The following is a 50,512-nucleotide window of genomic DNA, read 5'->3' as shown; positions in this document are numbered from 1 at the left end:
TTTGTTATCCGTCCGGATAACGTCACAATTATTGGAATCTTTATGAACCTTAACGCTAAGCGTCAGGGGGCTACCCCTTTGTATTTGCAAAATACTCGTGAGAAGAATACTTTGCAACATCAAGGAGATAAACCCACGAAATTTGCTGTGTATGGCTTGCAAGAACACCAGCAATTTATAGACCAGCATATTCAGAGTCAGCCCGTAAAAGCGATTTTCTTTCGCAGTAATTTAATTAACAGTAGTTTCAAAAATATTCTTTTCGCAAATTTAACACTTAATCGTTGTTATCTCGAAAATCTTATTTTCGAAGATTGTGTCATGCGAAATGTTTGGTTTTCATACTGCGTGATCACACAGCCTGTGGTTTTACGACGTTGCAATGTGGCGGGAATGCGTCTGCTGAATGTGCATCGGAGGATGTTTGTTTTTGAAGAGTGTACCGGTGTCGGGGAATTACTCATTTCCTGACACCGGTCATTCGGGCGATTAACGCATAGTGACGAATTCTTCAGCCGCAGTTGGGTGGATCGCTACGGTGTTGTCGAAATCTTTCTTGGTTGCGCCCATTTTCAGTGCCACCGCGAAGCCTTGCAGCATTTCGTCCATACCAAAGCCGATGCCGTGAATACCGACAATCTTCTCTTCTGGTCCAACGCAGACCAGCTTCATGCGGCACGGTTGGCGGTGAGAGGTAACGGCGGTATACATCGCGGTAAACGATGATTTATACACTTTTACCTGATCATCACCGTGCTGTTCGCGTGCCTGCTGCTCGGTTAACCCTACAGTACCAATTGGCGGATGGCTGAAGACCACGGTTGGAATGTTGCTGTAGTCCAGATGCTCGTCCGGCTTGTTATTAAACAGACGTTCGGACAGACGACGGCCTGCGGCAACCGCAACCGGCGTCAGCTCAACGGCACCGGTGTTATCGCCGACGGCATAAATTCCCGGCACGCTGGTGTTCTGGTATTTATCAACAACGATGTACCCTTTTTCGTTGGTTTTCACACCTGTTGCCGCCAGGTTGAAGTTGTCGGTTGCCGGTTCACGTCCAATCGCCCAGATCAGGCAATCTACCGTTTCGCTACGACCATCTTCCAGTTGCAGAGTCAGGCTGCCGTCTGCATTTTTAACCACGGCTTTTGGAATAGCGTGGGTATGCAGAGTTGGGCCTTCAGTGTTCATCACTTCAACCAGTGTCTCGACAATCATCGGATCAAAGCTACGCAGCGGTGCATGCTTACGCACAAAGAGATGTGTTTGCGCGCCCAGACCGTTGATGACACCCGCCAGTTCAACGGCAATGTAGCCTGCGCCAACGACTGCCACGCGTTTCGGCAGTGCTGGCAGTTCAAAGAAACCATCGGAGTCGATGCCGTATTCCACACCCGGAATGTCCGGATGGCTTGGACGGCCGCCGGTGGCAATTAAAATATGATCGGCAGTGATCGTTTCACCGTTCACTTCAATGGTTTTAGCATCAACGAAGCGGGCAAAGCCTTTAATAACATCGACATTATTTTTACCCAACACATTATCGTAAGAGGTATGAATGCGATCGATATAGGCGGTACGGCTGGCGATCAGTTTATCCCAATCGAACTTATTAATAGTGGTGTCGAAACCATAATCCGGGCCATACATATGAATAGCTTCGCGGATCTGCGCGGCATGCCACATCACTTTCTTCGGTACGCAGCCAACGTTGACGCAAGTGCCGCCTAACGCTTTGGCTTCAATCAGTGCGCATTTCTGGCCGTACATTGCCGCACGGTTAATGGAGGCAATACCGCCGCTGCCGCCGCCGATAGCGATGTAATCATAGTGCTTGGTCATGACCGCTCCTTCATGTTCATTGTAGGGCGGAGAAGCGTTATGCCATCCGCCAAAATATTCGCGATTGTATACCTGAAATTAAAAGGTTCCACCGATGGCTGTGATTACTCCGGTACGATCCAACTGACGGACGTGTGCCCGGTTCCTGCCGGAACCAGTTTGCTGTGTAGCCACGGCAGGACGTTGTTCATCTGCTGTTCCAGCTTCCACGGCGGGTTAATCACAATCATGCCGGAAGCCGTCATACCGCGCTGATCGCTGTCCGGGCGAACCGCCAACTCAATTTGCAGGATGCGACGAATGCCGGTGTCTTCCAGATCATGAATCATACGTTTGATTTGCTGACGCAGGACTACCGGATACCACAGTGCATAGGTACCGGTTGCGAAACGTTTGTAACCTTCGCTGATGCCGGCAACGACGGCCTGATAGTCGGACTTAATTTCGTATGGGGGATCGATAAGGATCAATCCACGGCGAGAAACCGGCGGTAATTTTGCTTTTAACTGCTGATAGCCGTCGGCTTTAGCGACACGCGCACGTTCGTCTTTCTGGAACTCGGAACGCAGTAGCGGAAAATCGCTCGGGTGCAGTTCTGTCAATTGCAGGCTGTCCTGCTCACGCAATAACTGGCGGGCAATCAGCGGAGAACCCGGGTAGTAGCGCAACTGACCACTCCGGTTGAAATGCTGCACGACAGAAATATAGGGTTCCAGTTCGGCAGGCAAATCGTCCTGCTGCCAGATACGGGCGATGCCTTCCAGATATTCACCGGTACGTTCGGCATGCTCACTGCTCAGCTGATAACGGCCAGCCCCGGCATGGGTGTCCAGATAGAGAAACGGTTTTTCTTTCTCTTTGAGCGATTCAATGATCAGGCTCTGAACGGTGTGTTTAAGGACGTCGGCGTGGTTGCCTGCGTGATAACTGTGGCGATAACTGAGCATGGGTAATGAAATTCCGCTGAAATGACGATTTGCCACAGTTTACAGCAGATCGGCACAGATTACCCGTAGGCCCGGTAAGCGCAGCGCCACCGGGCGTCTTTCCATCACGGTTAGCATTGAAATCCTCTACACTTAACCCCATTCTACAAATAATATGCACAGCGCCGGATACGCGCTTCATTCACTCTTTTCAACAGGACCGCGCTAATGACCAATCCATTGCTGACTCCCTTCGAACTGCCGCCGTTTTCCAAAATTCAGCCTGAGCACGTCGTGCCCGCTGTGACTAAGGCGCTAAACGATTGCCGCGAAAACGTTGAACGCGTGGTTGCGCAGGGCGCGCCGTATACCTGGGAAAATCTCTGCCAGCCATTGGCGGAAGTGGACGATGTCCTGGGGCGTATTTTCTCTCCGGTCAGTCACCTGAATTCGGTGAAAAACAGCCCGGAGCTGCGCGAAGCCTACGAACAAACGCTGCCGCTGTTGTCTGAATACAGCACCTGGGTTGGGCAACATGAGGGGCTGTACAAAGCCTACCGCGACCTGCGTGATGGCGATCATTACGCCACCCTGAACACCGCACAGAAAAAAGCGGTCGATAACGCACTGCGTGATTTTGAGCTGTCTGGCATTGGTTTGCCGAAAGAAAAACAACAGCGCTATGGCGAAATCGCGACCCGTCTGTCTGAACTGGGTAACCTGTACAGCAACAACGTGCTTGATGCGACCATGGGCTGGACCAAACTCGTCACCGACGAATCTGCGCTTGCCGGGATGCCGGAAAGTGCGCTGGCCGCCGCTAAAGCTCAGGCCGAAGCCAAAGAGCAGGAAGGTTATCTGCTGACGCTGGACATCCCGAGTTACCTGCCAGTAATGACCTACTGCGATAACCAGGCTCTGCGTGAAGAGATGTACCGCGCTTATTCCACCCGTGCATCTGACCAGGGGCCAAACGCGGGCAAATGGGATAACAGCCCGATAATGGAAGAGATCCTCGCGCTGCGCCACGAACTGGCTCAACTGCTGGGCTTTGAAAGCTACGCCTTTAAATCTCTCGCCACGAAAATGGCGGAAAACCCGCAGCAGGTGCTCGAATTCCTGACGGATCTGGCCAAACGTGCGCGTCCGCAGGGTGAGAAAGAGCTGGCCCAACTGCGCGCCTTCGCGAAAGCGGAATTTGGCGTTGATGAGCTGCAGCCGTGGGACATCGCGTACTACAGCGAGAAGCAAAAACAGCACCTTTACAGCATCAGCGACGAGCAGTTGCGTCCTTACTTCCCGGAAAACAAAGCGGTTAACGGCCTGTTTGAAGTGGTTAAGCGCATTTACGGCATTACCGCGAAAGAGCGTACTGATGTAGACGTCTGGCATCCGGAGGTTCGCTTCTTTGAACTGTACGATGAAAACAACGAGCTGCGCGGCAGTTTCTATCTGGATCTGTACGCGCGTGAACACAAACGCGGTGGGGCGTGGATGGACGACTGTGTCGGCCAGATGCGTAAAACCGACGGTACGTTGCAAAAACCGGTCGCTTATCTGACCTGTAACTTCAACCGTCCGGTGAACGGTAAACCGGCGCTGTTCACCCACGATGAAGTGATCACCCTGTTCCACGAGTTTGGTCACGGCCTGCACCACATGCTGACCCGCATCGAAACGGCCGGCGTTTCGGGTATCAACGGTGTGCCATGGGATGCTGTTGAACTGCCAAGCCAGTTTATGGAAAACTGGTGCTGGGAGCCACAAGCGCTGGCGTTTATCTCCGGTCACTATGAAACCGGTGAACCGCTGCCGAAAGAATTACTGGATAAAATGCTGGCGGCGAAAAACTACCAGGCGGCGCTGTTTATTCTGCGTCAGCTGGAATTCGGCCTGTTTGATTTCCGTCTGCATGCTGAGTTTAACCCGCAGCAGGGGGCGAAAATCCTTGAAACCCTGGCAGAGATTAAAAAGCAGGTTGCTGTAGTGCCAGGGCCGACATGGGGCCGTTTCCCACACGCATTCAGCCATATTTTTGCGGGCGGCTACGCAGCGGGTTATTACAGCTACCTGTGGGCTGATGTCCTGGCGGCAGATGCGTTCTCTCGCTTTGAAGAAGAGGGGATTTTCAACCGCGAAACCGGACAGTCGTTCCTCGATAGCATCCTGACTCGTGGGGGTTCTGAGGAGCCAATGACGCTGTTCAAACGCTTCCGTGGCCGTGAACCTCAGCTCGACGCCATGCTGGCGCATTACGGCATCAAGGGCTGATTGTTCGCGTGAAAATTTGTTTACTGGATGAAACAGGCGCCGGAGACGGCGCCTTATCTGTTCTGGCGACCCGCTGGGGGCTGGAGCATGATACAGACAACCTGATGGCGCTGGTGATGACGCCGGAACATCTGGAACTGCGCAAGCGAGACGAACCTAAACTCGGCGGCATTTTCGTTGATTTTGTCGGCGGGGCGATGGCCCATCGGCGTAAGTTTGGCGGCGGTCGCGGCGAAGCGGTGGCGAAGGCTGTCGGCATTAAAGGCGATTATTTGCCGGACGTGGTCGATGCTACCGCAGGACTGGGACGCGATGCGTTTGTGTTGGCCTCCGTTGGCTGCCATGTACGGATGCTGGAACGTAATCCGGTGGTGGCGGCGCTGCTCGACGATGGCCTGGCCCGTGGTTATGCCGACCCGGAAATCGGGCCGTGGTTGCAGGAGCGATTACAACTGATCTATGCGTCCAGTCTGACGGCGTTGACCGATATCACGCCGCGCCCGCAGGTGGTGTATCTCGACCCGATGTTCCCACATAAGCAGAAAAGTGCGCTGGTGAAAAAAGAGATGCGCGTGTTTCAGTCGCTGGTGGGGCCAGACTTAGATGCCGATGGGTTGTTGATGCCAGCACGTCAGCTGGCGACTAAACGTGTTGTGGTGAAGCGTCCGGATTACGCGCCGCCGCTCGCGGATGTGGCGACACCCAATGCGGTAGTCACCAAAGGGCATCGCTTTGATATTTACGCCGGGACGGCGTAACGTGTTGGCCGCATCCTGTTTGATGCGCTGAATCGCCTGATGGCGCTACGCTTATCAGGCCTACGGCTGAGTGTGGTTTGAAAGCCGGATAAGGTGTTACCGCAGTGGTGTCGATAATCGCCTGATAGTTTGTAGGCCGGATAAGGCGTTAGCCGCATCCGGCGATTCGACTACACGAATGGAGCCAGCGGATCGGCAATCTCAAACGCCACGGTCTTGTCAGCCTTCGGTGGATATATCAACTCACTGACAATTGAGACCTTCAGTTTTTTCGCCTCTGCACGCGTCAGTTTCACTTGCTGATCCCACCCTTCGGTATACACCGCGCCCCATGCACCAAGATCCAGACAGGTAACGTAGTTTTCCTGACGGTACGGCAGTGGCGCAACGTTTAGCAAGCTGGCTGCCGCGTTATTTCCGGCAAATTTGCCCAGTAAAATAGCGTGCTGACAGGTCATTAGCGCGTGATTGCCTTTGTCATCGGTGGCGGCGTAAGCCACATCGCCGGTGGCATAGATATCATCATGGCCGATGACCTGAAGGTTAGCGTCCACATGCAGGCGGCCCTGGCGATCGCGCGGTGCGTCAATTTGCGCCGTTAACCCGTTTGCCTGGACGCCAACCGTCCAGATAACGGTCTGTGAGGCGATGGTCTGCCCATCTTTCAGCGTGACGCCGGAGGCATCCACGCACTCCACTTCCGCATTGACCAGCCATTCGACGCCCAGTTCAGCGGAGGCTTCGATAATGACATCACGTAATTCCTGGCTCCAGCGCCCGCCTGGCTGAGCGCCGCGTTCAACTACGACAACTCTGGTCTTAGCATCAGCACCTAATATTTCGCGCAAACGCCCCGGCAATTCCAGCGCCATTTCAATCCCGGTAAAGCCGCCGCCACAGACCACGACCGTATTGCGAGCCTCACATTCCGGTTGTAACGCCAGCTCCTTAATGTGCTGCTCCAGTACGGCGGCGCTCTCGAGTTGGTCGAGGTCAAACGCGTGCTCGGCGGCGCCAGCGACAATGTCGCGGTTTACGTGGCTACCGCTGGCGAGAACCAAACGGTCGTAATGGCGCAAGTGGGTTTCACCGTTGACGTCTTTCCAGCTGACTTCTTTAGAGGCCGGGAGGATCTGCTCAACGTGACCTTGCAGGAAGTTAACGCCGGTAGCGTCGAATAAGGGTTGCAGCGGGGCGACCAGCGTGTGGACCGCGCTTTCATAAAAACGCGGGCGTACACGCAGCTCTGGCTGTGGCGCAATCACCGTAATATCAATGGTCTGCCGGTTTTTCTCCGCCAGACGTGCGGCGCTCAATGCTGCCCACATACCGGCAAAACCGGCACCCACGATCAGAATTTGTTTCTGCATTAGTTTTATCTCACTGGTGACTACGATTTATTTACTCGGATTTTATTGGTCGTAGTTGTGGATTGCAATGCGATCCTGATTATTTTTTCTTTATTGCGTCTGGATGTTTTAGTATCTGGTTGATAAATATCTATTTATATTTTTATTCTTATGCAGGGTTACTCTGTTCTCTGGAATGCATTAGATGAAAAAGCTACAATAAACTCAGATTCATTTTGGCTGAGATAAAAAATGGCATTTTACAGTTCCGGGGTTGAGTACGGCATCCATAGCCTGATGTGTATGGTCGACAGCAAAGGCGACGCGCGGGATATGAGCGTGCGAGAAATTGCCGAACTACAAAGCGTGCCGTATGACTATCTGGCAAAAATCTTCACTCGTCTGTCGAAAGCAGGTCTGGTGCGCAGTATCGAGGGTAAGGGCGGCGGGTTCCAGTTGGCCAAACCCGCGGAAGACATCACTGTGCTGGATGTGGTCAATGCCATAGATGGCGATAAGCGTATTTTTGAATGTCGTGAAATTCGCCAGCGTTTAGCCGTTTTTGAGGAGCATCCGCCACAGTGGGCTTGTGAAGGCATTTGCGGCGTGCGTTCGGTAATGGACATGGCGCAACAGCGCATGGAAGAAGCACTTGGCCAGCATACCATTCTGGATTTGGCTCGTAAGATGTACCGCAAAGCGCCGGACACCTTCGTAGTGGAAGTACAGGAGTGGATTGCCGCGCGCAAAGGGTAATGCATTGAAAATGCCCAATAGCGAAAAGCGATCGGGCATGTTGAATGTAGGCCGGATAAGGCGTAAGCCGCATCCGGCACTGAAGATTATTGCTCGGTACTCGGCGTATTAATCATCCGGTTCAGCCATGGCACCATAATCGCCATCACAACCGTTACCGCCAGGGTCACCAGGCCTATCTTACTGAACACGTTGGTGTAGATAGGCAGCGTCTGGAGTGGATCGGTAATGTTTTCCGGTACGGCTGTAAACGTTGCGACGTAACCCCCCATCAGGAAGGCTGCTGCCTGCGTCAGGAACCACATCCCAAGAATAAAGCCCATCAGGTGTTGTGGCACCAGCGCGGCGACCATTGCCAGTCCCAGGGCGCTAATCAGCAGTTCACCCAGACTCTGGAACAGATAAACCAGCACGATAAACCACGGAGACGTCAAACCCTGAGCATCGGCAAACCACATTCCGGCTGCGGCGGCAGTCAGGAAGCCTAGTGAGCACAGGAACATGCCAAGCGTAAACTTCATCGGCATGGTCAGATCTTTGCCTTTGTTACCCAGACGGGTATAAATCGCGGCCAGCACCGGACTTGCCAGTACTACCCAGAAGGGGTTCAGCGCCTGGAAACTCACCGGGTTGATGGTAATACCGAGAATTTCATGATGCACGTTATTGATGGCAAAGAAGTTCAGTGATGTCGGCATCTGTGCATACAGCACGTAGAACACAACCGCTTCCAGCATCAGGATAAAGGCCACGAACATTTTATTGCGTCCGGTTTTATCCAGTTTGAATGCCTGACGGAAGAAGATAATGGTGACGGCAATCGACAGTACGATCAGCACCAGGTTGGCAACTTTAACGTTGTGCATCAGCCAGGCGCAGATGAATACCATCACCACCGTACCAGCCAGCACATAGAGCAGGTTACGGAAATTCAGCGGCTTATGATCGGGTTCAGAACCGATATTCTTTACCATTCCACGGCAGGCAAAGTAGACCAGTAGTGCAACGATAAGCCCGGCACCACACAGGTTATAGGTAACGGCGTAGCCAAACTTATCGGCAATCACCGGTGCCAGCGACAATGACAACAGCGAACCGATGTTGATCGACATATAAAACAGGGTAAAAGCACCGTCCAGACGTGCGTCTTTCGGGGGATAGCATTTTGACAGCAGGCTTGCCGGGTTGGCTTTAAACAGCCCGTTACCCACGGCAATGGTACCCAGTGCGACAAAAATCAGGTCGGGCTTGAGCAGTGACATCCCGGTCATGAAGTAACCAAGTGCCAGCACGATAGCGCCGAGCACCAGCGTGCGTTTGGTCCCTAAAAGATGGTCGCCGACATAACCGCCGATGGAGATCAGGCCGTATACCAATGCAGCAAACGCGCCAAAGGTGACAAATGCCTGTTCCTGAGAAAATCCGAGTTGCTTAACAAAAAATACCGCCAGGATGCCCTGAACGCCGTAATAGCCAAATCGTTCCCATAATTCCACAAAGAAGATCATGAAGAACGGACGAGGTTGCTGCAGCAAGCCCGTAGGTGCAGTTTTATTCATATTCCATCGCCTTTCAAAGCCATCCCGAAAAGTATGAACGCGTATGCTTAAACGCGCCGAAAAAGTCTTGTTTTGTTATAGACTGCGGCGATTAGCCGTAAGGGTAGATTATTATAGAGATAGTTTTCGATCCAATTAGTTGATCACACTAATTATGATTTATTTGTTGGATTGATGTACTAATTGTGTCCGAATGATAAAAACAAAAACGCCCGCATAGGCGGGCGTTTACAGGCTTTAATGCTTGCAGTGGGCCGGGTTATTCCCCGGCAGCAAGTATTTTATGCTTCTTCTTCGTCACGCAGCGGAACAATCAACATGTCGACGTGAACGGTGTTGATCAGTTGACGCGCGGAGGACATCAGTTTGCTCCAGAAATCCTGGTGGTGGCCACAAACGACGAGATCCATGTCGTATTTTTTGATGGCATCGACCAGGACCTGGCCCAGGTCACCGCTACCGCTCAGGGTTTCGGTGATTGGGTAGCCTGCATTGGTGGACAGCTCGGTTAACGCGTGGTGGGTTTCTTCAGAAATGCGTTTCTGCATGTCGCCCAGATTCACGTCGATTAGCCCGGTGTACAGGTCGGAATAGTTTACGTCAACGTGGATAAGGGAGACTTTCGCATTGTAAGGCCGCGCCATAGAGACCGCTTTTTCAACCAGAACTTTGCTTTCTGGAGAAAGATCAACCGCGATAAGAATGTGTTTATAAGCCATAGTGTTACTCCTTCCATAAGTTGTCGATGACTAGCCTGCTGGCGTTCATTTGCCGCCGCGTCATCCGCGTCCTGCGAACTTTGTGCGCGGGGCTAGCCCAGTCGTAAAAACGTACCTTTTAAGGACTATCCTTACATTATAGCGACCGGGATAATCCGTCAATCCGCCTTGCTTGCCAAGTAGTTAAACAAATTTTTTAGTTAATTGCATTGATAGTGATTAACCTTCTGGCAAAAAAATTAACTAATCTCCTACACTATTTAGAGAGGCGTTCGGATGCGTGACACTAACACGAGCGGTTTCGGTTGTACTCTTCACTGAATGGTTTGGCAGGGTATCGGGGAGCGGTAGTCCCGGAAAGGAGTTCCGTGGGCGGGTCGCCGGGGAGGAGGTATGATAAGCACCATTGCGTTATTCTGGGCTTTATGTGTCGTTTGCATTGTTAATATGGCGCGTTATTTTTCTTCGCTACGCGCACTGTTAGTGGTACTTCGTGGTTGCGATCCATTACTTTACCAGTATGTCGATGGGGGCGGCTTTTTTACCTCGCATGGGCAACCTAACAAGCAGATGCGTCTGGTGTGGTATATCTACGCTCAGCGTTACCGTGATCATCATGACGATGAGTTTATTCGCCGCTGTGAGCGGGTTCGCGGTCAGTTCATCCTTACCAGCGCGTTATGTGGGCTGGTGTTAATCAGTATGGTCGCGCTGATTATCTGGCACTGATTTCTACGACAGATATAAAAAAAGCGGGTCAGTTTCCTGACCCGCTTTTTTACTGTGCATGCGCTTAGATTAGCTTCAGGGAGAGCCAGTACAGCACCCCGGAAAGGATAATCGCTGCTGGCAGGGTGAAGACCCAGGCCATCAGAATGCTGGTTACCGTTTTACGCTGCAAACCGCCACCGTCAACAACCATCGTCCCTGCAACAGAAGATGAGAGGACGTGTGTGGTGGAAACAGGCATACCGGTGTAACTGGCGAGACCGATAGAGACTGCGGCAGTCATCTGTGCCGACATCCCCTGAGCATAGGTCATGCCTTTCTTACCGATTTTCTCACCGATAGTGGTCGCCACGCGACGCCAGCCAATCATCGTACCGCAGCCCAGAGCCAGAGCAACAGCCATGATAATCCAGACGGGGGCGTACTCGATGGTGCTCAGCATGTCGGTTTTCAGTTTCTTCAGCAGGCGCTGATCGTCGCTGCTTACGCCAGGCAGTTTCACGACTTTATCGGTCGTATCAGAAATGCACAACATAATGCGACGCAGCTGGCTACGCTGCTCAACGCTTAACTTGTCGTAGGTTTCCAGGTTCGCCAGCATACCTTTCGCACGCTCAAGCGCGTTGATGGTATTTGCCGGGTGACAATGGAACTCTGCCGGTGTCGTTGTCGTCGTTTCCGTCGGAGACGGAATCAACTGATCAACACCGGTCGCCTGTTTGAGCAGATCAGGACGCTGCTGGAAGTAGGTTTCGACGTTATTGATAGCATCACGGGTACGCGTAATTTCGTAACCAGAAGCATTCATATTCACCACGAAGCCTGCAGGCGCTACGCCAATCAGTACCAGCATTACCAGACCAATACCTTTCTGCCCATCGTTAGCGCCATGAGAGAACGCCACACCAATAGCGGAGAGGATCAGCGCGATACGCGTCCAGAACGGCGGCTTTTTCTTACCGTCTTTCTTTTCACGCTCTGCTGGAGTCAGGTGAATACGCGCCCGCTTCTTGGTGCCGTTCCAGTAACGACGCAGCAAGAAGATCAGACCGCCAGCGAACACCAGACCGACAATAGGGGAAATGATCAGCGAACCGAAAATATTGAGCACTTTCGGGATGTTAAGTGCATCCACCACTGAAGTCCCGTTCATCAACGCATTGGTTAAACCAATACCGATGATCGCGCCAATCAGCGTGTGGGAGCTGGATGCAGGCAGACCAAAGTACCAGGTACCGAGGTTCCAGATAATTGCCGCCAGCAGCATGGAGAACACCATGGCGAGGCCATGTGAAGAACCCATGTTGAGCAACAGATCCGTTGGTAGCATATGCACGATGGCATAAGCTACGCTGAGACCACCCAGCAAAACACCAAAGAAGTTGAACAACGCAGCCATGACCACCGCCAATTGCGAACGCATTGCACGGGTATAGATCACGGTTGCGACAGCATTGGCTGTATCGTGGAAGCCGTTAATTGCTTCGTAGAACAGCACAAAAGCCAGAGCAAGCAATAATAAAAGCCCGGTATGTAAATCCAGGCCAGCAAACAAATGTAGCATAGGACGTTACGCCATTTTGAGGACATGAACGCGGCGCATTATCAGTGACTTTGGCGGCGCGGGCAAAGTGAAATATAGAGTTTTTTTGATTTGTCTCCTGCTTTGTTTTACACCACTAAAGAATTATCCTATAGAATTCAGATAAATACCTATTATTGATAGTTTGGTGCTGGTGCGACCACTGAGGAATCTTTACAATTCACGCCCGCTTTTTAGAGAGGATCGCAACGTGGAAAGGTTTGATACCGTTATTATAGGCGCTGGCGCAGCGGGTATGTTCTGTGCCGCGCAGGCAGGGCAAGCAGGCAGTCAAGTACTGCTGATTGATAATGGTAAAAAGCCTGGACGTAAGATCCTCATGTCCGGCGGAGGGCGCTGCAACTTTACCAATCTTTATGTGGAACCTGCCGCATATTTGAGTCAAAACCCGCATTTTTGCAAATCGGCGCTGGCTCGCTATACGCAGTGGGACTTTATCGATCTGGTGGGGAAACACGGCATTGCCTGGCACGAAAAAACGCTCGGTCAGCTGTTCTGCGATGATTCGGCCCAACAAATCGTCGATATGCTGGTTGCCGAGTGCGAAAAGGGTAACGTTACGATGCGGTTACGTAGCGAAGTCCTGAGCGTCGCACGAGATGATAACGGCTTCATTCTGGAACTGAACGGGATGACGGTCGGGGCGAAGAAATTGGTTATTGCCTCCGGTGGACTTTCCATGCCGGGTTTGGGGGCAACGCCGTTTGGTTATAAAATTGCCGAACAGTTTGGACTGAAGGTGTTGCCGACGCGCGCAGGCCTGGTGCCCTTTACGTTGCATAAGCCACTGCTGGAGCAGCTTCAGGTGCTCTCTGGTGTGTCTGTTCCTTCCGTTATCACCGCTGAAGATGGCACCGTATTTCGTGAAAACCTGCTCTTTACGCACCGTGGGCTTTCAGGTCCGGCCGTTTTGCAAATTTCCAGTTTTTGGCAGCCCGGCGAATTTGTCAGCATTAATTTGTTGCCGGATGTTGACCTTGCGAGCTTTCTCGACGAACAACGAAGCGCACATCCAAATCAGAGCTTAAAGAACACGTTAGCGATGCAGTTGCCGAAACGTCTGGTGGAGTGCCTGCAGCAATTAGGGCAAATCCCGGATGTGACGCTGAAACAACTTAACGTACGCGATCAGCAAACGCTGGTGGAGACGCTAACTGAATGGCGGGTGCAGCCGAACGGTACCGAAGGGTATCGCACAGCGGAGGTCACGCTGGGTGGTGTAGATACCAACGAACTGTCTTCGCGCACGATGGAAGCCCGCAAAGTGCCAGGGCTGTACTTTATTGGTGAAGTGATGGATGTCACCGGCTGGTTGGGTGGGTATAACTTCCAGTGGGCGTGGTCGAGCGCCTGGGCATGCGCACAGGATTTGGTGTCTGCATAAGTGAAAGATTCTGTCTGCACACAATAAGAAAAAATATCATAGTGATGTGTGATACATGAACTGACTCTGACGTGCGTTTCTTAACTCCAGGAATGATATGATAAATCAGTTAAAAATCGCACAGATAAGAGAACGGGAGACACATGGTTATTCCTGAGGTAAAACAGGAGCGGCTCTATCAAAAGATAGCCAATCTCATCATTAAGCTCATCAATGATAGTATTTTTCCGCCGGGAAGCTTCTTACCACCCGAACGTGAGCTGGCGAAGCAACTTGGTGTAAGTCGCGCATCGCTCAGAGAAGCGCTGATTGTGCTGGAGATTTCCGGATGGATCACCATCCAGTCAGGTAATGGTGTGATTGTTGCGGATAAAAAGCATTCCACCAGTGATTATTCGATTGAAGAAATTCTCTATTCACGTGAGTTGGTCGACAGCCATTGCGCGCGTCTTGCTGCTCAGGCCGGGAAAGATGATCTCATTAGCCAGCTTGAAGCACTGCATCTCAGCATGGAAAAGGCCATTAGCGAAAACAATGTGCATGGTTTTTATTCCCTCGATAAGCAATTCCATCTGACAGTATCAGAAGCCAGCCAGAACCGCGTACTGCTTGATATGTCGCGAATGCTGTGGGAACAGCGCGTTAATATCCCGTATGCCGGGCTGGACAAACGTTCCGGCAATCGGGATGTATTAACCAGCATGAATACACAGCATAAAGCGATTGTGGATGCGATCCGCCAGGCTGATGCTGACGGTGCTTACCAAAAATCGCTGGAACATCTGGCCTATGTCAGACAGATTGTGGGTCTTTAATAACACCACGCTATTGGCTTAGAGCGGCTACCGCTGCACGTGCGCCTACGCTGTGCAATTGCTGACAGGCAGCGGTTACGCGTTCGATAAAGTCTGCGTTATCGCAAAGGTCTCTCCCAAAGATAGTGTCAATGGCTAACAGCGCCCGGACACGTTCTTCTATTGATGGATACTGTTGATAAATAGCCTGATACTGTGCTGACAGCGGATCTATCACCTCAATCGGATGACCTTGTTCATCCACACCGCTGATGTAGCGCATCCAACCGGCGACTCCCAACGTCAGATGGCGAGCGTCTTCGCCTTTTTTCAGATGGAGTCGAATGGGGTCCAGCAAGCGTTGCGGTAATTTTTGGCTGCCATCCATCGCAATTTGCCAGGTTCGGTGCTTCAGTGATGGATTAGTAAAGCGCGCGATCAACAGCTCAGCATAAGCCGCAAGGTCTGTTCCTTCCGGCATCGACAGCGTCGGTGCTTGTTCATTGAGCATCAAAGCCAGCGCAGCGTTGCGATACGCCGGGTTGGTCATCGTATCGGCAATCGTTTCGTAACCGCCCAGATAACCAAGATAGGCCAGGAAAGAGTGGCTGCCGTTGAGCATGCGTAACTTCATCATCTCAAATGGCACCACATCTGCTACAAACTGTGCGCCCACGCGATCCCAGTCAGGGCGTCCATTGACAAAGTTATCTTCAATCACCCACTGACGGAACGGCTCACAGGCAATGGCACAGGGATCATCTACCCCAAGCTGTTCAGCGATTTGCGCTAACGTCTCTTCTGTTGCTGCCGGAACGATGCGGTCGACCATTGTGCATGGGAACGTTGCCTGTTCGGCAATCCACTCAGCCAACTGCGGATCGCGCTCGGCGGCTAAACCCAGGACAGCGGTTTTTGCGACGTGACCATTTTCTCGAACGTTGTCGCAGGACAGCACAGTAAAAGCTTTCAATCCCTGCTGACGGCGAAGAGCGAGGGCTTCGACGATATAACCCATTGCTGATTTGGGGGACTGTGGGTGAGCAATGTCGTGCTGGATAAACGGATGATTCAGATCCAGCTCGCCGCTGGCGGCATCCGTGCAATATCCTTTTTCGGTGATGGTCAGCGAAACGATGGCCGTTTCTGGACGGGCAATTGCGTGGATAATGGCTTCACAACCGTCAAATTCAGGATGCAGCGCTTCTTTCATCGAGCCAATGATTTTAAGCTCTGTCGTTTGTGCTCCGCGCTCGGCAACGGTGTATAGCAGATCCTGCGCCTTCAGGTTTTGAATCAGTGTGGCATCGTTTCCGGGCATCAGGTTGACCTCACAGATACCCCAGTCGCTGTCACTGCTTTCCAGCAAATGATGTGTATAGAGCGCCTGATGAGCGCGGTGAAAAGCACCGCAACCAAGATGTACGATGCGCGAAACAAGGCGTGAACGATCCCAGCGTGGGCGTGGGGTGGAAATCTGGGCGGTGGCGAGATTCTTGTCCATGACAAACTCCTGTCATTGATGATCTTCTTTGATAATGCGCTATCAAAGACCGGTCCTGACTGAAAGTGAAAAACCGCATGGCGGGGATACCATGCGGCAATGTGGTTACTGATTGAAGAAGGCGCGTTGGATAGCCAGTTCAACGCCGCGTACTTCAGCCAGGCCTTTAAGGCGACCAATAGCGGAATACCCTGGGTTGGTTTTCTTTTTCAGATCATCAAGCATTTGATGACCATGGTCTGGTCGCATGGGGATAAGTGAGGCGTTGCCTTCCGCTTTACGTCGCTGTTCTTCTTCGACTATCGCTTTCACGACGCTGTACATATCGACATCCCCGGAAAGATGCGCCGCCTCATGAAAGGTTTTGGGATTATCTTCGCGTTGTGTGGAACGCAGGTGCGTAAAGTAAATCCGCGGGCCGAACTGTTTGATCATATCAACCAGATCGTTGTCTGCGCGTACGCCGTAAGATCCTGTACACATCGTAAAACCGTTGGCAGTACTGTTTACGGTATCCACCATCCACTGCATATCTTCTACAGTAGAAACGATGCGCGGCAGGCCAAGAATTGGGCGCGGCGGATCGTCCGGATGAACCGCCATACGTACACCTACTTCTTCCGCTACCGGGATAATGGCTTTCAGGAACCAGGCAAAATTTTCCCGTAAGGCCGCTTTGTCGATATCTTTATAGGTTGCAAGGTGGCTACGGAATTGGTCCAGCGTATAGCCTTCCTCGGCACCTGGCAGACCGGCAATGATATTTCGCGTCAGCCGGGCTTTGTCCTCTTCGCTCATATCCGCAAAACGCTGGTGAGCCTGTGCAATTTCCTCCGCGCTGTAGTCCGCTTCCGCACCGGGACGCTTGAGGATATGCAGTTCAAAGGCGGCAAACTCAATCTGGTCAAAACGCAGAGCCTTTGAACCATCGGGTAGCACATACTCCAGGTCGGTACGGGTCCAGTCCAGAACCGGCATGAAGTTGTAGCACACGGTAAAGATGCCGCAGTGGGCGAGATTGCGCAGCGTCTGCTGGTAATTCTTGATCCATAGATCGTACTGGCCCGTGTGGGTCTTGATGTCTTCATGGATCGGCACGCTTTCCACGACCGACCAGACCAGACCCGCTTTTTCCACGATCGCTTTGCGTTTGAGAATTTCTTCTACGGACCAGACTTCACCGTTTGGAATATGGTGCAGCGCAGTTACCACACCCGTTGCACCGGCTTGACGAACATCGGACAACGACACGGGATCGTTCGGGCCATACCAACGCCAGGTTTGTTCCATCGCTTTATCTCCTGGAAAAATTAATGAAAGGTCGCATTGATCTTCAGATAGCGTTCCGGATATTGATCGAGTTCCTTCACGGCGTCAGGCACATCATCAATATTCACCACCTTGCTGACGACATCCGCAGGATTAATGTTCAGCGTAGCCAGCATCTGTAACGCTTCTTCGAATTCGCCAGCACTGGTACGTGATCCGCGCAGATCCAACTCTTTAAACGTGATCAGGTTAGTGGGTAACGATGTCTCCTGTTTTGGCCAGCCGGTGAAAGCAATACGACCCGCAAACGAAGCAAGATCCAGCGTTTCGCGAATTGCACTGTTGGCACCAGATGCTTCGACGACAACCTGTGCCATCGTCCCTTGCGTGATATCTTTTATCGCCTCAACAACTTGGGTGTTCGACGGATTGATGACGTAAGGCACGCCCAGCGATTTTGCGTACTGAAGTCGTTCGTCCACGATATCGATCAGAATTGGCGTCGCACCGTAGCGCAATGCGCTCAATGCAGCCATCAGACCAATCGCACCGGCTCCAATAATGGCGATATGCTCTCCGGCCGTCAGTTTGGCGCGATGTAACGCATGCAGTGCGATAGTCAATGGTTCAGCCAACGGAGCCATCTCAGTGGCGACGTCATCCGGGATTTTGTGAATCAAATGCGCGGGGTGAGCAACCACCTCCTGCATTGCACCATCAATATGTACGCCAATGACCTTCAGGTTTTCACAGCAATTTGTTCTCCCCACTGAACAGGGGTAGCAATGACCACAATAAATATAAGGATCAACAATAACGCGGTCACCTTCCTTAATATTTGCTGGCATGCCATTGCCTTGTTTAATAACAATACCCGTGACTTCATGTCCAATAATACGTGGATAGGTCACCAGGGGGTTAGTACCGCGAAATGCACCTATATCAGATCCACATATTCCAGCAGCATCAACTTTTATTAATACTTCATTATCTTTCTTTTCTGGGTAATCAACCCAACGGGTTTCAATTTCACCAGGTTTATTGATGTAGACAGCTTTGACTTTCATTTGTTTTTAATCCTTTATTTTTGACAAATACGAATACCAGACAGCTGGAAACAATCGCAATAGCACCAGCCAGATAGAATGCGTAATCATATTTACCGCTGAACTGAACAATAAATCCGGTGACCAGAGGGCCAATAATTCCGGATATATTTGCCAGCCCATGCATGGCGCCACCGACGCTACCCACTTTATCTTTGTGCACGACATCCTGAATAACTGCCCAATAAATAGGTCCAGTCAAATACAGCAGGAATAACGAGACTGACATCAATCCAACGGCACTGCCGATAGTGGTAACCGTTCCAGAAACCGCCACACAGATTGCCGCTCCAGCCAGGCAAACACCGAGAATGAGACGGCGAGAAAGCAGGGCGTTGCCCGTCACCCGATAGATAAAGTCAGAGCATACGCCACCCAATACCATGCCGATTGCACCAATTACCCAGGGGATCACCGTTGCAATACTGATTTCTTTAATATCAAGGTGTAGCGAGTGGTTCAGATAGCTTGGGAACCAGGTCAGGAAGAAAAAGAGTATGTAGTTATAGCTGAAGAAGGCCAGCGTCGTTGCCCACACCATCGGCTGCTTCATGTAGTAGCCGAGAGAAGGCATCGCTTTACCGTCATCCGCTAAAATGATGTCATCATGGTTTTCAAAATCGACACGTTCTTCCGGGGCGAGGTGTTTACTTTTTGAGGGTTTATCACTGGCAATGAAATACCAAAGTAATACCCAGGCTAAACCAAACAGGAAAATAATACCGAATGCCGGACGCCAGCCTAATGAAAGAGCCAGCAGACCAACCACCGGACCGGAAATTGCGCCGCCCAACGGCGAACCTGCGCTGAAAATACCGATGGCAGTGGCCGATTCTTTACGCGAAATCCAGTTGTTGATAATTTTATTACCAGCAGCACTGACCGGTCCTTCAGCCATGCCGAATAATACGCGAACAGCCAGCATAGTCCATAAGCCAGTAACCAGACTGGTCATCCCACAAAATACTGACCAGAGTAATGCGGCGACCAGAAATACTGTTTTGGGGCCAAATCGGTCACTGGCCCAGCCACCGATAAAGTTAAATAGTGCATAACCAACAAAGAATGCGCTGAATATCATACCCATCTCAGCAGCATTGAATCCTAATTCCTTTTCGATGAGTGGAGCGGTGATCGACAATGCTGAACGATCCATATAGTTAAGCATGTAAACTATAAAAAGAAGAAAAACGATAAGCCATCCCATTGTTTTTCTTTTCATGATATATCCTCTTATTGTGGTCTAGCGGCCTGACCACAATATTTAAAACCTATTTTAAGATCACCATTCTTTTGATACGAATGTGATCAACATAACGAAAAATTAGCGCGTTAAATAATCACGATCAAATGCGTGTTTGCATATCTTTATGAATTTTAAGGTTTTTAATGTTAGCGGTGAAATTTAGGATAAAAACGAGCTCCGTATTCAACACCTATTTTGGGTGGATATTGCAATAGCGTCGTACAGGGAGAACGGCGAACGTTCAGCGCAAATCAGTCAACCAGCGCAGCGGCCAGGTACAGTCACAGTGGTATCCCACCCGCTGAGAACGGAAAAAGGGTTCATAACGATCTCTTTTTGTAATGTTTCATTAACATTTGAGCTACATGTCACAGAATCAACGATGGGACTAAAAGTCGCTTTGACACGCTTTGGGTTACCTTCTAGAGTGGAAAAATACAGATTTTAGATAAGAGACTATCTGTGAAATTAAGATGGTCTCTTATTGCATTTTTTTAGCTAATGGCGACCTTCTTCCGAATATTATGAAGGGGAAAGCCATGTCCGCATGTTCATTCTCAAATCCGATAAAAATCCGTGGTGTAGATGATGTTATTAATTGCATCGATGCCAGGGGAAAAATCAGTGGCAGAGCTGGTGTTATTTGGTGGTTGGCACTAGGCGGTCTTTTTCTTGATGCTTTTTCAAATTCAGCCCTCAGTGCTGGATTAAACCCAATGACCCGCAATTTAAATCTTACTGCGACCGAAGTTGCACTACTCACCTCATTTTCATCCTGGGTCGCCATATTATTTAACCCGATTGGTGGCTGGATAGCCGATCGCTGGGGTCGTGTGCCACCGCTGATTATTGCCAAAATAATGGCGGTGATTGGTGCTTTGTTGGTGATGTCATCTTCCAGTTTTAGCACGATTATCGTAGGTCGCTTCTTTGTTGGTGTCTCTTACGGGATGGACTTTGCTGTGGCAATGGCCATGCTGGCAGAGTTCACGCCTGTGAAACTCAAAAGCCGTCTAAATACCTGGCAGGGTGTCTGGTATGTTGCCGTTTGTTTAAATTTGGTATTAGCGCTGATGTTTTACTCATGGGACGTAGGTGATGCCATCTGGCGTTATTCTATTGCTGTAACGGCGTTATGTGGACTCATCGTTCTATTTTTCCAGTTCCGCTATTTAGTGGAAAGCCCGGTTTGGCTGGCAAGGAAATCCCGATTACCTGAAGCTATCGTTGCCATGAATAAAATATACGGTGACCAATTTATTCTGGCGCCGAAAGCAGAACAGAAACCCGTTATTGGGCAGGCTGAAAAAGGTGCAAAAAATGTGCTGTTAATATTTCGTGGCGTCTATTTACCACGTACGATTCTGGCTTCGACCGTTCAAATCTGTCAGTCGATCCAATATTTTGGTGTGGGCTGGTATTTGCCGGTTATTAGTGCTGCGATGTTTGGTAAAAACTTTGTTTACGCAACCTTGTGTTCACTATTTTTTAACGTTTTCGGTATCGTTGGCGGTTTCTTATCTCCCGCCATTGGCCGCCGTCTGGGGTTGCGCCGCTCCTCGGCGATCGGCTTTGCCGTGGCCTTCCTCGTGCTACTCACGCTGGGTCTGTTCAGTGACACTATGCCACTTTGGGCCTCTTTGTTGGTCCCTGCACTGTTTATTCTTTGCCACTCTGGCGGACCTGGTGCAAACGGGAAAAGCCTGTCGTCACTCTCTTTTCGCAGTGAACTGCGGGCTGGTGCGAACGGCGTGGTCGGTGCGCTCGGAGCAATAGGTGCGGCGCTTGGGCTGTTTATTTTCCCGGTCTTCCGTGATTTGTATGGCCTGCAAACGACCTTCCTGATCATGTCTGCCGTGCCGCTGTTTGCGAGCATTATCTGTTTTGTTATTCCGTGGGACCCCACTCGCACCACTATTCAGCCGGATAACGAGCCAGGTGCACCGCAGTTCGAATCACCCCCTTCACCTTATCCAGAGTCGATGGCCCCAGAATCAAACAGGAGTACGAAATGAGTGGATACGAAGATGTCATTCTGGCTATCGATGAAGGTACATCGGGGACCCGTGCGGCAGTTGTTGCACAAAATAGCCAGGTTCACTGCCTGGAATACCAACCGCTTCAGGTCAGTAGTCTGCGTCATGGTGTGGTGGAACAAGATGCTGACGAAGTCTTGCAGGCCACTATTGAGGTTTGTCGCAAAGCGATAGCTAACGCGCAATGCAACAAGATGCGCATTGTGGCGCTGGCGATTGCGACCCAACGCTCAACGGCAGTGCTGTGGGATGCGCAAACGGGCAAGGCATTAACTCCGGCGATGGTCTGGCAGGATGCGCGTTTCACCGATGAACTGGCCCAGCTAGCCCCTGAATGGGATGCAAAACTGCTGCCGCTGATTGGGCGACCGGTTGGGATACGCTCTCCTTATCTTTGGGCGTCGCACCATCTTGCCAATACGCCTGCGGTGGCGAAGGCGTATCAGGCTGGAACACTGGTCTTTGGTACCGTTGATAGCTGGTTGCTTTGGCATTTGGCGCAGGAGAAAAAAAGTGTCACCACACCGACAAATGCCACCTCTGCTGGCGCGTATTGCCTCAAAGAGCATCACTATCATTTGCCATGGCTACAGACCCTGGGCTTCCCGGCGTCATTGTTGCCTGAATTACATGACGATGCCGATGACTTCGGCACCACGCGTGAAGATATTCTGGGGATTAGCGTGCCAATCCTGGCCTGTGCAGGGGATCAGTTTGCAGGGGCGATTGGGCTGGGGTGTACCGAGCGAGGGCAGGCTTTTTGTATGCATGGCACTGGCAGCTTTGTTGATTTAATGATGGGGCCAACGGTACCAACATTGCAAAAGGGCTGTGAAAGTACGCTCACCATGACGGCGCGCCGCCAAAAAGGGCTTTCGCATTTCTCTGTCGAAACCTTTGTCCCCACTACCGGTTCGGCGCTCAACTGGGTGTGCGAAAAACTGCATTGGTTTGACTCACCTGAACACATCAGCGAGCTGGCCGCGCAGGCCAGCGACGCGGGTGGCGTAAGTTTTATTCCGGCGCTAACGGGGCTACGCGTACCCCATCTCCAGCCTCATGCCCGTGCGTCCCTGAACGGTATCTCAATCTCGACCACGCGCTCGCAGGTGGCCTACGCGATTCTGGAAGGGATTGCGCATTCGGTCGCGGCCTGTATTCGCGCAAATGAAGCGGCAACCGGGATCCCCACAAAAGAGTTGGTGGTCGGGGGAGGGTTATCAAATAGCGATACGTTATTGCAAATCCAGGCCGATCTTAGCGGTATTCCCGTGCGGCGAATGGCTGAAACGGCGCGGGCAAGCTTACGTGGCGTTGCGTTTTTGGCCGGTGCCGATGGGCTGCTGTGGGACTCGCTGTCGGATGCCTGCGCCATGCTAAAAACCGCGCGGCTATTCGAGCCAAAAATCAGTCATGACCTTCGCGAACAAAAAATTAACCGCTGGGCGATGCGTATTGCACTCGAAATGGAAGCCGCCGACAGCCTCACCTCAGCTAATCAGGAGCACACTTACTCATGAAGTTTTTCCCTTCGCGAAAGCCCAACAAAACCTGTAGTGAGATGTACGGTGCAGAGCCATTACGTCTCCAGCGTGCTGAACAACTGGATCGACTGGAAAGCGACACCTACGACATGCTGATTGTCGGTGGTGGCGTAACCGGAGCCTACGCGGCGTTGGATGCCAGCCTGCGTGGCTACCGGGTGGCGCTGATTGAGAAAAGTGACTTTGCCTCAGGCACTTCATCAAAGTCATCGAAAATGGTACACGGCGGTCTGCGCTATATCGAACAAGGAAATCTGGGACTGGTTCGCCACTCTTTACTCGAACGCCAGCGTATGCGGAGGAATGCCCGTCATCTGGTGCAACGGTTACCCTTTTTATTCCCGGTGCTCGATAAAAATGGCGTATTCGACAAGCGGATGTCCGCTGCATTTGAAAGCCTGCTCTGGACCTACGACCTTGCGGGAGGATGGCGGGAAGGCATCCTTCACCAAAAATTGACCCCTGCGGAAGTGCTGTCGCATTGCCCGACGCTCAAAGAAGAACAGCTATCCGGTGGTTTTATGTATTTCGATGCCCGCGTCGACGATGCCCGACTGACGTTGGCATTGGTGCGCACGGCGGCGTTTCATGGCGCGGTGGTGACCAACCACGCGGAAGTCATCGAAACCACGCGCGACCGGCACGGCAAAGTGAATGGGGCCATCGTCTATGCCGATGGCAGAGAAATTCAGGTCAATGCGCGGGTTGTCATCATGGCGACGGGCGTCTGGCTGCGTGACTGGAATGGACTGAAAAAAGGTGATGCATCGCCGCTGAATATCCGTCCTGCCAAGGGGGTACATGTTGCTATTCCGTGGATGAAGATCCGCAATGATTGTACGGTGACGATCCCGGTTGCCGGGCGCAGTCGCCGTGCGACGATCACCCGTTGGGGCAACGTTTCCTATTTGGGTACCACGGATGAAGATTATCAGGGCGATCTCAATGATGTTCACTGCAATCGCGCTGAACTGGACTTTCTGCTGGAAGGTGCGAATTCGGCATTGAAAACCGATCTCCGCCCGGAAGACGTGGTGGGAAGTATCGCCGGTTGCCGCCCTCTTGTGGGGACGGCGGGAGGCAAGACCGTTGAGATGAAACGTAATCATGAAATCACGGTTGCGGCAGATGGTCTGATTACGATTGTCGGCGGCAAACTGACGACATCACGTCATATGGCAGAAGAGACCATCGATGCCGCCAGCAAAATACTCGGCCGTAAAAAGGCCTGCTCAACCAAAACCGCCTGGTTGCTGGGGGCGGCGGGCTATGACCCGCAGGCGATTCTGGCATCGGGCGGTTTGTCTGCGCACCTGGGGGAGCGCTACGGGACTGAAGCGCATTTTGTCAGTGACCTTATCCAGTCCAATCCCTTACTGGCAAAGCCAATTGTGGAAGGTCTCCCCTATACCGAAGCGGAGGTGGTGTATGCCGTGCGCCATGAACTCGCCAGTACCATTGATGATGTGTTATCGCGCCGAATTCGTGCCCGTCTGATGGCTCGTGATGCGTCAGCGAATGCTGCGGAACGCGTGGGGGCAATTCTGCAACAAGAGCTCAAGCTTCAGCCTGAACAGGTGGCCCGGCAGGTAGCCAGCTATCGGGCGGCAATTAAACATGAAAAATCAACACTTATGGGGACATCCGAATGATCAGTAAAGAAGCGATTAAACGCGGTTACAACCGTGGAAATTATACGGTAGGTGCACACACACGCCCGGCATGGGCGACGGATATCAAAAGCAGTGGTGGCGCGAAAGGGATGCAGATTGATCCGGTGGCGATGAGCGAGGCAACGTTTGATCGGCTGCGGGTCATTGCAGATGAAGTGCTGACGTCTGAGGCCGACGTGATTTCCTGGACCCGCGACTGGTGGGCCGGATCGATGATTGCGGAAACCCAGAGCGCACCGGCCACGTCAAAAGGGGCGATTGTACGTGTCTCTACGGTAGAACAAATTCAGGATGTGATGCGTCTGGCGAATGCATTGGCAATCCCGGTTACGGTTTCCGCTGGGCGCAGTAACGTCACTGGTGCCGCATTGCCGTTGCGGGGGGGCATTGTGCTGGACGTTTGCGAACTCAACAAACTTATCGACTTCGATCCACAAAGCCAGATTGTTGACGTTGAAGCCGGCATGTTCGGCGACATTTTTGAACAAACTATCCAAAAAGAGTACGGCATGACGATGGGCCACTGGCCGTCATCGTTTGGTATCAGTACCGTGGGCGGTTGGGTGGCCTGTCGTGGCGCGGGACAGCTGTCGACCCGCTACGGCAAAATTGAAGATATGGTTTATGGGATGGATGTCGTCCTTGCCGATGGCCGCTTAATTACCGTAGGTGGCTATGCGCGTAGCGCAACGGGGCCTGATCTACAGCAGATGTTTATTGGTTCTGAAGGCACATTGGGTGTGATTGTCCGTGTGCGTCTGAAACTGCATCGATTACCTGACTATGGCCGTGCCATCGCCTGGGGTTTTTCCAGTTTCGCCAGTGGACTGGAGGCATGCCGTGAAATTTTACAGCATGGCGCGAACCCCGCAGCGTTGCGCCTGTACGATAACCTGGAAAGTGGCGTGCAGTTTGGTCTGCCAGAGACCAATGTCCTGTTGATTGCGGATGAGGGGGAGCCTGAGATTGTCGATGCGGTGCTGGCTATCAGCGAACGTGTGTGCCAACGCAGCGGACAACAACTCGACGGCGAGGCTATTTTTGAACGCTGGCTGGACACCCGATATCTGACCGGAAAAAGTGCTGAAGGCTTTAAAAAGAGCCCGGGTCTGGTGGCAGATACACTGGAAATGGTGGGACGTTGGCGCGATCTGAGCGACGTGTATGATGATGTGGTGTCTGCGATTAACGCCGTACCCGGCACGCTGGCGGGGTCAGCGCATCAGTCTCACGCCTACATTGACGGCGCATGCCTCTATTTCTCATTGCGCGGTGATGTGGCGATTGAGCAACGTGCGGCCTGGTACCGTGCAGCATGGGATGCAGCAAATGCGGTGCTAATTAAGCACAACACCTCCCTTAGCCACCATCATGGTGTTGGTCTCCTGCGTTCGCCTTATATGCAGGCTTCTTTAGGCGAATCGCTTTCCGTTCTGGCGGATATCAAATACGCGCTGGATCCGAAAAACATCCTTAACCCTGGCAAACTGGGGTTAAGCGTCGATCTTCCTTCACATCAGGCAGGTCAATAATGATCAAAAATCTTGGCGTGCTCCTGGCACGCCAGCCCGTCATCATGGCGATTTACGGTATTGAGCAATTGAAAACCGCGCTGTCCAGCAAGGCAGAAGTCTGCATTATTGCCAATATTGACCTGATTAAGCTCCATCCGGTGATCGAACTGCTGTCGAAGGCGGGGAAGTACGTCATCGTGAATATCGACAGCTGCAATGGGCTGTCCCAGGATAAGGGCGGCATTGATTATGTGGCCGAAACGGGAGCGATGGGGTTGCTTTCGACGCGTTTACAAACCGTGCAGCGTGCGAAAAAGTGTGGACTGGTGACGATGCAGAAAATCTTTGTCACCGACCGTTCCACCTGGTTACGTAGCCTGAAAGCCGTAGAACAAAGCGAACCCGATTACGTGCAACTGATGCCTGCGCAGATGTTGCCGCTACTCTCACAGGCTGACCGTAATGTGTTGCCGCCGATAGTGGCATCAGGCTTCGTCTGTAACGAGGAACATGCTCAAACGGCGCTGTTACACGGCGCGATAGCTGTTTCGAGCAGTGATAGCGCGTTATGGGATATAGACCTTCACCGTTAGAACACCGGGAGCCCGACTATGGAGAATTCACAACTTTTTGTTATTGCAAATTATTTTTCTCGTCAGGGAATGGGGGACAAGGTCAATGATGCGCTCAGACTGCTTGCGGATGCCTCGCGTCAGGAGCCTGAAAACATCACCTATGAGTTTTTCCGTTCCACGGAAGACGGCGATCGCTTTGTGATTATTGAGACTTATCGTTGCGCACAAGGTCTCGAAATTCACCGACAAACGGAGCATTTTCAACGTATTGGCGTTGGGATTATTAACCCGTTGCTTGAGCGTAAAGAGGTGAAAAGCTTTCTCACTCATGCCGATGCACCGCGTAGTTAAAAGCTGGTCATTTTTACTACCAGGAGTACATCAATGAACACTGTCATGAAGGATTTTACGTTTTCAACTGTACCGGAAATTATCGTCGAGTGGGCGGGAGCATCACGAGCAGGGGAGATTATTCAGCCGCGATTTAGCGCGCGTCGCGTGTTGTTGGTGACCGACCCCGGACTGGTCAAAGCCGGGATTCTGCCGCCTGTTTTGCATAGCCTGCAAGCGGCTGGGTTTCAGGTGACGGTCTATGATCGGGTCCAACCCGATCCGCAGGAACGTCTTGTCCGGGAAGCCTTACAGGTTGCTCGCGATGGCCATTGCGACATGGTTATTGGTCTGGGCGGCGGCTCCTCGCTGGATGTCGCGAAGCTGGTGGCCGTGTTAATCCACTCAGAGCAAGATCTGCAGGCGCTTTACGGTATTGGCAAAGTGTCTGGGCAGCGTCTGCCGTTGATTAACATCCCTACCACGGCAGGGACGGGATCAGAAGTCACTAATATTTCGATTTTGACGACCAATGATGACAGCAAAATGGGGATTGTCGCACCACAGCTATATGGCGACCTGGTGCTGCTGGATGCGCAATTGACGCTTGGACTTCCTCCGGTTCATACGGCGGCGGCTGGCATCGACGCGATGGTTCATGCCATTGAGGCTTATACCGGTAAACATAAGAAGAACCCGATTTCGGATGCGCTGGCACGGGAAGCATTACGCTTAATTAGCCGCCATCTGGTGACGGCCTGCCGTGATGGCCACAATCGGGAAGCCAGAGAGAGTGTGTTGTTGGGGGCAATGCTGGCAGGTCAGGCTTTCGCCAACTCTCCCGTGGGGGCGGTGCATGCGTTGGCATATCCATTAGGGGCTCGCCATCATATTCCACATGGTTTGTCGAATGCGCTGATGCTGATTCCGGTGCTGCAGTTTAATGCGCCAGTCGCTGCGCCGTACTATGCCGAGTTGGCTGCTGTCATTGGCGAGGAGGTGTCGGGGGATACGGAGAAAGATGCCGCGGTATTTATTGCTGCGATGGTACGCATTATTGCTGAATCTGGTGCACCGAAAAGGCTGCGCGATGTCGATATCCCTGCTGAAACGCTGGCGATATTGGCTCAGGATGCCATGCAGCAGACCCGTCTTCTGGATAACAACCCTGTTCCGCTCACTGCAGACGATGCGTTGCGGCTATACCAACACGCGTTTTAAACAGAACACTCGCCAGAAGCGTGTCCGGCGAGCGGATTGCCGGACACTGTTTTGGCCGATGACATCGCGAGAACAACCGAATAGACATATCGAATCCAGGTGTTAGTATTCAATAGATAGCAGTTATGAGTATGCGTGTTTCATTTCCGGCCAGGAACGCTGATGATGACAACATTACTACCCGATTTCACAGCATTTTCGTCATTCACTTCCTTCGCGGTAAGCGTTGCCTTAGCGCCTGTCCGCTCCTTGGCCATCGTTTTTCATTCCTTCTCATCCCGGATGGAATCTCTCACTGAATAGCGGTTCAGTGGGTTTTGTGACACGCATCGTTTGATAACAGGGATTACGGCGGGTCGAATATGGATAAGTTTAAGCGTCATTTGGTGTGGTGGGGGGCGGGCATCCTGGTGGTAGTGGCCGCGATAGCATGGTGGATGCTACGTCCTGCGGGGATACCTGAAGGGTTTGCAGCCACCAATGGCAGAATAGAAGCCACTGAAGTGGATATCGCCACCAAAATTGCCGGACGTATTGATACGATCCTCGTGTCGGAAGGGCAGTTTGTCCGCCAGGGCGAGGTGCTGGCGAAAATGGATACCCGCGTGCTGCACGAGCAGCGACTGGAAGCGGTCGCGCAAATCAAAGAAGCGGAAAGTGCGGTGGCGGCGGCACGGGCGCTGCTGGAACAACGGCAAAGTGAAATGCGCGCTGCGCAGTCGGTAGTCAAACAGCGTGAAGCAGAGCTGCAGTCGGTCTCTAAACGTCACGTGCGCTCCCGTTCACTGTCCCAGCGTGGTGCGGTGTCTGAGCAGCAACTGGATGACGACCGCGCCGCCGCTGAAAGTGCGCGTGCTGCGCTGGAATCGGCAAAGGCGCAGGTCTCTGCCGCGAAAGCGGCGATTGAAGCCGCCCGCACCAGTATCATCCAGGCGCAAACCCGGGTCGAGGCTGCACAGGCCACCGAACGACGCATTGCGGCAGATATCGATGACAGCGAGCTGAAAGCCCCGCGCGATGGTCGCGTGCAGTACCGCGTGGCTGAACCGGGCGAAGTGCTGTCCGCTGGCGGGCGCGTGCTGAATATGGTCGATCTCAGCGATGTCTACATGACGTTCTTCTTGCCAACCGAACAGGCTGGCCTGCTGAAGATTGGCGGTGAAGCGCGACTGGTGCTGGATGCCGCGCCGGATCTGCGAATTCCGGCGACCATCAGCTTTGTCGCCAGCGTCGCGCAGTTCACGCCGAAAACGGTCGAAACCAGCGATGAGCGGCTGAAACTGATGTTCCGCGTGAAAGCGCGTATCCCACCGGAGCTGTTACAACAGCATCTGGAGTACGTGAAAACCGGTCTGCCGGGCATGGCCTGGGTGCGTCTGGATGAAAGCCGCGCCTGGCCTGACTCCCTGGTGGTGAGGTTGCCGCAATGACGCATCTGGCGCTGGTTCCCGTTCCTCCCGTGGCGCACCTTGACGGCGTGAGTCAGCATTACGGGACAACGGTCGCGCTGAACAATATCACGCTGGATATCCCCGCCCGCTGTATGGTGGGCCTGATTGGCCCGGATGGCGTCGGAAAATCGAGCCTGCTGTCGCTTATTTCCGGTGCGCGGGTGATTGAACAGGGTAACGTGATGGTGCTGGGTGGCGACATGCGCGATCCGAAGCATCGTCGTGATGTCTGCCCGCGTATTGCCTGGATGCCGCAAGGGCTGGGTAAAAACCTGTACCACACGCTGTCGGTGTATGAGAACGTCGACTTCTTTGCCCGGCTGTTTGGCCATGACAAAGCGGAGCGTGAAGCGCGTATTACCGAACTGCTGAACAGCACCGGGCTGGCGCCGTTTCGCGACCGCCCAGCCGGGAAACTGTCGGGCGGGATGAAACAAAAGTTGGGGCTGTGCTGTGCGTTAATCCACGACCCGGAATTGCTCATTCTTGATGAACCCACCACCGGGGTAGACCCGCTGTCACGCGCCCAGTTCTGGGATCTGATTAACAGCATTCGCCAGCGTCAGACCAATATGAGCGTGCTGGTTGCCACCGCCTATATGGAAGAAGCCGAGCGCTTTGACTGGCTGGTGGCGATGAACGCGGGTGAGGTATTAGCTACCGGCAGCGCGCAGCAGTTGCGCGAAAAAACGAACAGCGCCACGCTGGAACAGGCGTTTATCGCGCTGTTACCGCAAGCGCAGCGTCAGGCGCACAAGCCGGTCGTGATCCCGCCTTATCACGCCGAGCAGGAAGAGGTCGCCATTGAGGCGAAAGATCTGACCATGCGCTTCGGCAAGTTCGTCGCCGTTGACCACGTTAACTTTCGCATTCCCCGCGGGGAGATCTTCGGCTTTCTCGGCTCCAACGGCTGCGGTAAATCCACCACCATGAAGATGCTCACCGGACTGCTGCCCGCAAGCGAAGGTGAGGCGTGGCTGTTTGGGCAAGCAGTTGACCCGAAAAATATCGATACCCGCCGTCGGGTGGGCTATATGTCGCAGGCGTTTTCGCTCTACAGCGAACTGACCGTGCGGCAAAACCTTGAGCTTCATGCACGGCTGTTCCATATCCCCGAAGCGGAAATCCCTGGGCGGGTGCAGGAGATGAGCGAACGCTTTTCGCTGACCGATGTTGAAGACGTGCTGCCTGGTGCCTTACCGCTGGGGATTCGTCAGCGCCTGTCGCTGGCCGTGGCGGTGATTCATCGCCCGGAAATGTTGATTCTCGACGAACCGACTTCCGGTGTTGATCCGGTGGCGAGAGATATGTTCTGGCAACTGATGGTCGATCTGTCGCGCCAGGACAAAGTCACTATTTTTATCTCCACCCACTTTATGAACGAAGCGGAGCGCTGCGACCGGATGTCGCTGATGCACGCCGGAAAAGTGCTCGCCAGCGGTACGCCGCAGGAGCTGGTGAAACAACGCGGCGCAGCCAACCTGGAAGAGGCGTTTATTTCCTGGCTACAGGAAGCCGCAGGCCCGGCACCGGAAGCTCAGTTACCGCCAGCCAATGTTCCGGTCGTGCATGAAAACAGTCAGCCGCCGCGCCAGGGCTTTAGCCTGCGGCGCTTGTTCAGCTACAGCCGGCGTGAAGCGCTGGAGCTGCGGCGGGACCCGGTGCGTTCAACGCTGGCGCTGATGGGGACGGTGATTCTGATGCTGATCATGGGCTACGGCATCAGCATGGACGTGGAAAATCTGCGTTTCTCCGTACTCGACCGTGACCAGACCGTCAGCAGCCAGGCGTGGACGCTGAATCTGGCGGGATCGCGCTATTTTATCGAGCAACCGCCGCTCAGCAGTTATGACGAGCTGGACAAACGGATGCGTGCGGGCGAAGTGGCGGTGGCGATAGAAATTCCACCTAACTTTGGCCGCGATATTGCGCGTGGCACGCCGGTGAAGATTGGCGTCTGGGTTGATGGCGCGATGCCGAGCCGGGCCGAAACGGTAAGGGGTTACGTACAGGCCATGCACCAGACCTGGCTGCAGGATGTGATGGCGCGTCAGCCCAATGCCAGTGGTCAGAACGGGTTGATGACCATTGAGACGCGTTATCGCTATAACCCGGATGTGAAGAGCCTGCCGGCGATTGTTCCGGCAGTGATCCCGCTGCTGTTGATGATGATCCCTTCCATGCTCAGCGCACTCAGCGTGGTGCGCGAAAAAGAGCTGGGATCGATTATCAATCTGTACGTTACCCCCACGACCCGCAGTGAGTTTTTACTCGGCAAACAGTTGCCGTACATCGTGCTGGGGATGCTTAACTTTCTGCTGCTGTGCGCGTTGTCGGTGTTTGTGTTCGGTGTGCCGCATAAGGGGAGTTTTTTAACCCTGACGCTGGCCGCGCTGCTGTACGTCACCATTGCTACCGGACTGGGGCTGCTCATCTCCACGTTTATGAAAAGCCAGATCGCCGCCATTTTTGGTACCGCGATTATCACGCTGATCCCGGCAACGCAGTTTTCCGGGATGATCGACCCGGTGGCTTCGCTGGAAGGGCCGGGCCGGTGGATTGGTGAAATTTACCCGACCAGTCATTTTCTGACCATCGCGCGTGGAACCTTCTCTAAAGCGTTGGATCTGATGGATCTGTGGCAGCTGTTTATCCCGCTGGCAATCGCCATTCCGGTGGTGATCGGTCTGAGCGTGTTACTGCTGAAAAAACAGGAGGGGTGATGCGCCGATTACGCAATATTTATAATCTTGGTATCAAAGAGTTGCGCAGCCTGCTGGGCGACAAAGCGATGCTGACGCTGATTGTCTTCGCCTTCACGGTATCGGTTTACTCTTCTGCGACGGTGCTGCCTGGGTCGCTGCATCTTGCGCCGATTGCTATCGCCGATATGGACCAGTCGCAGCTGTCGAACCGCATTGTGAACAGCTTTTATCGCCCGTGGTTTTTACCGCCGGAGATGATCACTGCCGATGAAATGGATGCCGGGCTGGATGCCGGACGCTATACCTTTGCTGTGAATATTCCGCCTGATTTTCAGCGCGATGTGCTGGCAGGACGACAGCCGGATATTCAGGTTAACGTGGATGCCACGCGAATGAGCCAGGCGTTTACTGGTAACAGCTATATCCAGAATATCATCAGTGGCGAAGTGAACAGCTTTGTGGCGCGTTACCGTGACAATACTGAACCGCCGGTGGCGCTGGAAATGCGCATGCGCTTTAACCCTAATCTGGAACCTGCCCGTTTTGGCGCGGTGATGGCGATCATCAACAACATTACCATGCTGGCGATTGTGCTCACCGGGTCGGCGCTGATCCGCGAACGTGAGCACGGGACGATAGAGCACCTGCTGGTGATGCCGGTGACACCGTTTGAAATCATGATGGCAAAAATCTGGTCGATGGGGCTGGTGGTGTTGGTCGTTTCCGGGTTGTCGCTGATGTTGATGGTGAAAGGGGTACTCGGCGTGCCGATTGAAGGCTCGATACCGCTATTTATGCTGGGTGTGGCGCTGAGCCTGTTTGCCACTACCTCGATCGGTATTTTTATGGGGACGCTGGCACGATCGATGCCGCAACTGGGATTGCTGATGATTCTGGTGCTGTTGCCGTTACAGATGCTCTCAGGGGGCTCTACGCCGCGTGAAAGTATGCCGCAGGCCGTGCAGGACATCATGCTAACCATGCCGACCACCCACTTTGTCAGCCTGGCGCAGGCGATTCTTTATCGTGGGGCTGGGTTCAGCATCGTCTGGCCGCAGTTCCTGACGCTACTGGCGATTGGCAGCGCGTTTTTCCTGATAGCGTTGTTACGCTTTCGCAAGACGATTGGCACGATGGCGTAATCATCATTGCCGGGGGCGCTTCGCTTGCCCGGCCTACGTAGGCCGGATAAGGCGCAGCCGCCATCCGGCAACGAAACAGGCAATTACTCTTCTTTCGGCAGGCACTGCAAATGACCATGACGTACGCCGCGTTGGGAAATCACATCATCGGCAAAATGCTGAACATCGCCCATATCGCCTTTCAGAACGGCGATTTCCAGGCAGTCGTCATGGTTGATGTGAACGTGTAGCGTAGCGACCGACAAATCATGGTGATGGTGCTGCGTCGAAACAATGCGGCTGGCCAAATCACGCTTCTCATGTTCATAAACGTACGAGAGTACCGCGAAGCCCTGAGTGCCATGCTCCTGGGTCGTTTCCTGCGCCAGTGCGCCACGCAAAATATCGCGAATCGCTTCAGAACGGTTGTTGTAACCACGGCGCTGGCTCAGGCTATCCAGCGTTTCCAGTAAATCGTCATCGAGAGTAATGGTGACTCGTTGCATCTGCAGTTAACCTTTCATGTCGCGCGTCGGCGCACAGGGAATGCGGGAGTTACAGCCTCTGCACGGCGTCGGCTGTCAGGGTAAATGGCGTTGGCGTGCACACGGCCAGACTCAGGGTGTCGAGCTGGCACTGGCTAACGGAGAGCGAGGTTGTCAGCGTAGTGCTATCGACGCTGACAATTTGCCAGGCGCTGCCGCCACGCTGCTTAACGATGGCTTCTTTGCGCGTCCAGATGCGCCAGAAAGCCGCCAGTTGGTGTTCCGGATGTTCTGCTTCGATTTCGGCATGTTCCCCGAGACTGAACACCGTATTTGCCAGTGTCTTCCAGTTTTCGCGCGGGCGCACGACTTCAATATCGCAGCCCACTTCCCCTTCGTCGCTAAGCAGCAGAGCAATGTCATCACCGCTGTGGCTAAGATTGAACCACAGCGGCGTGTCGGCTGAAAAGGCCGGTTTTCCTTGCTCGCCGTAGACGATATCAGGCAATGGCGAAAGGGCATGGGAAAGCAGCACGCGGCCCGCCAGCCAGCGTGCGCGGCGAGCACCCTGCGGTGCCTGCTCATAGAGCGCATGAGGCAGTACGCCGGTGCTTAAATCAGAAACTTTCCCTAGAACGATCCGGTACATATCACGGCCAACGTTTGATGATGATAGAAGTATTGATGCCGCCAAACGCAAAGTTATTGCTCTGCAAAAACTCGCAATCAATCTTGCGGGCTTCACCCATAATGTAATCCAGCGCGCCACAATTGGCATCTGGCTGACTCAAATTCAGCGTAGGCGCAAACCAGCCTTCACGCATCATTTGCAGACTCATCCAGGCCTCCAGTGCGCCACAAGCGCCAAGGGTATGCCCAAAATAGCTTTTAAGCGAGGATAGCGGCACATTATCACCATAAATTGCGGCAGTCGCCTGACTTTCTGCAATATCGCCACGATCGGTTGCGGTACCGTGCGCTGAAATATAGCCGATATCCTGGGCGCTAATACCGGCCATGCTCAGCGATTTTTCCATGCAAATCTGCATCGTTTCGCGCTGTGGCTGGGTGATATGGGCTGCATCGCAGTTAGTGGCAAAGCCGACGATTTCACCGTAAATCGTTGCTCCACGTGCTTTAGCGTGTTCCAACTCTTCCAGCACCAGCGTACCTGCGCCTTCCCCGATGACCAGGCCATCGCGTTTTTCATCGAATGGGGAGGGGGTGGTTTTCGGTTCGTCGTTGCGCTGGCTGGTGGCGAACAGCGTATCAAATACGGCGGCTTCGGAAGGGCACAGTTCTTCTGCACCACCGGCAACCATCACCGTTTGATAGCCGTGACGGATGGCTTCCCATGCGTAACCAATGGCCTGGCTACCGGAGGTGCAGGCGCTGGATGTCGGGATGACTCGCCCACGCAGGCCGAAAAATAATCCGGTGTTAACGGCCGTGGTGTGCGGCATCATTTGCACGTAGGTTGTGCCGGTGATGTTATTGGTGTGCTTCTCGGTCAGCATGGTCGCGAACTCACTCACCGGCCCGGTGCTGCCTGTGGAGGAACCGTATGCTATTCCGGTTTCACCGTTGGTCAGTACCCGATCGCCAATCAGTCCGGCCTGTTCTAACGCCAGTTCTGATGCGCGAGTGGACATCAGCGACACGCGACCCATGGCGCGAATGCGCTTGCGGGTATAGTGTTCCGGCAGCGTGAAGTTGTCGATCGGCGCACCCAACAGCGTGTGCAGTCCGTCATAAACCTGCCACTCCGGCATTTTGCGTACCGCATTTTCATACGCCAATAGCCTGGCGGAGACATCCTGCCAGTTTTCCCCAAAGGCGGTGACGCCGCCCATGCCTGTAATCACGACACGACGTGTCATAACATCCCTCCATTGATGGAAATCACCTGGCGAGTGACATAGCCCGCCACATCCGACATTAAATAGCTGGCAAGCCCGGCCACTTCTTCAGCCTGACCTATCCGTTTCATGGGGATCATCGACATCGCCTCTTTCAATGCGGCTTCTTCCATCTCGATCATCCCGGTATCAATCAGTCCTGGTGCAATGCAGTTTACGGTAATTTTGCGTTTTGCCAGTTCGATGGCCAGCGCTTTGGTGGCGCCAATAATACCGGCTTTTGCTGCACTGTAATTAACCTGACCGCGGTTGCCCATCACGCCGGATACCGAAGACAGTGTGATGATACGACCACCCTGGCGTGCGCTAATCATTGGCATCATGCACGGATGAATGACGTTGTAAAAGCTGTCGAGGTTGGTGTGGATCACCGCATCCCAGTCGTTATCACTGAGCGCTGGGAAGGCGGCATCACGCGTCACCCCTGCGTTGCTGACAATACCGTACCATGCGCCGTTAACCTCAATATCGTGCTCCAGTACTTCACGGCACTGCTCGCGATTGGCAACGTCAAACGTCAACAGACGCCCTGTGCCGCCAGCGGCGAGGATAGCCTCCAGCGTGTCTTGTGCACCTTGCGCATCGCGATGATAGTGCACGCCGACCACAAAGCCGTCTGCCGCCAGTTGTCTGGCGATGGCGCGACCGATACCTTTGCTGGCACCCGTAACTAAAACTGAACGACTCATGTGGACGCTCCTTGTTGAAATAGCGTGTTAATTTCTTCTGCTGTTGGCTGGAAGGTGTTGACGCGACCGGTTGCCAGCGTCTTGTTGTCTGCCTGAATGATGCATTCAAAGCTACCGAATCGTGCATCCTGCATCAGCAATTTGACATGGATGCTCAGCCTCTTCCCGTCAGGTAGAACACCCGCAGCACAGACTAACTCGCGTGCGCCCAGCACCATACCTAACGCAATACTCGCCTGACCGTGTTGCTGGCGGTGCCAGCCAGACCAGACGCCAATGGTCTGCGCCATTAATTCCAGTGCGAACCAGCCGGGCAAATTGCCATCAGGGTCGAGGAAAGGGGCCAGTACGCTGTTTGCTGATACCGTAACGTGGCAGGTGGCGGTTTCGTCCGCCACACTGACGACCTCTTCAAGGAGCAGCATCGGTGCATCATGCGGTAAATAATCGCCCGGTGATAAATAGTGGCTCATGAGATTCTCCCGAGCAGGATGCTGGCATTATTACCGCCGAAGGCGAACGAGTTAGATAAGATTACTGGACGAGTCAGCGGCTGCGGCTGTTCAATGATGCCGCAGGGGGGCAATGTTACATCGCGCGGTGACTGGCTAAAATCCTGCGGTGGCAGTGGCAGGTTGCGTTGCAGAATCAGCATACTGATCGCGGCTTCGGTGATCCCCGCAGCGCCCAGCGTGTGGCCGGTCAGGTGTTTGGTCGAGCTGCATGGGACCGTGTCGCCAAATAGTGTGCTCACGACGTTGGATTCAATTTGATCATTTAGCGGAGTGGCCGTTCCGTGCAGATTGATATAGCCCACGTGTTCCGGTGTCATTCCTGCGTCGTTAAGTGCCTGGCCTATGGCGCGAATGGCACCTTCTCCCTGCGGGTGGGGAGCCGAAATATGGTACGCATCGCTGGATTCGCCGACGCCCAGGAGTGCAATGGGCTGTGGCTCGCGGGTTAATACCATCAATGCGGCACCTTCGCCGATGGTGATCCCATTGCGGTCGCGGCCAAACGGCTGGCATCGCGTTGGGGAGAGCGACTCCAGACTGTGGAACCCGTTGATTGGCATTCGGCTTAGCGTATCCGCACCGCCGACAATGGCGATATCGACCAGACCAGATTCGATCAAACGACGTCCGCTCATGATAGCCCGCGCACTGGACGAGCAGGCGGTTGAGAGCGTAAAGGCCGGGCCATCCAGCGCCAGCCAGTGGCTAAGAAAACGCGACGGATCGCCCAGTTCCTGCTGCGGGTAGCGCCAGTCGGTGCTCTCTTTGTCGTTGAGTATTAGATCAACGTGAACGTCACCTTCATCCAGACCGGAGGTGCTGGTACCGAGAACGACAGCAATACGATCGCGGCCAAACCGGGTGATAGCGTCGTCCACCTGCGGCTGGATTTGTGCCAGTGCGGCCAGCAGTAGCTGGTTATTGCGCGAACGATGTGCGCTAAATTGCTGAGGGATCGCGGGCAGCTCACCGTCTACGCCTGCTAATACGGCGGGTGGGTGTCCTTGCAGCCAGTTCGCGCGTGGGCGCATTCCCGGCGCGATGCCACGTGTGAGGTTGGCTGCGATTTCATCGGTGTTATTGCCCAACGCGTTAATCATGCCAACGGCAGAAATGTAGATCATCTCAGTCACCCAGGTATTGAATGGTGATGTGGTATTTAAATACGTGCTGCTCAATGCTGATCGGTTCGCGTTTTCCTTTTCGATTCAGATACGTGATTTCCGTGACCAGTTTGCCGCGGCTATTGCGCAGTTCACGCGTATCACCCGTATCGACGAGCCTCCAGCCTTGAGGTAATTGCGGTTGCCAGGCGCTAATTGGCCAATGGCTGAGCATCACGTCAGCCAGCACCTGACTGGCGGGCGGCAGTTGCGGAACGATGATCGATTGCTCGGTGTGCAATCCTTTTTCATCGTAAGTCACGAGGAACAGGCGAATGCCAACTGATGACAAGCCGGCCAGTGTGATTTTCTTATCATCAGCGTTAAGCATGACCAACAGCGACTGAGTTTTGCCGTTAAAACTTCCGGTCAGCAGCTGTTGTGAATTCACCGCGGGAGAAATCCCCGGAGCAGGTAGCGTCACACGAGCGCCCGGCTCTAACCAGGCTTGCGGACGGCCTTGCTGTTCCGGCTGCGAGTGGCCGCATCCGGCCAGCAGTAACGTGGCGACGAGCAGGCCCCGCCGGATGGCGCTGTGCTTATCCGGCCTACAATTGATGCGCTGGTGTTGACCGACAATGCCGCCATCCGGCAAAAGCCCACTCAACCAACGAAATATCGGTTTACTCATCGTTTTTTCTTCTCTCTTTTCGTTGGCATCGCCAGCGGTGACAGCAGGAAGGCGGTGAAAATGCCGCTTACCAGCACAATGCCAAAACTGCTGATTGCCTGAGTGGCGCTAAAGACCAGCATGCCGAGCGTCAGGAGCGTGGTCATCATCGCCAGCGTGATAGCCAGTAGTGACGTCAGTGGCGTACCGCGTGGATTACTGAAAAACAGCGTGTAGTTAATGCCAATTCCCAGTACCAACACCAATGCCAGCAGTGAGAACAAGTTGAGCGCATGGCCACTCAGGGCCAGTACCGCCAGACCACAACCTAAAGATAACACGGAGGGGACCAGGCTAATTAAGCCCTTACGCCAGCCAAGTCGAATCACGGCACCACAGGCAATTACTGCCAGTGCAACACACAGCAAGCCCGTCAGAATATGGCGATAAAGGGCAAACAGATTGTCAAAGCTGCTCTTACGATCCACCCACGCCACGCCGGAATATTTCGTGCTGAGTGTGTTTAAAGCATCACTTTGTTTCACGCCTTCAACGGGAACCAGTACGCTGCTTTCGCCGTCCGCCAGCGACAGCCACAGCAAGCGCCAGCCCTCACTGGCCGGGCTGGAAAGCCAGGCATCGACGGTGACCGGCATGGCGCTAAGATCGGGGTTCACCGTTGCCAGTCCGGCGCTGTTTAAGGCCGTTGTGACGGCGGGCGCGGCATCTTTTAACAGGGTGAGATCCTGCTGCTGCCGGGCGAGTGAATTGAGCGGAATGGTGCGATACCCGCTGAGTAATCCGTCTTTTTTTGCCTCTTCCAGCGCGGGAGTAAAGGCTTCCAGTCGCTCCAGCGTTTGCTGAGCGGATTTGCCGTACACGACAAACCACTTCTGGTCGACGCTTTGCCCGGTCAGGGCGGTAATCGCTTTTTCCTGAGCGAGAATGCCCTGCGGCAGCGCCTGTAACTGGGAGATATCATCGTCTACGCGTAGCGTCGCCATGCCTGCCAACGAGAACAATGCCAGCGCCACCGGCAGGCCAACGGATACTGTCTTATTCCGCCGCCAGGCGGCAAGCCAGCGTAGCATGAGCACCATTGCCGGAACCGGGCGCACCGGCAAGCGACGACACAACCAGGGGTGCCAGAAAATGACTGTCAAACATGAGGCACTCAGACCCACCGCCGCGAATACCGCCATCTGGCGAATACCGGGGAAGGGGGCGAGCATCATAATCAGATACGCCGCCACGGTGGTCAGTAGTGCCAGGAGCAGGGCATTGCGTACTTTGGCAAGGCTTTGCCATGGCGATGTTTCTGCGCCGTGCACCATCCGCTCGGTCAAATAGTAGAGCGTATAGTCGGCAGAAATACCGATGATGCTCATGCTCATCACCAGCGTCATCAGATGGAGCTCGCCAAAAATCAGCAGCGTGACGACGGTTCCCGCCAGCGCGCCAATACCAATTGAAATCAGGCACAGCAGCAGCGGACGCAGCGAACGAAACACGGCCACGATGAGCAGGATCACCCCGATCACGGTCGCTATGCCGAGGGTCGAGATATCCTGTTTCGCCTGCTGGCTGGCGTAATCGCTGTAGAACAGCGTCCCGCGAGACAGCAGTTGTGCCTGCGGATAGTGGGTTTTGAACTCACCTTCCAGCGTATTCAGTGTAGTGACCAATTGGTGCGTCTGTTGCATATCAAACGATGAACCGGTCAGCTCGCCATGTAACAGATACCAGTAGTTGCCTTGTTCGTCCTGCGTGACCAGCCAACCGTCCATCAGGCGTAAACGCTGCCCACTTTTAGCCATGGCCAACTGCGAGCCGCGCATCAGCATGAGGGGATCGTTTTGTAGCTCTTTGCCGCTGACGCCGGAGAACGCCGAGTAAAGCTGGGACAGAATCCACTGGGCCTGCGCTTCGCCGCCGTTTTGCAGACGGGCGCGGGTGTCGTTATCTATCAGGCCGTTACGATGTTGCCAGAAGAAAGCCCCCCAGGCCTGCTGGCTGTTGGCATCCATCGGGCCTTTCACCTGAGCCAGCGCGTGCGATTTTTGCAGTCGCGCCAGCCAGTCGCGCGCCACCGTCGGGTCCGGTTGTTTACTGGGGCTCACCAGCCAGACCAATTGCCGGTCAAGGCGCTGCATAAAACCCTCGTTCAGACTCGGCGGGATGGCCCCCAGTGTTTGCTTTGGCAACATGGCCAGCACGCTGCTGTTAAGCCGGGCCTGAGGTAGCAGCGTCAGCAAGATGCCCAGCAGAATCAGGCAGGCGGCTCCCCATAACAGCGCGGGGCGTTTACTGGGCGGCAAAGCGTTGGCGTTCGTCATCGGTCAGTTGCGCTGGCGTGAGTTGGTGTTGGGAAAGCGCGATATCGGTGCGATCGCCCTGCTTATCATTGAGCTGAATACTCTCCAGGTAGGTCTTTCCGGCTAAATCAATCGTCGCAAAAATCTTATCCAGCGGGGTGGTGATTGGCGTCAGGCGTAGCGTCCAGCGCCCGTCCCCTAAGTCTGCAAACGCCACGCGGAAGTTTTGTTCCAGCACCTTACGATCCGCCTGGAATAACGCCCGTAGCAGATGGTTAAACTGGAACATTTGCGGGTTATTCTCCGCGGTGATGGTCTGCGGCGGTTGACCGTTAATCGCCTGAACCATCCGTTTGTCATCCAGTAGCAACTGCATCGGGAACGGCGCGGTTTGGTCCCATAACAGCCCCTGGTCGCGGGCGATCAACATGTTGCCCTGAGATCGCAGCGGCTGCGGCAGATCCTTTATCGTCCGGGTTTGATCGAAATGGGCGCGAACCACCGGTTGTTCGGTAAAACGCTGTTGCAGGGCGTCAAGCGTCAGGGCGCTGACGAAAGGGCTGACGAGCAGCAGAAGCAATGGCCATAATTTCATGGTGTCACTCCCATCCGTTCAAACAGAATATCGGGGCTGACAAAGCACAGTTCACGGCTTTTTTCGTCGACGGCGACCTGGATGGTGTAGCCTGTTGTGGCGCGTTTCCCTGTTTCAGCATCAAAAATTTCGTAGCCGATACGCAGGCGATTTTCGAACTCTTTAATTTGGGCGCGTACACGGATACGCTGCTCGAAAGTCAGGGCATTGCGATACTTCACGCGAGTGTCGACCACGGGCCACAGATAGCCAGATTCTTTCATCTGCCGATAACCGTAATCGAATTGGTTCAGCAGTGCCTCACGGGCAGTCTCGAAATAGCGGAAGTAGTTGCCATGCCACGCTACACCCATCATATCGACGTCGTGAAACGGAATAGTCAGCTCGACTTCAGCCGTAAAGCGGGGATCGTTAAGCACCCTTTACTCCTTGTCTTTGGTGTCCGGCAGTTGCCAGAAATCGAAAAAGTTAAACCAGTCGAGTGGCGACTGAAGTGCATAGTGCTCAAGGCGTTCGGCGTAGCGATCGACGGTATGTTGTAATGCCTGTTGTCGGGTAGCGCGTGGCAAGAGCAGCGGGTCAGCAAACGGTTCGCAGTGGATATGTAGCTTCTCCTGCTGGCGCAGGGCGAAAATCAGATCCACCGGGCAGCGTAAAATAGATGCAAGAATGAACGGGCCCTGTGGGAATGGCGCAACTTGCCCCATAAAGCGGCTCCAGCAGACACGCCATTCGCCGCCACGTTGGGTAGTGACGGCGATGCGATCGCCGACGATGGCTATCCATTCGCCACGATCCAGTTTCTCTTTGAGCAGAATGGCGGTATCCGGGCCGATATCGTTCACCGGAAGCAGGTTTAACCCAGCCTGCGGGGCCATCTCTTCCATGATTTGTTTAAAGCGTTGGGCGTTATCGCTAAATACCAGCGCATTGATTGTCTTACTGCCCTGTAGTTGGGCCAGTGCCCGACAGGCTTCGACATCACCCAGATGCGAAGCCAGCAGCAGTTTTCCTCGCGGGTCGCTGACATTTAGCGTTTCTTCTGCGCCTGGTGCAAAAACAACATCGCGGCCAACGTGCAGCTCACCGCGCCAGCTGGCAATCTTATCCAACATCGCGCCGCCAAAACGCAGGAAATGCTGATAACTGGTCAGGTTTGACGGTACTGGCATCCGGCGTGCGATCAGTTGCGCCCGTACGCGGCTAATCCAGCTCTGAGAGGCTTTTCGGGCAGTTGATGCGGTGAGCCAGTAAACGCCGACTACCGGATACAGTAGCAGGGAGAAGGCTTTGCGACCGAGTAAACGCCAGACCAGCAGCATCAGACGCATTCCCCACAACCCTTTGACTTCCTGCTGCTGCGCCCAGTGTGTTGATGAACGACGAAAAAGCAGGGAGGGGATACGCGGCAACATGCCAAAAAACAGGCGAGTGTGCATTAATGAAATGCGCAGATTGTCTTTGAGCGCGTCGAAATGGGATAGCCCGTCCTGCGGATAGGTGACTCGCGTTGGGATAAAATAGCTGGTGTTGCCTTGCCAGTAGAGGCGCACCATCACTTCGGTATCAAAATCCATCCGTTTGCCGAGCGTCACGCGCTGTGCCAGTTGCAGTGTAGGTGCCACCGGATACACACGGAAACCACACATGCTGTCTTTTAGCTGCAACGAGAGCGTTTCTATCCACACCCAGATGTGAGTTACCCAGCGTCCGTACAGGCGCGAGCGAGGAACAGAATCATCGTAAATCGGTTGCCCGGAAATGAGCGCTGTCGGATGTTCTTTTGCCAATGCCAGCAGCCTGGGAATATCTTCAATGGCATGCTGCCCGTCGGCATCGACCTGCACGGCATGACTAAACCCGGCATCTGCCGCCGCCTGTATTCCGCTAATCACCGCCGCGCCTTTGCCTGCGTTGACCGGCAGGCGAATTAACGTCAGATTGCGGTATTCTGCCGCCAGGCGTGCCAGTTCGTCTTGTGTGGTCTTGTCGCTGCCATCGTCCACCACAATGCAGGGGAGATTGAACGGCTGAAGACGATCCAATACGCCCGACATCATCGCGCCGTGGTTATAGCAGGGGATCAACACGCACGGGGAAAACGTCAGCGGCATAACCGAATCTTCCCACTGCTGGCGGTATGGCGCGCTTCACCGTCGTGGCGCTGGTAACTAAAAGAGAGCATCTGACGTTCTTCCTGCCAGCTCAGGCTCAGGGTGACGGTGGTTCCAGGCAATAGCGGTGACTGGAACTTCACGTTCTGAATACTGTGAAAACGCCAGCCAGGGACCAGCAACGTGGTGGCGTAATGCATCGCCCAATCCAGTTGTGCAACGCCTGGCAGCAGTGGCTGCACGGCAAAATGTCCGCTGAACCAAAACAGCGAAGGGTCGAGATGTAAAACAATCTCAGCCTGTTGAGGCTGTGCCTGATGGCGCTCGATTTCATGGGGTTTCATGAAATAACTCCTGTAATTGCGCATAGACACGCTTGTTCATACTGTTGACCGGAATTTCATCAATCACCCGCCAGTAGCGGGGAACGGCGACCGGCTCCAGCCAGGGCAACAGCGAACGTCGCCAGGTCAGTTCTTGCGGTTTTCCTCCGCACTCGATCCAGCGTTGATGGGCTTTGTCATCCAGTACCAGAAGGACGCCAACGCCCTGGCGCCCCCCGCGTGAGACCGGCAATGCCGCGACATCGCAGATACCGTCCAGTGCCAGCAAGCGTTGCTCCACTTCGCTGAGTGAAATGCGTTTCTCTTCAATCTTGACGACTCGCCCACGCCTGCCCATCAGGCGAAACTGACCGTTTTCAGTAAATTGCAGAATATCATCCAGCAACAGGCCATCATCAGCGGCAATTAGCGGTGAAAATACGCGAAATGCGTCATTTTCTGGTTGAAATCTGACGCCGGGAAAAGGCAGCCATGCCACATCATCTTGACGGCGATAACGCCACGCAAGGATGCCGGTTTCAGTGCTGCCGTAGATCTCATCGGGCCAGACATTCAGCCAGTCAGCAGCCTGGGTGACGTCTTGCCAGGGCAGCATACCACCCGCAGACAGTATCAGTTCGACCGGCGGCGGTGCCAGGTGGTGGTCGAGGCGTTTCAGAAACGCCGGACTGCTGATAAACGCATACCGATGATCAGAGCTCAACGCCGCCAGTTGTTCGGCATACCAAAGCATTGCTGCGTGCAGCGGTAGACCTAAGGCCATTGGCAAGAAAATACGAAACGTCAGACCATACAGATGTTGCGGAACCACAGACGCAACCACCCGGCAACCTGCCAGACGATCGGCAAAGCGCGTCGCGAGCAATGCCGCTTCGCTATCCAGGCGAGCGATCGGTTTGATCACGCGTTTCGGCTGGCCGGTCGAACCGGAAGTGAACAGCTCCACAAAGGCGTCGCTGCGTATTGCCGGAAACGTGATGTCGTGGGTCACGGGTGTCATGGCAGAACTGACCACCCGCAGCACTCCCTGCCACTCCAGCGCTTTATCGCTCAGTACCCCGTCAAACAGCCTGTGCTGCTCGTTTAACAACGAAACGCGACAATGCCCAGGAATCACTGGCGTTTTGCCAGCATGTAGCGAGGCCAGTAGCGCGACGATAAATAAATAGCTGTTCTCGAAGCACAATGCCCAGCGCTCACCTTCCTGCTGCTGCAGGTACGTTATCAACTGGGCCACATCGTGGCGCAGATGACCCAGCGTCCAGGTATGCTCTTCCTGCCACGCAACAGGAACGTCGTTTGGGCGTAGGTCACAGAGCCATTGAGCAAGTGTGAGGGGCTGCTTCATTGGGTATCTCGTTTTATCACTAGTTGGCGAACTAACCACTCGCCGACCATCAATGTTCCCAACAGCAGATAGGAAACCATACCGTTCCAGGTCGTCCACAGGGTCATATCGCCATTCAGTGCGGTAAAGAGCGCAACGCTGCCATTGATGATGAAAAAGGCGCACCAGATTTGTGTCACACGGCGTGTGTAGCGTACTCCTGCCTCGGGCAGATTTGGGTCGCGCAGCCGCGCCAGGCGTTCAACAATGGGCATCGCGGACCACAGAGAACCACCAAATACCGACAGCATGACGCCGTTTACCACTACCGGGTAAAACAGCAGCAACTGATGCGTTTTGAGCAGATAACTGGCAATGCACAACGTGATACCCGCGACCGCCACGACCTGTGTCACGACGCGCAACGGTCCCGCCTGTCGCCGGGTCTGGCGAAAGCGTAAAAAAAGGAGTAGCGCCATCAACGGTAGCAACCAGTGCAGACTGTTATGCGCAAGGCCAAACCAGATCAAAAACGGCCAGGCCAACAACAGTAGGCCTGTTAGCAGTTGTACGACTGGCAGCGAGCGGGTGCCCGACATGGTGAATTACGCTTCTTTGAGAAGGCGTTCTACCGCGTCGACGACATCTTGTACGGTGCGTACTGCTTTGAACTCTTCCGGCTTGATTTTCTTACCGGTTTTCTTTTGCAGATGCACGATCATGTCGACGGCGTCGATGCTGTCGAGTTCCAGATCTTCGTACAGGCGCGCCTCAGGCTTAATGTCCTGCGGGTCGACTTCAAACAGCTTGACCAGCAGTGAGGAGACTTCTTCGTAAATGGCTTTTTGTTCGGTCATAACGGACTATCCTCAGGCACGTTGCGCGTGAATGAACGATGCCAGCGTGGCGACGGAGAAGAAGTGCTGACGCATTTCTTCGCTCTCTGCTGAGAGGACCACGCCATACTCGTTTTTCACCGCCAGCCCCAGCTCCAGGGCGTCGATTGAGTCCAGACCTAATCCATCGCCAAAGAGTGCCGCTTCGGTATCAATATCGTCAGCTGTCAGTTCGTCGAGATTCAATGTCGTTATAATGAGATTTTTGATTTCAAGATAAAGCGCTTGCATCATTAATTCCTGAAAGAGGTAAAGTACCTGGTTGTAATTGAAGCAAAAGATGCCGGTTCAACTGCCTTGCGGCCAGCGCCGGTTCTTGTGAATTTGCGTCGTAAAATTGGTCGATCTTAACCCGTTCGTGTACTGAAATGGTGAACATGGGCTTTATCGATGGGACGTCGTACCATTTGCTTTCTTTATCCAGCATTTGTTCGCTGCAGTTAATGGTGACGATGCGTAAATCGCTGCTGCAGCGTACGGCGATATTCGCCGCACCACGCTGTAACGTCATTTCCTCTCCGGGGCGTGTACGGGTTCCCTCGGGGAAAATTAAAATGGTATCACCTTGTTCCAGACGTTGCTGGCACGCGGGTAACAGCGCATCAGCCTGACTGTTAATCAGATAATCTGCTGCCCGGACCACGCCGCCGAGAAACGGGTTTTTCAGTAATGCGCTTTTTACCAGACAGTCGGTTTCTGGCATGACCGAGGCCAGTAACACGTAGTCGATGAGCGTCGGGTGATTGGCGACGACCAGGCACCCTTGTTCGTTGCGTAAAATGTCTCGTCCTGCAATCTGGTAATCCAGCACGCCAAGTCGCTTCACCACCGTTAAAAAGAGGCGAAAACTGGCAGCAATGCTGCGTCTGGCGATACGCCGACGCCGGGCTTTATCCCATACTGCGATGAGCAATACGTTAAACCAGACGGTAGAAAGGAGCAGTCCGCCGAGGCCAAACAGGGCAAAGCAAAAACCGGTCATCACCAGTCGCCATACCCAATTAAGCCGCAGGAAAATCGTGTTCATCCCTGACTCCACTGCCACTGTACGCGTTCGCCTGGCAGGGTAAACGCCGTGGTATCTTGCAAATAATGTTGTAAAAACAACAGACTCTGTGGCAATGACGTCTCACCTTGCGCGCGGCGTGGACGGGTTTCACATTGCCAGCGATCGCCGGATTCAATAACCAATGCAACGGCAAACGGCCATGTCGGCATATCAGGCGGCAACTGTGGATGATAAAACTCGGGCAGAAAACCGTCGAAATCGACCATCAATACACGCTGATATCCCGCCTGCAACAGCCCGATGATTTCGCACAGCCCCTGCTGGAACGTATCCCTGCCAGCAGAAAGCGAGGAGGAGACAATCGGTTTTTTCGCGGCAATGGTCAGGTTTCCCACCGCAGAATTATGCACAGAGAGGGCGAAATCGGTCGGTGAGAGTGCCTGCTCAGTCGCCAGAGCGTGCAGGATCCTGTAGTTACGCTCCAGTTCACCATGGCGGCTGGTGTACAACACGGCGTCGATATCATGACGGCGTAGCATCGCCAGCCCGCAATCAACGGCCAGTTTGCTACCGGAGCTGAGGCGGCGAGCCGTCATCATCGGTAACTCGCTGAGTTTAGCCAATGGCGCGGTGGGATCGATGGCGTGCGAAAACCGTGACCATTCATGCCACTGTTCTGTTTCGCTTAACCCTGGCGCCTTGGCCTGCCAGTCGATAATGTTGAATGCAAATTTCATCAACGCGTATCCGCGGTAAATCGGTTTTTCCGATTGTTTCTTATTTTTTCTTCTGACATATCAATAAAGTATGCCCAACACCTAAGTTGTCGTGGCGTTCATCTACCTGAAAACCTGCCTGATTCAGATAGTGATAAAACTTCTCTACGCTGTAGAAACGGCTGTTGCCATTCGCCATACAGGTAAAATAAAGCGAAGACGCATTCAGGCTAAATGAGGCCGCTTCAAATTTTTGGGCATCCCAAAACAGTTCCATAATGCACAGCTTCGCGCCCGGTTTCATCACCCGAGCAATGTTGCTCAGTATGGCGATAATTTGTTCCGGGGAAAAACAGTCCAGAAATTGGCTCATCCACCAGATATCTGCCTCTGCGGGTAAAGGCGAGTCGCTAAGCATATCCACAGCATGGAAATTTATGCGATGGGATAATCCCGCATTTTCGATATTTTCGCGGGCAAGTGCAATTTGTTGCGGCAAATCTAATAGAGTGACTGCAATATTGTCATCATGTTGACAACAACGTAATGCCCATTTTCCGGTATTTCCGCCGACATCGTACAGGGTTGCAGGGGCGCTGGCGAATACATATGGCAATGCGGCATCAAATGCGCCATCTGAATAGTAATGATCGAAAGCGAACCAACTTTCACGCGCAGCCAGGGGTAATTGTGACAGTGCAGGATAGATTGTTGGCCAGTCGCCAAAAATTTTTAATCCAGCGGGTTTCCCTTCTTTCAGCGCATTCTCCAGATAGAACAGTCCCTGATAACAAACATCCTGGGTGAAATCCATATTCACACGCGTCATCGTGTCATGTAAAAGGAAGTGGCCGACTTTTGCGAGGTAATAATATCCTTCTTTGTGGGTAATGATTCGCCCACTTAACCCCATATCCAACAGGATGCTGGCGGCATATTCGTTTATGGTGCTGTTCTCGGTAATTTCGTCGAGCGTGGCACCGCGTTTACCTTGCTTGTCCAGCCAGGTGAGTACTCCCGCATTTCGCAGACACAACGCGGTTTGAAAAAGCATAGGGGCAAAGGCGATACGTTGTGCTTCAGTAATGGCATCCAGTGCGCTAAGCGAATCCTGTTCGTACATGTGGGGACAACCTGTTAAATGGCAGAGAGTAAGAGTATCGGGCCTTTTCGGCCCGACTTTAGGCGTAATTACAGATTGGCACCGGCTGACAGATTGAGCTGGATGTCTTTATCCAGATTGCGTACCCAGCGGTTGTAGTTTTTATGGATTTTTCCACCAGAAGCCTGCAGGTTAAGGCTGCTGTCGTATTTAATGTCATAGCTGGTGGCGGTATAAGTGATACGGACTTCAGCCACATGGTCGCGGGTTTGTTGGCGTGCTTTAATGACACCAGGACCGGCTTCAGACATGACCCATTGGCGTTGAATGCCCGCTTTCAGAATCGCGGTTTTAACCTGATCCTGAGTGTGCCCCGCGCTTACGCTGGTGTGAACTTGATCGATCGGCGCAGTACGCGCACATCCCGCCAGCGCACCGACAACGGCAATGGCCGCAAACCACTTAATATACTGTTTCATTAAAACTCCCTATCAAAGTACTGTTTATACGTGTTTAATAATAAGCTTCGAAATAATGATCACCCTGCAGCACCTGTGATTTTATTTAAGCTAAATTAGCATTTTATTTCACGTGTCCGATAGCAAGGCGACGGAGGTTACCGGATGGTAATATTCGGTGATTTTCTTCAACGGAAATTTTTCAGCATCATCATTGGCGAGAAGTATAGATTTTTAGATAAAACGTATCAAATAAAATAACCTTTAAAT

47 protein-coding genes are annotated in these 50,512 nt (G+C 53.4%); 17 read left to right on the top strand and 30 right to left on the bottom strand.

Annotated features, from left to right (window positions below; all coding sequences use genetic code 11):
• The coding region (locus NNO02_RS08725; RefSeq protein WP_271454591.1) for a hypothetical protein at positions 1-471 on the top strand (471 nt) is incomplete at its 5' end.
• 18 nt (positions 472-489) lie between these two features.
• On the opposite strand, the gene gorA is transcribed toward NNO02_RS08725, so the two are convergent.
• Together gorA and NNO02_RS08715 are read right to left on the bottom strand one after the other, a co-directional pair.
• Complete coding sequence (gene gorA / locus NNO02_RS08720; protein WP_271441280.1) at positions 490-1,842, bottom strand: glutathione-disulfide reductase; 1,353 nt, start codon at positions 1,840-1,842, stop codon at positions 490-492.
• 104 nt (positions 1,843-1,946) lie between these two features.
• A complete protein-coding gene (locus NNO02_RS08715) occupies positions 1,947-2,789 on the bottom strand; it encodes a 23S rRNA (adenine(2030)-N(6))-methyltransferase RlmJ (RefSeq protein ID WP_271441281.1) in 843 nt (280 codons plus the stop codon).
• A 207-nt stretch (positions 2,790-2,996) separates the two neighbouring features.
• Here NNO02_RS08715 and prlC point away from each other — a divergent pair, with 207 nt between their 5' ends.
• The gene (gene prlC / locus NNO02_RS08710; protein ID WP_271454590.1) at positions 2,997-5,039 is read left to right on the top strand and encodes an oligopeptidase A; all 2,043 of its coding nucleotides are present in this window, start codon (positions 2,997-2,999) and stop codon (positions 5,037-5,039) included.
• Between the two features lie 8 nt (positions 5,040-5,047).
• On the top strand, positions 5,048-5,797 hold the full coding sequence (gene rsmJ, locus NNO02_RS08705; protein WP_271454589.1) for a 16S rRNA (guanine(1516)-N(2))-methyltransferase RsmJ: 750 nt from the start codon (positions 5,048-5,050) through the stop codon (positions 5,795-5,797).
• A gap of 170 nt (positions 5,798-5,967) precedes the next feature.
• On the opposite strand, the gene NNO02_RS08700 is transcribed toward rsmJ, so the two are convergent.
• Entirely contained in the window at positions 5,968-7,167 is a 1,200-nt protein-coding gene (locus tag NNO02_RS08700; protein ID WP_271454588.1) for an NAD(P)/FAD-dependent oxidoreductase, read from the bottom strand.
• Between the two features lie 231 nt (positions 7,168-7,398).
• On the opposite strand from NNO02_RS08700, the gene NNO02_RS08695 reads away from it, so the two are divergent.
• A complete protein-coding gene (locus NNO02_RS08695; protein ID WP_202037490.1) occupies positions 7,399-7,902 on the top strand; it encodes an RrF2 family transcriptional regulator in 504 nt (167 codons plus the stop codon).
• Between the two features lie 86 nt (positions 7,903-7,988).
• On the opposite strand, the gene dtpB is transcribed toward NNO02_RS08695, so the two are convergent.
• Positions 7,989-9,461 carry a dipeptide/tripeptide permease DtpB gene (gene dtpB, locus NNO02_RS08690; RefSeq protein ID WP_271448709.1) on the bottom strand — a complete coding sequence of 491 codons (1,473 nt, stop codon included), beginning with the start codon at positions 9,459-9,461 and terminating at the stop codon, positions 7,989-7,991.
• A 281-nt stretch (positions 9,462-9,742) separates the two neighbouring features.
• Positions 9,743-10,180, bottom strand: a complete 438-nt coding sequence (gene uspA, locus NNO02_RS08685) for a universal stress protein UspA (protein ID WP_137382013.1) — start codon at positions 10,178-10,180, stop codon at positions 9,743-9,745.
• A 393-nt stretch (positions 10,181-10,573) separates the two neighbouring features.
• On the opposite strand from uspA, the gene uspB reads away from it, so the two are divergent.
• Positions 10,574-10,909 carry a universal stress protein UspB gene (gene uspB, locus NNO02_RS08680; protein WP_003023371.1) on the top strand — a complete coding sequence of 112 codons (336 nt, stop codon included), beginning with the start codon at positions 10,574-10,576 and terminating at the stop codon, positions 10,907-10,909.
• A gap of 64 nt (positions 10,910-10,973) precedes the next feature.
• On the opposite strand, the gene pitA is transcribed toward uspB, so the two are convergent.
• The gene (pitA, locus tag NNO02_RS08675; RefSeq protein ID WP_271454587.1) at positions 10,974-12,473 is read right to left on the bottom strand and encodes an inorganic phosphate transporter PitA; all 1,500 of its coding nucleotides are present in this window, start codon (positions 12,471-12,473) and stop codon (positions 10,974-10,976) included.
• A 229-nt stretch (positions 12,474-12,702) separates the two neighbouring features.
• Here pitA and NNO02_RS08670 point away from each other — a divergent pair, with 229 nt between their 5' ends.
• Together NNO02_RS08670 and NNO02_RS08665 are read left to right on the top strand one after the other, a co-directional pair.
• On the top strand, positions 12,703-13,896 hold the full coding sequence (locus NNO02_RS08670) for an NAD(P)/FAD-dependent oxidoreductase (protein WP_271448708.1): 1,194 nt from the start codon (positions 12,703-12,705) through the stop codon (positions 13,894-13,896).
• A 143-nt stretch (positions 13,897-14,039) separates the two neighbouring features.
• A complete protein-coding gene (locus NNO02_RS08665; RefSeq protein ID WP_271441287.1) occupies positions 14,040-14,711 on the top strand; it encodes a FadR/GntR family transcriptional regulator in 672 nt (223 codons plus the stop codon).
• A 10-nt stretch (positions 14,712-14,721) separates the two neighbouring features.
• Here the strand turns inward: NNO02_RS08665 and NNO02_RS08660 are convergent, their stop codons facing one another.
• From NNO02_RS08660 to NNO02_RS08645, 4 genes are all read right to left on the bottom strand, one after another.
• On the bottom strand, positions 14,722-16,194 hold the full coding sequence (locus tag NNO02_RS08660; RefSeq protein ID WP_271454586.1) for a fructuronate reductase: 1,473 nt from the start codon (positions 16,192-16,194) through the stop codon (positions 14,722-14,724).
• A gap of 105 nt (positions 16,195-16,299) precedes the next feature.
• Positions 16,300-17,484 carry a mannonate dehydratase gene (uxuA, locus tag NNO02_RS08655; protein WP_271441289.1) on the bottom strand — a complete coding sequence of 395 codons (1,185 nt, stop codon included), beginning with the start codon at positions 17,482-17,484 and terminating at the stop codon, positions 16,300-16,302.
• Positions 17,485-17,504: 20 nt separating this feature from the next.
• Positions 17,505-18,530 carry a zinc-binding dehydrogenase gene (locus tag NNO02_RS08650; RefSeq protein ID WP_271454585.1) on the bottom strand — a complete coding sequence of 342 codons (1,026 nt, stop codon included), beginning with the start codon at positions 18,528-18,530 and terminating at the stop codon, positions 17,505-17,507.
• Positions 18,502-19,791: an MFS transporter gene (locus NNO02_RS08645; protein ID WP_048213619.1), complete on the bottom strand. Its 1,290-nt coding sequence runs from the start codon at positions 19,789-19,791 to the stop codon at positions 18,502-18,504. The genes NNO02_RS08650 and NNO02_RS08645 overlap by 29 nt, the downstream gene beginning before the upstream one ends.
• A gap of 548 nt (positions 19,792-20,339) precedes the next feature.
• Here NNO02_RS08645 and NNO02_RS08640 point away from each other — a divergent pair.
• The 10 genes from NNO02_RS08640 to NNO02_RS08595 all read left to right on the top strand — a co-directional run bounded on the left by NNO02_RS08640 (position 20,340) and on the right by NNO02_RS08595 (position 34,006).
• Positions 20,340-21,830 (top strand): MFS transporter, encoded by a 1,491-nt coding sequence (locus NNO02_RS08640; RefSeq protein ID WP_333908925.1) that lies wholly within the window; start codon positions 20,340-20,342, stop codon positions 21,828-21,830.
• Positions 21,827-23,371, top strand: coding sequence for an FGGY family carbohydrate kinase (locus NNO02_RS08635; RefSeq protein ID WP_271454583.1), 1,545 nt, complete (start codon positions 21,827-21,829; stop codon positions 23,369-23,371). The genes NNO02_RS08640 and NNO02_RS08635 overlap by 4 nt, the downstream gene beginning before the upstream one ends.
• Positions 23,368-25,047, top strand: a complete 1,680-nt coding sequence (locus NNO02_RS08630) for a glycerol-3-phosphate dehydrogenase/oxidase (RefSeq protein WP_271454582.1) — start codon at positions 23,368-23,370, stop codon at positions 25,045-25,047. Before NNO02_RS08635 ends, NNO02_RS08630 begins: the two co-directional genes overlap by 4 nt.
• Complete coding sequence (locus NNO02_RS08625) at positions 25,044-26,600, top strand: FAD-binding oxidoreductase (protein WP_271454581.1); 1,557 nt, start codon at positions 25,044-25,046, stop codon at positions 26,598-26,600. The genes NNO02_RS08630 and NNO02_RS08625 overlap by 4 nt, the downstream gene beginning before the upstream one ends.
• Positions 26,600-27,175, top strand: coding sequence for a glycerol-3-phosphate responsive antiterminator (locus NNO02_RS08620; RefSeq protein WP_271448701.1), 576 nt, complete (start codon positions 26,600-26,602; stop codon positions 27,173-27,175). The genes NNO02_RS08625 and NNO02_RS08620 overlap by 1 nt, the downstream gene beginning before the upstream one ends.
• A gap of 18 nt (positions 27,176-27,193) precedes the next feature.
• Complete coding sequence (locus NNO02_RS08615) at positions 27,194-27,508, top strand: putative quinol monooxygenase (RefSeq protein WP_271454580.1); 315 nt, start codon at positions 27,194-27,196, stop codon at positions 27,506-27,508.
• Positions 27,509-27,541: 33 nt separating this feature from the next.
• A complete protein-coding gene (locus NNO02_RS08610) occupies positions 27,542-28,708 on the top strand; it encodes an iron-containing alcohol dehydrogenase (protein WP_271454579.1) in 1,167 nt (388 codons plus the stop codon).
• 362 nt (positions 28,709-29,070) lie between these two features.
• Entirely contained in the window at positions 29,071-30,138 is a 1,068-nt protein-coding gene (locus tag NNO02_RS08605) for an HlyD family secretion protein (RefSeq protein ID WP_271454578.1), read from the top strand.
• Positions 30,135-32,882 (top strand): ribosome-associated ATPase/putative transporter RbbA, encoded by a 2,748-nt coding sequence (rbbA, locus tag NNO02_RS08600; RefSeq protein WP_271454577.1) that lies wholly within the window; start codon positions 30,135-30,137, stop codon positions 32,880-32,882. The genes NNO02_RS08605 and rbbA overlap by 4 nt, the downstream gene beginning before the upstream one ends.
• Positions 32,882-34,006 carry an ABC transporter permease gene (locus NNO02_RS08595; RefSeq protein ID WP_137381997.1) on the top strand — a complete coding sequence of 375 codons (1,125 nt, stop codon included), beginning with the start codon at positions 32,882-32,884 and terminating at the stop codon, positions 34,004-34,006. The genes rbbA and NNO02_RS08595 overlap by 1 nt, the downstream gene beginning before the upstream one ends.
• 83 nt (positions 34,007-34,089) lie before the next feature.
• On the opposite strand, the gene nikR is transcribed toward NNO02_RS08595, so the two are convergent.
• The 20 genes from nikR to NNO02_RS08495 all read right to left on the bottom strand — a co-directional run bounded on the left by nikR (position 34,090) and on the right by NNO02_RS08495 (position 50,251).
• Complete coding sequence (gene nikR / locus NNO02_RS08590) at positions 34,090-34,491, bottom strand: nickel-responsive transcriptional regulator NikR (RefSeq protein ID WP_005121550.1); 402 nt, start codon at positions 34,489-34,491, stop codon at positions 34,090-34,092.
• 49 nt (positions 34,492-34,540) lie between these two features.
• Positions 34,541-35,119, bottom strand: coding sequence for a 4'-phosphopantetheinyl transferase AcpT (gene acpT / locus NNO02_RS08585; RefSeq protein ID WP_271441299.1), 579 nt, complete (start codon positions 35,117-35,119; stop codon positions 34,541-34,543).
• A gap of 1 nt (position 35,120) precedes the next feature.
• Complete coding sequence (locus NNO02_RS08580; RefSeq protein ID WP_271441300.1) at positions 35,121-36,350, bottom strand: beta-ketoacyl-ACP synthase; 1,230 nt, start codon at positions 36,348-36,350, stop codon at positions 35,121-35,123.
• The gene (locus tag NNO02_RS08575) at positions 36,347-37,078 is read right to left on the bottom strand and encodes a 3-ketoacyl-ACP reductase FabG2 (protein ID WP_271454576.1); all 732 of its coding nucleotides are present in this window, start codon (positions 37,076-37,078) and stop codon (positions 36,347-36,349) included. The genes NNO02_RS08580 and NNO02_RS08575 overlap by 4 nt, the downstream gene beginning before the upstream one ends.
• Positions 37,075-37,551 (bottom strand): ApeP family dehydratase, encoded by a 477-nt coding sequence (locus NNO02_RS08570; protein ID WP_271454575.1) that lies wholly within the window; start codon positions 37,549-37,551, stop codon positions 37,075-37,077. Before NNO02_RS08570 ends, NNO02_RS08575 begins: the two co-directional genes overlap by 4 nt.
• Entirely contained in the window at positions 37,548-38,717 is a 1,170-nt protein-coding gene (locus tag NNO02_RS08565; RefSeq protein WP_271454574.1) for a beta-ketoacyl-[acyl-carrier-protein] synthase family protein, read from the bottom strand. The genes NNO02_RS08570 and NNO02_RS08565 overlap by 4 nt, the downstream gene beginning before the upstream one ends.
• Position 38,718: 1 nt before the next feature.
• On the bottom strand, positions 38,719-39,387 hold the full coding sequence (locus NNO02_RS08560) for a DUF3261 domain-containing protein (RefSeq protein ID WP_271441304.1): 669 nt from the start codon (positions 39,385-39,387) through the stop codon (positions 38,719-38,721).
• A complete protein-coding gene (locus NNO02_RS08555) occupies positions 39,384-41,702 on the bottom strand; it encodes an MMPL family transporter (protein ID WP_271454573.1) in 2,319 nt (772 codons plus the stop codon). Before NNO02_RS08555 ends, NNO02_RS08560 begins: the two co-directional genes overlap by 4 nt.
• The gene (locus NNO02_RS08550; RefSeq protein ID WP_202037513.1) at positions 41,671-42,276 is read right to left on the bottom strand and encodes a LolA family protein; all 606 of its coding nucleotides are present in this window, start codon (positions 42,274-42,276) and stop codon (positions 41,671-41,673) included. The genes NNO02_RS08555 and NNO02_RS08550 overlap by 32 nt, the downstream gene beginning before the upstream one ends.
• Positions 42,273-42,695 (bottom strand): acyl-CoA thioesterase, encoded by a 423-nt coding sequence (locus NNO02_RS08545; protein WP_271454572.1) that lies wholly within the window; start codon positions 42,693-42,695, stop codon positions 42,273-42,275. The genes NNO02_RS08550 and NNO02_RS08545 overlap by 4 nt, the downstream gene beginning before the upstream one ends.
• A 3-nt stretch (positions 42,696-42,698) precedes the next feature.
• Entirely contained in the window at positions 42,699-44,390 is a 1,692-nt protein-coding gene (locus tag NNO02_RS08540) for a glycosyltransferase family 2 protein (protein ID WP_271454571.1), read from the bottom strand.
• Positions 44,381-44,734 carry a beta-hydroxyacyl-ACP dehydratase gene (locus tag NNO02_RS08535; protein ID WP_172741969.1) on the bottom strand — a complete coding sequence of 118 codons (354 nt, stop codon included), beginning with the start codon at positions 44,732-44,734 and terminating at the stop codon, positions 44,381-44,383. Before NNO02_RS08535 ends, NNO02_RS08540 begins: the two co-directional genes overlap by 10 nt.
• Positions 44,721-46,082, bottom strand: coding sequence for an AMP-binding protein (locus NNO02_RS08530; protein ID WP_271454570.1), 1,362 nt, complete (start codon positions 46,080-46,082; stop codon positions 44,721-44,723). The genes NNO02_RS08535 and NNO02_RS08530 overlap by 14 nt, the downstream gene beginning before the upstream one ends.
• On the bottom strand, positions 46,079-46,660 hold the full coding sequence (locus NNO02_RS08525) for a hypothetical protein (protein WP_271454569.1): 582 nt from the start codon (positions 46,658-46,660) through the stop codon (positions 46,079-46,081). Before NNO02_RS08525 ends, NNO02_RS08530 begins: the two co-directional genes overlap by 4 nt.
• 6 nt (positions 46,661-46,666) lie before the next feature.
• Positions 46,667-46,918 carry an acyl carrier protein gene (locus NNO02_RS08520; RefSeq protein ID WP_005121566.1) on the bottom strand — a complete coding sequence of 84 codons (252 nt, stop codon included), beginning with the start codon at positions 46,916-46,918 and terminating at the stop codon, positions 46,667-46,669.
• 12 nt (positions 46,919-46,930) lie between these two features.
• On the bottom strand, positions 46,931-47,188 hold the full coding sequence (locus NNO02_RS08515) for a phosphopantetheine-binding protein (RefSeq protein WP_048213596.1): 258 nt from the start codon (positions 47,186-47,188) through the stop codon (positions 46,931-46,933).
• Positions 47,169-47,984, bottom strand: a complete 816-nt coding sequence (locus NNO02_RS08510; protein WP_137381985.1) for a lysophospholipid acyltransferase family protein — start codon at positions 47,982-47,984, stop codon at positions 47,169-47,171. The genes NNO02_RS08515 and NNO02_RS08510 overlap by 20 nt, the downstream gene beginning before the upstream one ends.
• Entirely contained in the window at positions 47,981-48,703 is a 723-nt protein-coding gene (locus tag NNO02_RS08505) for a beta-ketoacyl synthase chain length factor (RefSeq protein ID WP_271454568.1), read from the bottom strand. The genes NNO02_RS08510 and NNO02_RS08505 overlap by 4 nt, the downstream gene beginning before the upstream one ends.
• A gap of 40 nt (positions 48,704-48,743) precedes the next feature.
• Entirely contained in the window at positions 48,744-49,805 is a 1,062-nt protein-coding gene (locus NNO02_RS08500) for a class I SAM-dependent methyltransferase (RefSeq protein WP_137381983.1), read from the bottom strand.
• Positions 49,806-49,873: 68 nt separating this feature from the next.
• Positions 49,874-50,251, bottom strand: a complete 378-nt coding sequence (locus tag NNO02_RS08495; protein WP_122973906.1) for a hypothetical protein — start codon at positions 50,249-50,251, stop codon at positions 49,874-49,876.
• Positions 50,252-50,512 lie beyond the last annotated feature (261 nt).

It is taken from the genome of Citrobacter sp. Awk 2 (assembly GCF_028069815.1).
GTDB lineage: Bacteria > Pseudomonadota > Gammaproteobacteria > Enterobacterales > Enterobacteriaceae > Citrobacter.
Note: the sequence above shows the minus strand (reverse complement) of the source record. Positions and strands in the feature narration are given on the sequence as shown.

Excerpts from the sequence above, each read along its gene's own strand:
- gorA (WP_271441280.1), bottom strand. The coding sequence starts at position 1,842 with ATGACCAAGCACTATGATTACATCGCTATCGGCGGCGGCAGCGGCGGT.
- NNO02_RS08715 (WP_271441281.1), bottom strand. The coding sequence starts at position 2,789 with ATGCTCAGTTATCGCCACAGTTATCACGCAGGCAACCACGCCGACGTC.
- prlC (WP_271454590.1), top strand. The coding sequence starts at position 2,997 with ATGACCAATCCATTGCTGACTCCCTTCGAACTGCCGCCGTTTTCCAAA.
- NNO02_RS08700 (WP_271454588.1), bottom strand. The coding sequence starts at position 7,167 with ATGCAGAAACAAATTCTGATCGTGGGTGCCGGTTTTGCCGGTATGTGG.
- NNO02_RS08695 (WP_202037490.1), top strand. The coding sequence starts at position 7,399 with ATGGCATTTTACAGTTCCGGGGTTGAGTACGGCATCCATAGCCTGATG.
- dtpB (WP_271448709.1), bottom strand. The coding sequence starts at position 9,461 with ATGAATAAAACTGCACCTACGGGCTTGCTGCAGCAACCTCGTCCGTTC.
- uspA (WP_137382013.1), bottom strand. The coding sequence starts at position 10,180 with ATGGCTTATAAACACATTCTTATCGCGGTTGATCTTTCTCCAGAAAGC.
- uspB (WP_003023371.1), top strand. The coding sequence starts at position 10,574 with ATGATAAGCACCATTGCGTTATTCTGGGCTTTATGTGTCGTTTGCATT.
- pitA (WP_271454587.1), bottom strand. The coding sequence starts at position 12,473 with ATGCTACATTTGTTTGCTGGCCTGGATTTACATACCGGGCTTTTATTA.
- NNO02_RS08665 (WP_271441287.1), top strand. The coding sequence starts at position 14,040 with ATGGTTATTCCTGAGGTAAAACAGGAGCGGCTCTATCAAAAGATAGCC.
- NNO02_RS08660 (WP_271454586.1), bottom strand. The coding sequence starts at position 16,194 with ATGGACAAGAATCTCGCCACCGCCCAGATTTCCACCCCACGCCCACGC.
- uxuA (WP_271441289.1), bottom strand. The coding sequence starts at position 17,484 with ATGGAACAAACCTGGCGTTGGTATGGCCCGAACGATCCCGTGTCGTTG.
- NNO02_RS08650 (WP_271454585.1), bottom strand. The coding sequence starts at position 18,530 with ATGAAAGTCAAAGCTGTCTACATCAATAAACCTGGTGAAATTGAAACC.
- NNO02_RS08645 (WP_048213619.1), bottom strand. The coding sequence starts at position 19,791 with ATGAAAAGAAAAACAATGGGATGGCTTATCGTTTTTCTTCTTTTTATA.
- NNO02_RS08640 (WP_333908925.1), top strand. The coding sequence starts at position 20,340 with ATGAAGGGGAAAGCCATGTCCGCATGTTCATTCTCAAATCCGATAAAA.
- NNO02_RS08635 (WP_271454583.1), top strand. The coding sequence starts at position 21,827 with ATGAGTGGATACGAAGATGTCATTCTGGCTATCGATGAAGGTACATCG.
- NNO02_RS08630 (WP_271454582.1), top strand. The coding sequence starts at position 23,368 with ATGAAGTTTTTCCCTTCGCGAAAGCCCAACAAAACCTGTAGTGAGATG.
- NNO02_RS08625 (WP_271454581.1), top strand. The coding sequence starts at position 25,044 with ATGATCAGTAAAGAAGCGATTAAACGCGGTTACAACCGTGGAAATTAT.
- NNO02_RS08620 (WP_271448701.1), top strand. The coding sequence starts at position 26,600 with ATGATCAAAAATCTTGGCGTGCTCCTGGCACGCCAGCCCGTCATCATG.
- NNO02_RS08615 (WP_271454580.1), top strand. The coding sequence starts at position 27,194 with ATGGAGAATTCACAACTTTTTGTTATTGCAAATTATTTTTCTCGTCAG.
- NNO02_RS08610 (WP_271454579.1), top strand. The coding sequence starts at position 27,542 with ATGAACACTGTCATGAAGGATTTTACGTTTTCAACTGTACCGGAAATT.
- NNO02_RS08605 (WP_271454578.1), top strand. The coding sequence starts at position 29,071 with ATGGATAAGTTTAAGCGTCATTTGGTGTGGTGGGGGGCGGGCATCCTG.
- rbbA (WP_271454577.1), top strand. The coding sequence starts at position 30,135 with ATGACGCATCTGGCGCTGGTTCCCGTTCCTCCCGTGGCGCACCTTGAC.
- NNO02_RS08595 (WP_137381997.1), top strand. The coding sequence starts at position 32,882 with ATGCGCCGATTACGCAATATTTATAATCTTGGTATCAAAGAGTTGCGC.
- nikR (WP_005121550.1), bottom strand. The coding sequence starts at position 34,491 with ATGCAACGAGTCACCATTACTCTCGATGACGATTTACTGGAAACGCTG.
- acpT (WP_271441299.1), bottom strand. The coding sequence starts at position 35,119 with ATGTACCGGATCGTTCTAGGGAAAGTTTCTGATTTAAGCACCGGCGTA.
- NNO02_RS08580 (WP_271441300.1), bottom strand. The coding sequence starts at position 36,350 with ATGACACGTCGTGTCGTGATTACAGGCATGGGCGGCGTCACCGCCTTT.
- NNO02_RS08575 (WP_271454576.1), bottom strand. The coding sequence starts at position 37,078 with ATGAGTCGTTCAGTTTTAGTTACGGGTGCCAGCAAAGGTATCGGTCGC.
- NNO02_RS08570 (WP_271454575.1), bottom strand. The coding sequence starts at position 37,551 with ATGAGCCACTATTTATCACCGGGCGATTATTTACCGCATGATGCACCG.
- NNO02_RS08565 (WP_271454574.1), bottom strand. The coding sequence starts at position 38,717 with ATGATCTACATTTCTGCCGTTGGCATGATTAACGCGTTGGGCAATAAC.
- NNO02_RS08560 (WP_271441304.1), bottom strand. The coding sequence starts at position 39,387 with ATGAGTAAACCGATATTTCGTTGGTTGAGTGGGCTTTTGCCGGATGGC.
- NNO02_RS08555 (WP_271454573.1), bottom strand. The coding sequence starts at position 41,702 with ATGACGAACGCCAACGCTTTGCCGCCCAGTAAACGCCCCGCGCTGTTA.
- NNO02_RS08550 (WP_202037513.1), bottom strand. The coding sequence starts at position 42,276 with ATGAAATTATGGCCATTGCTTCTGCTGCTCGTCAGCCCTTTCGTCAGC.
- NNO02_RS08540 (WP_271454571.1), bottom strand. The coding sequence starts at position 44,390 with ATGCCGCTGACGTTTTCCCCGTGCGTGTTGATCCCCTGCTATAACCAC.
- NNO02_RS08535 (WP_172741969.1), bottom strand. The coding sequence starts at position 44,734 with ATGAAACCCCATGAAATCGAGCGCCATCAGGCACAGCCTCAACAGGCT.
- NNO02_RS08530 (WP_271454570.1), bottom strand. The coding sequence starts at position 46,082 with ATGAAGCAGCCCCTCACACTTGCTCAATGGCTCTGTGACCTACGCCCA.
- NNO02_RS08525 (WP_271454569.1), bottom strand. The coding sequence starts at position 46,660 with ATGTCGGGCACCCGCTCGCTGCCAGTCGTACAACTGCTAACAGGCCTA.
- NNO02_RS08520 (WP_005121566.1), bottom strand. The coding sequence starts at position 46,918 with ATGACCGAACAAAAAGCCATTTACGAAGAAGTCTCCTCACTGCTGGTC.
- NNO02_RS08515 (WP_048213596.1), bottom strand. The coding sequence starts at position 47,188 with ATGCAAGCGCTTTATCTTGAAATCAAAAATCTCATTATAACGACATTG.
- NNO02_RS08510 (WP_137381985.1), bottom strand. The coding sequence starts at position 47,984 with ATGAACACGATTTTCCTGCGGCTTAATTGGGTATGGCGACTGGTGATG.
- NNO02_RS08505 (WP_271454568.1), bottom strand. The coding sequence starts at position 48,703 with ATGAAATTTGCATTCAACATTATCGACTGGCAGGCCAAGGCGCCAGGG.
- NNO02_RS08500 (WP_137381983.1), bottom strand. The coding sequence starts at position 49,805 with ATGTACGAACAGGATTCGCTTAGCGCACTGGATGCCATTACTGAAGCA.